We start from the raw sequence: 56,479 nt of genomic DNA on the forward strand, positions 1-56,479 counted from the left end.
GAGGAGAGCAGTGCTTCGCCGGAGAACGGCGAGGAGTCCAGGGCCGGGATCTTCTTCGCTCGGAGCTTGGATGCGGTGAGGGTGATGTCGACACCTTCACGCGTGTGATGGGTCCGGGCATCGGCAGGTCCGGCGAGCAAACTTTAAGCCAACGCGAACGCGGCGATGACGGCAAGGACGAGTGGTGTCGCGATGCGACGCAACATAGGTGACCCCCAAAGTCGGAACAGGCCAATCAGCCTGTGTAACAACCGCTCCCGAACCAGCGATACTCGTTACAGATTCGGTGCGCGGTGGAAGCGTTGTGCTTCCGCAGGTGATTCCACCCGCCAGGCAACTATTCGGCAAACTCTGGTCGGAAATGCTCGGCGAACGGCCAGTTCAGGCTATGTTTCCATTTGTCCGGTCCGGACACGGACTTCGGTCCGTTTGGTTCATGGCGGTCTATTTCCGACATTCAGACGGGACGTTGTGTCGTAATGAGTAACGCGTGCGCCTGGCGGGGAATGCCGTCACCGCATGGCCACTGACCCTGACGACGACTGGACCTACACCCACGACGCGCTCGCCGAGACTGGACACGAGGACGACCCGAAAGCGTGGGCCGCGATCGAGCGCGTGCGGGCAGACCTCGCTGAGTACGGGCAACAGCTCGGGGTGGGGAAAGCCTGACTACCCGAACACCTTGCCGATCGCCGCCGCCGCATCGTCGTAACTCGACCGGTCCAGATGCCCGTACACGTTCGACGTCGTCCCGATGTCCTCGTGGCCCAGGTGTCGCGACACCACCACTAGCGGCACGCCGGCACCGATCATCCAGGACGCACACGTGTGCCGCAGGTCGTGCACTCTCGGCGCCCGCGGCGCGAGCACCTTCCGTGCCTCCAGCCAGGCCCGGTTGTAGAACTCCTGCGTCGTCGCCGCCGTCCCCGCGGAGTTGCAGAAGAGGACCTCGTCGACAGTCGGGTCCGCGATACGCCGCTTCACAACCTCCACCGCCTGCGTCGGCAGGCTGATCGTCCTCACCGACCGCTTCGACTTCGGCGGCCCGATCGTCCGCTTCCGGCCCGTGTCGTGCTTCCATGCGCGCGTGACCCGGCACTCCGCACGGTCCAGATCAATGTCTTCGGCCCGCAATGCCGTCGCATCCCCGAACCGCATGCCGGTCGACACCAGCCACAGAGCGAGGTCTGCCCACCGCTCCTGCGTGATCCGGCCGTGCACCTTGTCGAACTCGGCCCGCGACAGGAACACCATCTCCTGCCGCAGTGTCTTCGGCAGGCGTCGTCCCTCGCATGGGTTTCTGTCGATCTTCCCCTCGCGCACCGCCGCCTTCAGCACGCCGGACAGGAAAGCGTGCTTGTCCTGGATCGTCTTGCCGGACGACTCCGCAGCCTCTTGTCGCTGCACCCACCCGCCGATCGCGGCCTCGGTGACGGTGCCAGGGGGAGGTCGCGTAGCTCAGGGAAGGCCTTCTCTGCGAACCGCTCGTATTTGTCGCGGGTCGCGCCCTGGAGACCCGTGCGGCCTGCGACGTGATCGTCCATCCACTGGCCGAGGGTGAGCGCCGGCGCGTCAGAGTCGACGATGTCGAGGATTGCGAGAGCTTCGCGGGGGCCATGGGCTTCGACGTTGCGCTTGAAGCGCATCGCGGATTGGAGGTCAACGAAGGGTAAGGGAGCGTTGCTTGCCGTCCTGTCGCCACATCACGCGGTGAGTGGTCGCGCCGTCGGAGGTCCGGGTGCGAGTGGAGATCGACGCCAAGATGTTGCCTTCCCGGAGTGGGGGCAATACGCGCTGACCTGCGGGGCGTCCGGCGAGTGTTGCCTAGGGATGTTGCCCAAGCGTCATTCTCGCACACTTACCGCTGTGACCAGCGGTTATCGGTGGAGCTAGGGAGAATCGAACTCCCGACCTACTCGATGCGAACGAGTCGCGCTACCAACTGCGCCATAGCCCCGGGTGTCACCTGAGTGAACCGAAGCCCACTATAACAGTGACGTCGACGGCAGACGGCATCCAGGTTCCCTGGAGGAGGAGGCCTGGATGCCGTCGGCCGTCGAGGCGACGACTACTTGCCGAAGCCGAAGGTGAACGAGAGCGACAGCAGGTCGCCGCCGAAGATGGTGAGGTCGTTGAAGAACTGGGTCAGTGCCGGGAAGGTCACGATGATTCCTTTCGTGGGGGATGCGATCGTTTGTCGCACCGGAATCGTTACACGGAATGGCCCGTTCGGCACGCTTGCAAACGTGAATCACACCACGTGCCTTGTGTGGTGTGCATCTCTCTCGAATCTGACAGGTCTCTGACCTGCACTTAGGTTACCCTAAGTGGGTTCTCGGGTAGTGGATTCGCGATGACAGATCGAAGGATCGTGGCGATTTCAGGTCGGCCGCCGCGGACGAAATCTCAAGGGGCACTTGAGGTCAGCAGGATGCGAGGACTCGACGCATCGCGTCGCGTTCAGCGGATGTCACCCACAAACGGTAGCGAGCTTTCACTTCGATCTGACGGGTGACGTACGTGCAGCGGTAGGCCTTGTTCGGTGGCAACCAGCTCGCGGCGTCGGACGCGCTCTTCTTCTGATTCGTCGGCCCGTCGACGGCCTGGAGGTTCAGCGGGTCGTTGGCGAGATCGGTGCGCTCCTCCGAGGTGAGTTGCTGCGCGCCTTTCTGCCACGCGTCGGCGAGCGCGACCACATGATCGATCTGCACCTTCGATGACGTGCTCTGGCCGCGGGTGAAGGCGATGGTGGTTCGCGTGTACGGGTCGTTCAGGGTGCCGGTGAGCACCACGCAGTCTCGGGTGCGGGGTTTGAACGTGATGTCGGTCAGGTCGCGGCTCAGGATGTCGTTGCGGGTGTCGCAGCCATTGTGTCCGCCGTCGACGTTCACATCGTCCGACCACGACTGCCCGAACAGATCGCGGGCGTAGCCGGTCTTCGGCGCGCGGCCTTTCACCGGAAGAGAGTCGAGGGTCGCCAGAGCGCTCGACGTCGACGGCGCTGCCGGTGTGCTGCTCGTCGAGACGGGGGCTTCTGGGGAGTCCTCGGCGTATGTGGACTCCTGCGTTGTCGTCGATGTCCACTGAACGTCCGTGCGGTCCGCGGTCACGGGTGCGCACCCGGCAGTTCCGACGGTCACCGCGCCGAGCAGAACGACGGCGAGGGCACGGGTGACGGGGGAGAGCTCCATGCCGACCATTGTGCCGAGACCCTCTGACATTTCCGTCATCCGACCAGACGGAGAACACCGCCGATCGTGTCTTTGAGCCCGTCGACGACACCGTCGAACACCTCATCGGCGATGATGATCGGCGCGAGTTCAGGCCTCTCCAGGATGCGTGGCATGTCGGGGGCGCGTTCGACGTACGGGGCCGGCTCCTGTCCGGCGATCACTTTCGCAAGTGCGTTGAACGCATCCGAGTCGAAGTCGTTGAGATAGTCGGTGTGCGACGACGTTCCCTGGAGCAGACGGCGACCTCCGCTGTCGTCAGGGGACAGGTACCCGGAGTCGAGGCGGGTGACGCCCGGCGCGACATCCGGATCGCCGCCGTGCAGAGGTGCACCGAACTTCTGCGCGAGGTGGATCGGGTCGCCCGGCGGCGTGATCGAGTACCGCTTGACGTCCGATTCGGGGTTGCTCCATCCGCGGTCCGGGTCGACGCCGGTGCCTGCCGCCGAGGCGTACACCACGCGGTCGGCGCGCATGCCCAACTGCTCGGCCGTACCGACAATCGATCCGCCGTACGAGTGCCCGATGACAGTCGTCTTCGCATCGGGCGCGACGGCACCCAGCTCGGCGTCCAACGCTCGCGTGAACTCGACGAGCCTGGGGGCGTTCACTGCGGCAAGCGTGGGATCGACAGCCATTTCAATGGACTTCGTCGTCCTCGGATCGGCGACGATGTGCTGCGGGAAGGGGCCGTCGGCCCACACGATGACGGGTGCATTCGACTTCTCACTCAGCTTCAACGCCTTCTTCCGGAGCGAGTCGATGTCGTCGAGTCCTGTGCCGGTGCCGGGGACGAAGACGCCGACGTTGGTGGTCGTCGGAGTCAGCTCACCGACGATCTCGATGAACTCACCCGTGTCCGGGTCGAAAGCCAAGAAGGTCCGATCGTCGGCGAGCATCGACCTCAACCGGTCCGCACGATCGGCGTCGACATTGCCCGTCCACCCGCCGCCGAGCGCTTCGCGGAGCTCGGCTCGGATCGTCACCTCGTTCGCCACCGCGCGGTCGGCGAACGGAATCCCGTCCAGGTTGCCGATCACGGTGGACTTGTCCTTGATGATCTCGTTTCGTTCGGACTCGGAGAACGACGCCCATGCTCGACGACGCATCTCGGGATCGGTCATCGCAGAGAGCAGGCCTGCCGCACGTGCCGGCGTGACGACCGCTCCGGACGGCATGACGACGGCGTTCGGGTCGGACCCCGTCAGTTGGGCTGCGAACGAGTCGAGTGCGGCGCTGTGTGTTCGATCCAGGCGTGTGGCTTGCCCGAGCAGAGCCTGGATCTGCTCGGTGGCATCCAACGCGGCGGCACGATGCTCCGCGTCCGGATGTGTCACGGTCCCGTCGGCGGCCACCAGGTATCGGTCGGCGCGCAGCGTGTCCACGGCGCTGCGCAGTACAGTCTGGAGGTCGGCGAGCTCGGAGTGCGCGGTCCGCACGGATTCGGCCGCGTCGTCGACGGTGTGAGCGGTTCGGATGAGCGACGCGGTGACGGTGCCGATGCGGGTGCGCGCGGCGACTTCGGTGACGCCCTGCCACGCCCGATCTTTCAACGCGCTGCGCTCGCATGTGCGCCCGGTGTCGATGAGCCGGCCGGTGAGAGTGGTCAGTGACGATGCGGCCGCCGGCAGTCCACTCAAGTCCCAGCCGAGCACATCGTCGACAGCGACGGTCATCGTGGGCCGCCGCGAGACGCCGTGTCGAGGGCCGCTGCGGACGCGCGGTCGGACTCCTCGGTGAGCGCATCGAACCGCGCCAAGGCGTCGCCGAGAGCTGTCAGGCGGTGTGCATCGGCTGTTGTCGCCTTCGACGCCGCCGAACAGAACTCCGCACATGCGGCGACGAGGCGGCTGGTGCCCGATCCAGTGGGAGGCACCAGCCGTTCCTCTGACAGCGTTTCGCCACCGACGCGCCAATCGGCCGCGATCTGAGCGATCTGACCGGGTGTGATCCCGAACTTCGACATGCCGTTCCCCGTCCCGAGCCCCGTGCCGGGCCTCTACTACTTAGACGCACGGGACGGCGGGAACGGTTCTGTCGAATTCCACAGCCTCTCGACTCCGGTCGAGAGGAAGGTCAGGCGTGGACGCCTGCCTCGATGTCGGCGAGGAGATTGGCGACGGTCTCGCCGGAGTCGGTCTTGTTGGTGCCGATGAATCCGGACGGGCCGCGTTTGATCCAGCCGGTCACGTACACGCCCGGCGTGTCCGTCACACGGCCGGCGACGTTGGCGACGGTGCCGGTCTCGTCGTCGAACGGGAGGCCGGGAACGGGGACGCCGCGATAGCCGATCGACGTGAGGACCAGGCCGGCCTCCACCACAGTCTCGGTGTCGCTTCCGGTCTGTGCGAAGCGGACTCGCCTCGCACGGGAATCGCCCTCGATCGCGACGGGCGTCTGCCCGAACGCGAGACGGATGAACGGCTCCGCAGGCTTCTCGTTCTGTGAAAGCTCCTGCAAGAGGGACACCTTCGCGGCGATCGTCGGATCGTCGATGCCGTCGACGGATGCACCGTCGAGGTCGGCCGGGTCGACCCACACACGCGCCTTGCCGTCGGCCAGGCCGATCAGCTCGGGCAGGGTGAACGCTGCGTGCTCGGGGCCGCGTCGCGCGGCGACGACGACTTCCTTGACCTTCGACTCGCGCAGCACGGCGAGAGCCGCACGCGAGATGTCTGTCGCTGCCAGAGCTTCGACGTCGGCGGTCAGGATGCGGGCGACGTCCAGAGCCACGTTGCCGTTGCCGATCACCACGACACGCTCGGTCGACAGGTCGGGTACGGCGGACGCGAAATCAGGATGGCCGTTGTACCAGCCGACCAGAGCGGTGGCGCTCTGAACGCCAGGCAGATCGGCGCCGGGCACGGGCAGCGGCTTGTCGGTCGGCGCACCGCCCGCCCACAGCACCGCGTGGTGCTTGGACCGCAGTTCGTCGAGCGTCACATCGCGTCCCACCTCGGTGTTCAGCAGGATCGTGATGTTCGGATGGCGAGCGACCTCATCGAACAGGTCCATCACCAGGCGCGTCGACTTGTGGTCGGGTGCGACGCCGAACCGGGACAGGCCGAACGGCATGGTCAGGCGTTCGTACACGGTGACACGCACACGTGGCTGCTTGAGCAGTTCATCTGCTGCGTACATCGCCGACGGTCCGGATCCGACGATCGCCACGTCGACGATGGCCGGCCCGTTCTGCAGTGCCTTCGGCTTCTCGATCGGAGCGAGCGGCAGTCGCCAGTCCTGCTGAACAGGGAAACGGACCGAATCCTGCTGTGTGTAGCCGTAGTGTGCGGCGTTCACGTCAACGAATCGGGCGGCCTTCTCTTCGAGCCGATGGCCGGGGACGATCGCGCCGACCGGGCACGCAGACACGCACGCGCCGCAGTCGACACATGTCGACGGGTCGATGTAGAGCATCTCGGCGATGCCGAAATCCGGCTCGTCGGGAGTGGGATGGATGCAATTGACGGGGCATGCGTAGACGCACGAGGCGTCGCCGCAGCACGCCTGGGTTACAACGTGGGGCACCGGCGGGTCAGCTCGCGTTGTAGGCGGGCTCGCTGCGGAATCGCGACTCGCGGCCGTCGATCTTCATCGCGCGCCACACCTGGCGGGAGACCGGGTTCATCAGGCCGCACTGCTCCGACAGCATTCGGACGTCGCCGAACACGCCGGACAAGAACACACGCGACTTCTCGGACTCCCAGAAGATGTCCTTCATGACCTCGCGCGGAACGTTGAACTCCTTGCGGAACTCGCTCGGCGGGATGACGATCGCGTCGCACAGGATGCGCATGACGATCGGCATGAACACCGACAGGGCGAACTTGGTGAGGCGGCCCTTGCCGGGGATGGTCGCACGCAGGTGATTGTGCGCGAACGAGATGTGACGCGCTTCTTCGGCGACGTGCAGTTCCATGACCGCCGACATCGCGGGGTGCATGTTCGACTTCGGGCTGCGCAGGAAGTCCTTCTGGATGTGGTCGATGGGCTCTTCGCCCGCGAGCACGCCGAAGTAGAAGATCGTCGGTGTGATCGTCGAGAACAGCGGGATGATCGGCGAGATCGCGCGCAGCCAGGTGCGCATGCCCGGAGTCTTCATGCCGATGCGGTTCACCAGCTCCTGGAACATGAGGGTGTGGTTGCACTCCTCCTTGGCCTCATGAGTGGTGTAGCGGAATCGCTTGTCGCCGTTGGGGAGACGGTCCGCGTACTGCATCAGACCGCGGATGAGGATCGACTCGAACTGGAGGCCGACCTTCGCGACGTTCGCCTGGCGCCACATGCCGATGCGGATCTGCTCCGACTCGGGGAGGGCCTGGTACCACGGGTGGCGGCCGATCGGGTCGACCTCGTAGTTGAGGATCCACCGCGGATCGTTCTCGAAGATCTCGAGCTCGGGTGAGTCCCACGCGATGTCGAGGTAAGGGTCGAAGTTTCGGTGCACCGACGCCGATGACAGGTCGTCGAGGACCTGCTCGTAGTTCAGTTCGGCTGCCTGCTTGGCCGGCGGCTGGTACGCGGTGGGCCGGGGCTGCGTCGACGTCATTGTCGTGTCCTCTCGCTGTCTCGACGGGATGTCCGTCGTAGCAACTTCTCACTGACTACCGTGACACTCTTCATTGATCTTGTCAATGGGCAATGGCACGATCCCCGGCGATGAATGATTGGTGACCCGCGTCACCTGGAGGTGGAGGAACGGCACCGCCTGATGCGGGAGGATATGCGTATGGAAGCAGTGCTGATAGTCGTTCTCTGCGTGCTTGCGATCGCGGCCGCGAACCAGCTCGCGCCGCGTCTGCGGCTGGCCGCTCCGCTGTTGCTTGTGCTGGCGGGGGTTGTCGTCAGTTACCTTCCGAACGTTCCTGAGATCGACGTCGACCCCGAGATCATCCTGATCGGCGTGCTGCCTCCGCTCCTGTACGCGGCCGCTGTCGCGATGCCGACGATGGAGTTCAAGCGGGACCTCCGAGCCATCAGTGGTCTTGCCGTGGTGCTGGTCGTGGTCAGCTCACTCGGGCTCGGGCTCGTGTTCATGTGGATCCTGCCCGACGCGGACTTCGCGACCGGCGTCGCGCTCGGCGCCATCCTCAGCCCGACCGATGCCGTCGCGACGACGACGGTCAAACGTGTCGGTGCACCCAACCGGCTCATCACGGTGTTGTCGGGGGAGAGCCTGTTCAACGACGCCAGTGCTCTTGTGCTGCTGCGGGCGGCGATCGCCGCGATGGCGGCCAGTGTCTCGCTGTGGGGTGTCGCGGTGTCGTTCCTGTGGGCCGTGGTCGCGGCGGTCGGTGTCGGCGCGGCAGTCGGGTGGATCGTCGTTCGCGTTCGCGCGATGATCTCGAACACCGCTGTCGCGACCGCCGTCTCGTTCGTCACGCCGTACCTGGCATACGTTCCGGCCGAGCTCCTCGAAGGCTCGGGTCTTGTCGCTGCGGTGGCAGCCGGACTGGTGACCGGTCGTGTCGGCGTCCGACGGCTGACCGCCGCCCATCGCCTGTCCGACGTTCAGAACTGGCGGATGATCGAGCTGCTGCTTGAAGGCGGTGTGTTCCTGTTGATGGGGCTGGAGCTCAAAGCGCTGGTCTCCGAGGTGAGCGAATCGAACGAATCGGTGTGGCATGCGGCCTGGCCCGCGGCGCTCGCGTTTGTCCTCCTCATCGTGTTCCGGTTCATCGTCGTGATGCCGCTCGTCGCGTGGATCGAGCGTCGAGCGCAACGAGTGATCTCCCATGAGGACAAACTGGCCCGGATTCAGGAGACGTTGGCGGGTCCCGACTTGCCGGAGCGTTTCACCGAGCGGCGCACCGAGATGGTGCGCACCCGCATCGACCGCCGGCTCGCCGACATCGCCTACTACCGTGCGGAGTCGATCGGTGCTCGGGAGGGATTCGTCCTGGTGTGGGCGGGCATGCGGGGAGTCGTCACGCTTGCCGCCGCCCAGACGCTGCCGACCGACACGCCATACCGAGCCATGCTCGTCCTCCTGGCGTTCTTCGTCGCAGTCGGATCGCTGGTGATTCAGGGGACCACGCTCGGGGCGTTCGTCCGGTGGATGAAGCTCCCCGATCACGGCGCTCAGGTGGAGTCGGAACGAAGGGAGCTCGGCCGGGAGATGGCGGCGTTGACGGCGCAAGTGATGTCCGACCCGAAGGTCGGCGGTGCCGATCCCGAGATCGCGCTGCGGATCAGGACGCTTCGTGAGCTGGAGGCAACGGCAAGCGATGCGGACCTCGGTGAAGACGCCGACACTGCGCCCGACGTCCTTGATCGCCGGATTGCCACAGCCGACCGAATGCGTGTGATCCGCCGCCACGTCATCGATGAACAACGACGGCATCTCCTTGACCTGAGCCAGCGTGCCGCCTACAGCTCCGAAGTCCTCACCGCTGTCCTCGACAAGCTCGACGCCGAAGAGATCAGCCTCGACGCGCAGACGCCGACTGTGGACGATCGTCCTTGAACGAAAATTACAGAATGCCAGAAATGTCACGCCCTGTCCGCGGACGAACGCGGACAGGGCGTGACTTCTGCGGCTAGGCGTGCGGACAGGCGTCAGGAGACGAGGGCGGGAACCGCGCCGAAGACCCAGACGACGGTGGTGGCGAGGAGGAAGATCGACGCGCCCTGCCAGATCTGCCACCCGCTGTTCGCACGCCACGCGAGAAGAGTCCGACCCATGGCGGCGACGGCGCCGAGGCCGACGGCGACCGGGCCGGCGATGATGAACGCGGTGTGGACGCCTCCGCTCGTGTTGAGCGCTATGACAAGCAACACGAAGCCGATCGCGTACGTCGCGCAGACGTGCAGGGCCGCGCTCTTGCGCTGGTCAGTGCTCACCGGGGGTTCCGCCTTTCAAGGCTCTGGAGAATATGCGGCTTTCGCCTCCATCGTACCGAGGGACGTTCGGCCCACCGGTGTCGATGCATTTCGAGAGTGATTGGGACAGAATGAAAGTGAGGCGCAAGACGAGGACCGAACTGCGGTCCCCGAGCCGGTCCGTGAAGGAGTGCATGAGCGATGAGCTTGATTCTGGTCGGTGTGGACGGATCCGAGGCGTCGACGGACGCGGTGAAGTGGGCGGCCCGGACCGCACAGGCCGAGCACTTGCCGCTGAAGATCGTCGCGGCGTACACATCCACCACCAGTGACTACGCGCCTGGACTCGTGATCCCGCAGGACGTGATCGACGCGATCCGCAGTGAAGCGACCAAGGCTGTCCAATCGGCCGCCGACACCGCCCGCGAGGAGGTTCCCGGCATCGAGCTGAGCGGATCGATCGTCGAAGGCGACGCGGCTCGCGTGATGCTCGAGCTCGGCGCGCAGGCACAGACCATCGTCCTCGGAACGCGAGGCCTCGGCAGCGTGAAGGGTCTGTTCCTCGGATCCGTCAGCACCAACGTCGCGGCGCATGCGAAGGGCCGAGTCGTCATCGTTCCCCACGGCGCCCTCGGCGGCGACGGACCGGTTGTGGTCGGCGTCGACGACTCCGCCATCAGTGATCCCGCTGTCGCCGAGGCCTACCGTCAGGCCGATCTGCGGTCTCGTCCGCTCGTCGCCGTCCACACATGGACGCCGCTCGACGCGGATGCGCTGCACGGGTTCGGACTCGACGAGACCGAGATCGATGAGATGTCGAAGCAGGCAGTCGAGGCAGTCGCAGAGCGGATGGCAGGCTACTCGCAGGACTACCCGGACGTCGACGTGCAGCGTGTCGTGATCCCTGAGGAGCCTGCGAAGGCGATTCTCGACGCAGCAGGCGACTCGGCGTCGCTCATCGTGATGGGAAGCCGCGGGCGCGGCGGATTCACCGGACTGCTCCTCGGGTCACGTAGCCAGAAGGTTCTGCACCACGCCAAAGTGCCGGTGATGATCGTCCGTAAGTGACCTCTCGACCCCTCGACGCGCAAGGCGGCAGCGCAGGGTTGCCTCGTGGACTGTGGGTGTTGTTGGCGGCGAACGTCGTCATCGCACTCGGTTTTGGACTGATCGCTCCTGCGCTGCCGATCTTCGCAAGTGAGTTCGGCGTCGGGGTGACTGCCGCGACGGCAGTCGTCTCGGCGTTCGCGGTGATGAGGTTGGCGTTCGCGCCGACCACCGGGCGGCTGGTCACCAGACTCGGCGAACGCCGCATCTACCTGACCGGACTGCTGATCGTCGCGTTGTCGACCTTGGCATGCGCATTCGCGCAGGACTACTGGCAGCTCCTGGCCTTCCGCGCGGCCGGTGGCATCGGGTCCACGATGTTCTCCGTGTCCGCGATGGCCCTGCTCATCCGACTGGCGCCGCCGGAGATGCGCGGACGTTCGTCGGGATACTTCTCGGCGGGCTTCCTCATCGGCAGTCTCGCCGGGCCGCTGATCGGTGCCGCGCTCGTTGACTTCGGGCTGCGTCTGCCGTTCATCGTCTATGCGATCGCACTGCTCATCGCTGCGGTCGTGGTCGCGGCGAACATGCCCGCGGCACCGCTTGCGGCCAGTTCGGCTGATACGGACAGCACCAAGGCTCCCGCCGCGGGATTCCTCGAGGCGCTTCGGTGGCCCGAGTACCGTGCGATCCTGGCGTCGAACTTCGCGCAGGGCTGGGCGTCGATGGGCGTGCGCATAGCGGTGGTCCCACTGTTCGTCGGTCAAGGTCTCGGAAGATCTGCAGGCTGGGCGGGCGTGGTGCTCGCGTGTTATGCGGCAGGCAACATCATCGCGATCCTGGTGTCCGGGCGCCTCTCCGACAAGTTCGGCCGACGGCCGGTGATGATCCCGGGATTGATGATCGCGGCGGCGTCGACCGCGGTACTCGGCTTCTCGCCGAACATCGGCACGCTCCTGGCGCTGACGGCGATCGGCGGGATCGGGTCGGGGCTGTTCGCGCCGACTCATCAGGCGGCACTCGGCGATCTCCTCGCCGACCGCCAGCGCGGGGGATCGGCGCTCGCCGCGTACGGGATGTCGTCCGACTTCGGTGCGGTGAGCGGGCCGTTGATCGCGGGTGTGATCGCGGACCGGTGGGGCTACGGACCCGCGTTTGTGGTCACCGGCGGAGTGGTCGCCATCGCGCTGCTGCTCTGGCTCGTCGCCGGAGATCCCGCACGCCGATCCTGCACTACGACCAGCTCGGAAGCCACATCTGTCGACCCCACTCCACATCCGAGATCGGAGCTCCAGTGAGGATCGGCCACAGCCAGACGAAGTTGGCGATCACCAGCGCCGCATAGAAGGCGACGACGAGCACCGAGATCGTCTGGCGGTCCGATCGTCGTCGTTGTGCTCCGGCCGACAGGATGTCGCCGCAGACCAGCGCCAGGCCCATCACGAGGAACGGCGCCATCGGGGTGGCGTAGAAGAAGTACATCTGACGGTCGAGCTGGGTGAACCACGGCAGGATCGCGGCGCCGTACGCGACCAGGACTGCGGCGTATCGCCAGTCGCGACGCGATGCGATGCGCCACAGCGCCCATGCGATCATCGGGAACGCCAGCCACCACAGTGCCGGAGTGCCGATCAACATCTGACCGCGGACACAGTCCGAACCGCCGCACTGGTCGGGGCCGTAGTCGATGGCGTACAGCATCGGACGGAGACTCATCGGCCACGTCCACGGCTTCGACTCCCACGGGTGATGATTGCCCGCGGAGTTCGTGAGACCCGAATGGAACTCCAGGATCCCCGACTCGTAGTACCAGAGCGACCGAAGAGCCGCGGGCACCCACGAGAAGGCTCCCCCGGTTCCGACTTCGGTGCCCACCACGTAGCGGTACACCGACGTCTCCGACGAGAACCACGCGGCGAACGTGCCGAGGTAGATCACCACGGGCATCACGGCCAGCGAGAACCCGGACGGGATCACATCGCGTCGAAGGACACCCAACCACGGTCGTTGGACGTGGTACGCGCGGCGCGCGGCGACGTCGAAGGCGAGGGACAGCAGGGTGAAGAACACCACGAAGTAGAGGCCCGACCATTTGGTGCCGCACGCCAGACCGAGCATGACGCCCGCGGTGAACCGGTACCAACGGAAGCCCAGACGCGGCCCGAACGGCGAGTCGTCGATGCGTCCCTCGACGAACACCTGGTGCAGGCGGGCGCGCATCTGATCGCGGTCGGAGATCAGTGCTGCGAACGCCAACACCACGAACAGCACCTGGAAGATGTCGAGCATGCCCATCCGCGACTGGACGAACAGCACGCCGTCGCAGATGGCGAACAGTGCGGCCAGTGCGCCCACCAGCGTCGACCGCGCCATCCGTCGCGCTGTCAGGTACACGGCGAGCACAATGATCACGCCCGACACCGCCGACATGAAACGCCAGCCCATCGGCCCGTACCCGAACAGGGCCTCGCCGAACGCGAGCATCCACTTGCCGACCGGCGGATGCACGACCAGCCCGTAGGCCGGATTGTCCTCGATCCAATTGCCGCCGGTCAGGAGCTGCCAGCCCTGCGGGACGTAGTGCTTCTCGTCGAAGACGGGCGTGCCGTCGTCGGTCGGGTGAGTGAGGTCCCAGAACCTGGTGACCACCGCGAGCAACGTGACGACGATGCCGACGATGAGTCCCCGTCGGCGGTCGACGGCGCCGAACACAGGGTCGGGGATCACCGGCCCGGGCCGGGAGCCGAGATCCTCGGTCTGCGGTCGCGGCGCGTACCGCACGCGGTCGTCAGTCGGGGCGTCAAGGGTCACCCGACCAACTGTAGTGCCACCCTCGCCACGGCGGCTCCACCGTCGACGGCGATTGCCCCATGATGTCGGAGGTGAGCGGACAATCACGGGTCCTGTGCCAGAAACAAGGCGCGTTGTTGATATTTGCGGGGTGTGGTGACTACCGTCACGGTTGAGTCGATCGACCGATCGTCCTGGCGCGGAACGAGGTTCACCTGATGGCACGGCTGTCCCTGGAGCAGCGACGGCAAGCGGCGATCACCGCGACACTGCGCGTGATCGGCACCGATGGTGTGGAGGCCGCGACGACGCGTCGTATCGCAGCCGAAGCGAAGATGGGTCAATCGAGCATCTTCTACGCGTTTGCATCCCGAGACGAGTTGCTCGCGGCGGTGGTCGAGTACGGCATCGCCGAGGAACTGGCGGCGATGGACGGATGGCTGCAGTTGCTTGCCGAGTTCCCGGCGAACGATGCGCCGATCGAAGACCTCATGCGGGGCGCCCTGCAGTCGTTCGCCGAGAATGCGATCAACGACTCCGCGCGACAGCACGCGCTGATCGGATTGGCGCTGTACGCCCGCCGGACCGAGGGCCTGGAGTACCTCGCGGAACGTCTGTACGACGGCTACTACGCCGTCGCGGAACGACTGCTCGACGAGGCCGCCCGCATCTCCGGCGTCCGATTCACCAAGTCGACCCACGAGCTCGCGCCGTCCGTCATCGCGATCACCGACGGGCTCACCCTGTGCTGGCTGGGCACCGCCTCGCGCGAGCAGGTGGACCGTGTCATCGAGACCGGCGTCTCCCTGTTCATCGGATTTGTCGACACCTCCGACGAGTGACGGTCTGACCAGGTGAAGTGCCTGCGGGCCGAGTGGTCGTAGTCTGAGTGGCGTGACTGGGACCCTCATTCTGGCCGGAACTCCGATGGGACAGCCGGGCGACGCGTCGACCCGGCTCCGTGAGGCGTTGGCGACCGCGGATGTGGTCGCCGCGGAGGACACCCGTCGGACGAAATCCCTCGCGGCGTCGTTGAACGTCGAGATCACCGGCCGGATCGTCTCCTACTACGACCAGGTGGAGGCGGCGCGCGCCCCGAAACTGGTGGAAGCGGTCGCGTCCGGGGAGACGGTGCTTCTGGTGACCGATGCGGGGATGCCGTCGGTCAGCGATCCCGGATACCGCCTGGTCGTGGCCTGTGCGGATGCAGGGCTGCCGATCACCTGTCTGCCGGGGCCGTCGGCGGTCACCACGGCTCTCGCATTGTCGGCCATGCCGTCGGAGCGGTTCGCGTTCGACGGTTTTGCTCCGCGGAAGTCCGGCGCCAGGAACGACTGGTTGACCAGCCTGGTGCACGAGCAGCGGACCGTGGTGTTCTTCGAGTCTCCGCACCGTCTCGCTCAGACGCTCTCCGACGCCGCCGACGTACTGGGCGCGGATCGTCGTGCGGCCGTCTGTCGGGAGCTGACCAAGACGTATGAAGAGGTCAAGCGCGGCGGCCTCGGAGACCTTGCCGCCTGGGCCGCGGACGGCGTGAAAGGCGAGATCACCGTCGTGATCGCGGGTGCGGCCAAGATCGACGAGAACGTCACCCTCGAATCGCTCGTCGCTGCAGCTCAGGCGCTCGCGGATTCAGGCGTCCGACTGAAGGACGCCTGCGCCCAGGTGATCGTCGGCACGCCTTTCTCCCGCCGCGACGTGTACGAAGCGGTGCTCGTGGCTCGCGACACCTGACGGAGCAAACGAGGTGTTCGACGACAGACGAGGCATGCATGCGTGCCTCGTCTGTCGCTGAAGCCAGCGTTTGTGTCGGCCACACCCGCGGGTGTCACACGAGGCCTCGGCTGACGATCGACGCCGCTTTGTCGAGGCACTCCTGCCATTCGGCGTCGGGATCGGAGTCGATGGTTATGCCGCCGCCGACGCCGAGCGTCAGATCACCCGACGGCGACACGGCGACCGTGCGGATCGCGACCGACATGTCGAGGAGACCGCCGGGCCCGGCCACGCCGACCGCGCCGCAGTAGACGCCGCGTTCGTGCGCCTCCCACTCCGCGAGTAGGTCCGCGGCCCGGATCTTCGGTGTACCCGTCACCGAGGCGGGAGGGAACGTCGCGTCGAGCAGGGCGGAATTGCCGACATCGGCGCGCAGCGTCGCCCGGACCGTCGACACGAGATGCCAGACGCCGGGGGCGGCCACGACGGTCAACAGGTCCGGTACGTCCACCGATCCGATGTCGGCGACCCGCCCGAGGTCGTTGCGGACAAGGTCGACGATCATCACGTTCTCCGCGACATCCTTCGTCGAGGACAGCAGCGCCGACGGGTCCGCGCTCGCCGGTATCGTGCCCTTGATCGGCGACGACGTGACCACCCGGCCTCGCCGGTTCAGGAACGACTCGGGGCTGAAACTGGCGACCGATCCCCACGACCCGGTCAGCCACGCGGACTTCGCGGGCCCGGTGGCCGCGGCGACGTCACAGAAGAAATCGAGCGGCGAACCGTCCAACCGGCCGGTGAACCGCGTGCACACACACGCTTGATACACCTCACCGGCCCTGATGGCGTTGAGACACTGCTCCACCGAGTGGACATGCGGCGCTTTCGCGGGCGGCGTCCACTCCGCGGCCCACTCGCGGACCGGGCCCGGAGCATCGAGGCAGTCGAGAACCCACTGGGGACAAGGGGAGCGGTCGACCGATTCCCACGTCCACTCACCGCTGCGCAGACGGAGGACGCCGTCGGAGAATCCGCCGACTACTCGTCGGGGCTTACCGGGACGCGCGAAATCGTATGCGCCGAACCAGAACCTGTCGGGCCGATCGGGGACGCCAACACCCTCGCGCAACGCGACCGACGGGGCGATCACCGCGTCGGCGTCGGCCCAATCGCCGACCAGCGCGGCAGGCGGCGGAAGGCCGTCGCGAACAGTCCGCGCGGTCAGCGTTCGGACGACGTCCAGTGCAGTCGCGCCGCCCGCAGCACTCATGCCTCGTGGCGGGGGAACACCGGCTTGGGAGTCGGGAGCACGGTGCCGGGGACGATCCTGGATGTCACGTCCGCGAACGTCCGGGCGTCAGGGGCCACGGACAGCAGGTCGAGCAGCGTCGAGGTCGACGACGGCATCACCGGCTGAGCCAGCAGCGTGACGATGCGGACCACTTCGGCACACACGAACAGAACGGTGCCTGTTCGTTCCAGGTCGGTCTTGGCGAGCTTCCACGGTTCTTGCGCCGAGATGTATCGGTTGGCGTCGGCCAGCACAGTCCACAGCGCTTCCAGGCCGAGGTGGATGGCTTGGACGTCGAAGTGTCCGCGGACCCGTTCGAGCAGGGCGTCGGCCGAGTCGAGGAGCGCGCGGTCGTCGTCGGTGAGGTCGCCGGGTGTGGGGACGACGGAGTCGAAGTACTTCCCGATCATCGACAGGCTGCGCTGCGCGAGGTTGCCGTATTCGTTGGCGAGGTCGGAGTTCTTGCGGGAGACGATCGCCTCGGCCGAGTACGACCCGTCCTGCCCGTACGACACCTCGCGGAGGAAGAAGTAGCGGACCGGGTCGAGGCCGAACTCGGAGATGAGGTCGTCCGGGTCGACGACGTTGCCGACCGACTTGCTCATCTTCTCGCCCTTGTTGAACAGGAACCCGTGTGCGAACACGCGCTTGGGCGTCGGGATCCCGGCGGACATGAGGAACGCGGGCCAGTACACGCAGTGGAAGCGGATGATGTCCTTGCCGATGACGTGCAAGTCGGCAGGCCAGTACCGTTCGAGCGTTGCGGAGTCGTCGGGAAATCCGACGCCGGTCAGGTAGTTGGTGAGGGCGTCGACCCACACGTACATGACGTGACCGTCGGCGCCGGGGACCTTGACGCCCCAGTCGAACGTGGTGCGCGAGATCGACAGGTCCTTCAGACCGCCCTCGACGAACTTGGTGACCTCGTTGCGTCGAGAATCCGGGCCCATGAAGGTGGGGTTGTCGCGGTAGAACTCGAGCAGCGGCTCGGTGTACTTGGACAGGCGGAAGAAGTACGTCTGCTCCTCGGTCCACGTCAGGACGTGACCGTTCTCGGTCGCGACGCGCTCCCCGGCATCGTTCACGCTGGTCTCGTCCTCGGTGAAGAACGCCTCGTCGCGGACGTCGTACCAGCCGGCGTAAGAGTCGAGGTAGATGTCGCCGGCCGCTTCCATCCGCTTCCAGATCTCCTCCGACGCACGATGGTGATCGGCGTCGGTGGTCCGGATGAAGCGGCTCAGATCGGTGCCGAGCGCGGTGTGCAGCGACTCGAATCGGTCGGAGTTGGTCTTGGCCAACTCCGCCGTCGAGATGCCTTCCTTCTCGGCTGTCTGCTGCATCTTCTGGCCGTGCTCGTCCGTGCCCGACTGGAAGCGCACGTCGAAACCGTCGAGCGCCTTGAAGCGAGCGAGGGTGTCCGCGGAGATGAACTCGTAGGCGTGCCCGATGTGCGGTGCGCCGTTCGGGTACGCGATGGCGGTGGTGATGTAGTACGGCGTCGACGCGCCAAAGGACTCGCTCGGCATAATGTTCACGATTGTACTGGTCAGCTATGGCGCGGAATTCGCGCCATGGCCGGAAAGTCACGCGGCGGTGCGGTACGTACCCGACCCCGGCGTGACTTTCACGGCACAAGGGGTCAGAGGGAGCGGCGGTAGGGCTCGCAACCGGGCGGGGCGGACGGCGCTTGCTGGGGTGTCGGAGCCGGGATGCTCCGTCGGACGGGGACGTCGCCGAGGACGAACGTCTCGCCGTGATGCGCGAGTTCGATCGTCGGCCCCGACAGCAGCCGGTACGTCGCCGACTCGGCGTCGATGGCGACGACGATTCGCGACTCCCGGACCACCATGCGGAAGCTCATGTAGGTGAGCTGCCGGGGTAGTTGCGGGGCGAAGGTGATCGAGCCGCCGAAGTCGCGCATGCCGCCGAAGCCTGCGACGCAGTCGGTCCACGCTCCTGCGAGGGCGGCGATGTGCAGACCCGACGACACATTGCTGTGCAGGTCGTGCAGGTCGGTGAACACCGACTCGCTCATCAGGTCGTACGCGAGGTCGAGGTAGCCGACCTCGGCTGCGGTCACGGCCTCGCAGCACGCGGACAGCGACGAGTCGCGCACGGTGATCGGGTAGTAGTAGTCGAAGTTCTTGAGCTTCTGCTCGGGCGTGAACCGGTCGCCGAACAGGTACATCGCGAACACGAGGTCGGCCTGCTTCACGACCTGCTTGCGATAGAGGTCGTAGTACGGGTAGTTCAGCAGCAGCGGGTATCGGCCGCGGGACCGTTCGAAGTCCCACGGCGCCAGCAGCGTGAAGGCCTCCGACTGCTGGTGGACGCCCAGGGCGTCGTCGTACGGCATGGTCATGTCGTCGGCGCAGGATGTCCACAGGGCAGTCTCGGCAGCAGTGACTCCGAGGTCGCGGGCGACTGCGGGCTGGCGTCCGACGGATGTCACCGCGTCGCGCAGCGCCTGCTGGGCGGCGAGGTTGGTGAACATGTTGTTGTTCACGATCGCCGTGTACTCGTCGGGGCCGGTGATGCCGTCGATGCGGAACTGCCCGTTGGCGTCGTGATGTCCGAGGCCTGCGAAGAATCGGGCGATCTCAACGAGGAGTTCCACGCCGCACTCGACTTCGAACGCCTCGTCGCCGGTGGCGCGGATGTACTTGGCGGTGGCGTTCGCGATGTCGGCCGAGACGTGGACGCCCGCCGTTCCCGCAGGCCAGTAGCCGGAGCATTCGTCACCGTTGATCGATCGCCACGGGAACATCGCGCCCGACTCGCCTAGCTCAGTGGCACGGGCCTTCGCCTTGTCCATCGTGCCGTGTCGCCAGCGGAGTTCCTCGCCGGCGGCCGCGGGCACGGTGTAGGTGAGCATCGGCATGATGAACGTCTCGGTGTCCCAGAAGGTGTGGCCGTCGTACCCGGGGCCGGTGAGCCCCTTTGCGGGGATCGCGCGCGACTGCCCGCGAGCGCCGGCCTGCAGCACATGGAACAGGGAGAACCGAACGGCTTGCTGCATCTCGGCGTCGCCGTCGAGTTCGATGTCGGCGTCGCGCCAGAAGTCGGCGAGGTACGCGGCCTGCTCTTCCTTCAAAGCGTCCCATCCGGTCTCGCGGGCCATGGCGATCGCGGCGTCCACCTGGGCGCGGAGGGCGGGGACGCTGCGTCGGGCCGACCATCCGTATCCGAGGAACTTCGTCAGCACGATCTTGGTGCCCTGCGGAACAGTGGCGGCGACGGTGAGGCGGGCGAGGTCGCCGTCGGCGCGGATCGACGTGTCACCGCTTCCGGGGAGCTCGAGCTCGTGGTCCATCGCCGCGGCGACGGTCAACCCCGACTGGCGGGTGTGGTGGACGAGGACCGCGGAGTAGTCCTCGCTGTCGGCCAGGTCGGCGACGAGCGGGGCGTCCAGGGCCGCGGCCAGCCGCGGGTCGTCCGCTGCCGATTTGCCGCCGGCACCCGCCAGCGGTTCGTTGGCGAGGAGGTCGGACTGCAGCACCAGCTTCATGTCTTCGCCGATCGGCTCCACCTCGTAGCGGATGGCGGCGACGGTCCGCTTCGTGAACGAGACGAGGCGCTCGGACGTGATCCGGACGGTGCGGCCGGTGGGCGAGGTCCACATCGTCTCGCGACGCAGGGTGCCGGTCCGGAAGTCGAGGACCCGTTCGTGTTCGACGGTGCTGCCGTACCGGAGGTCCATCGGCTCGTCCTCGACGAGGAGGCGGATGATCTTGCCGTCGGTCACGTTGACGACGGTCTGGCCCGACTCGGGGTAGCCGTAGCCGCTCTCGGCGTACGGCAGGTCCCGCAACTCGTAGAAGCCGTTGAGGTAGGTGCCCGGAACGTCGACCGGCTCGCCCTCCTCGAACGTGCCGCGCAGGCCGATGTGCCCGTTCGACAAGGCGAACAGGGCCTCGGTCCGGCCGATGGTGTCGATGTCGAATCCACGCCACCGCAGTTCCCACGGGTGGACGTCGAACCCATGGTCCGGACGGGTGCCGTGGGTGGGGATGTGCAGCGTGTCGGGATGACTGGAGGTGTCGCCGTGGGTGGTGTGCACGAGCCCGGCTGTGTTCGATTCGATCACGGGAGTCCCTTCAGTTCGTGAGGAGATCGTCGAGGTCGGCGACGACGACGGAGGCGCCCGCGGCGCGCATGGATTCGGCCTGGGGCGACGACGCCGACGCGTCGCCGACCCTGTCGATGCCTACGACGTATCCGAACGATCCGGCGTGACCTGCGGCGACGCCGGAAATGGCGTCCTCGAAGACGGCCGCCTGCGAAGGTGCGACACCCATCAACTCTGCGCCCCGCAGGTACGAGTCGGGTGCGGGTTTGCCGTTCAGACCCTCGTCGACGATCGTGTTGCCGTCCACGCGGTGCTCGACGTAGTCGGACAGGCCCGCGGCGTCGAGGACCTTCGCGCCGTTTTTCGACGACGTGACGACGGCGATCCGAAGGCCGGCGGCGCGTGCCGCGTCGAGGTACCGGACCGATCCCGGGTACGGGGTGACGCCGTCGGCGTCGATCGCGGCGAGGAACTCGGTGTTCTTCGCGTCGGCGATCGCGGTGACCGTCGACTCGTCGGCGGTGATGGACCGCGAGGCGAGGAACGCGCGCACACCGTCGAGCCGCGGTCGGCCGTCCACGTACTTCAGATAGTCGTCGGCGGTGAACGGGCCGGACGGGTCGCCCTGCGAGAGCAGGAACTCGTCGAAGGCGTTCTTCCACGCCGACTCGTGCAAGGCGGCGGTGGTGGTCAGCACGCCGTCGAGATCGAAGAGTGCAACGGTCACGTCATCGGGGAGGCCCAACATTGCCGCAACGCTACCCGGCAGAGCACTACGCTGCCGGGTGACTCGTGGGGTCTGGAGCCGACAGTGCGGTGTGCCACACGTCGGTGAGCACCTCGACAGCGAGTTCTCGTGACCCGTCGATGGTTCCGAGGGTGTCCCAGCGTTGGAAGAACCGCTCGAGCTGGGTGACGAGCAACTCGATGCGCAGCCGCGCCTCGTCGCGTCTGTCGTCCGGCCATCGTGCGAGGTATCGGGTCATCGAGTCGGGGAGTGCGGCGATGCCCGCGCGGGCGATCTCGCGGAACTCCGGTTCCAGCGCCGTTGCTTCGTCCCATGCCCGGAACAGTTCGTTGTTCGTGGCGAACCAGTCGAGCGCCCGGCTGACCCATCCGGCGAAATCGTCGCGGGAGCCGCCGTCGAGCACGTGATCGAGGTCTTCGTAGAACGACAACCACGACGGTGTGTCTCCTGATTGCGCAAGGGCGAGGAGGATGTCCAGCTTTCCGGGAAAGTGCAGGTAGAACGTCGCACGGCTGCAGCCGACGTCGGCGGCCACATCGTCGATGGTGACGGCGGCGTACCCGCGTTCGGCGAACAGGGCGCGCGCCGAGGACATCAGCTTGGCGCGGGTCTGCCGCTTCTGCTCTTCGCGGAGGTTTCCGCGGCCGGCTCTGGTCACGATGTGAAGTGTAGCTGAGTAGATGCTCCGACATTCACTTGACAGTGTGTCAGCGAATGGGCAGTATGGCCTGCATCACGTTTCCTCCCTCCCAAGGAGCCCCGTTGAAGTCATCCACCCTTCCGACGGTCTGCGTCATCGGCGCAGGCCCGTCGGGTATCACCACGGCCAAACGACTGAAGGACCACGGCATACCGTTCGACTGCTTCGAGGCGTCCGACGAAGTGGGTGGCAACTGGTACTTCAAGAACCCGAACGGGATGTCGGCCTGCTACCAGAGCCTGCACATCGACACGTCCAAGTGGCGGCTCGCGTTCGAGGACTTCCCGGTGCCCGCGGACTGGCCCGACTTTCCGCACCACTCGCAGCTCTTCGGCTACTTCAAGGAGTACGTCGATCACTTCGGGCTTCGCGAGTCGATCACGTTCAACACGTCGGTCGTCCACGCTGCGCGGGGATCCGACGGTCAGTGGACGGTCGAGTTGTCGGACGGTCGGGTGCGGACGTACGACGCGCTGATCGTCTGCAACGGTCACCACTGGGATCCGAACCTTCCGGACTACCCCGGCGAGTTCGACGGCGTGCTCATGCACTCGCATTCCTACAACGATCCGTTCGACCCGATCGACATGCGCGGCAAGAAGGTCGTTGTCGTGGGAATGGGGAATTCCGGCCTGGACATCGCATCCGAGCTCGCACAGCGGTACCTCGCCGAGAAGCTCACAGTGTCTGCACGACGAGGCGTGTGGGTGCTGCCGAAGTATCTCGGCGGGAAGGCGGGCGACAAGATGTCGGCGCCCGCGTGGATGCCGCGCTGGATGTCCCTCGGTCTGAGCCGACGGTTCCTCCGCAAGAACCTCGGGACCATGGAGGGCTACGGCCTGCCTGCGCCGGACCATCAGCCGTTCGAAGCGCATCCGTCCGCCAGCGGCGAGTTCCTGGGCCGCGCGGGCTCGGGCGACATCGCATTCAAGCCCGCGATCACCGCGCTCGACGGCCGCAACGTCCACTTCGCCGACGGCACCGTCGAAGAGGTCGACGTGATCATCTGCGCCACCGGATACAAGATCAGCTTTCCGTTCTTCGACGATCCCGACCTGCTGCCCGATGCGGGCAACCGTTTCCCGCTGTTCAAACGCATGATCAAGCCGGGCATCGACAATCTCTTCTTCATGGGCCTCGCGCAGCCGATGCCCACCCTGGTCAACTTCGCCGAACAGCAGAGCAAGCTCGTCGCCGCATACCTCGACGGGTCGTATGCGCCGCCGTCGGAATCGGAGATGCACGCCGTGCTCGCCGCCGACGAGAAGTACTACCTCGGCCCGTACTACGAGTCGCCACGCCACACGATTCAGTGCGAATTCGACCCGTACGTGCGCAATCTCGTCAAGGAGATCGCTGCGGGTCGCAAGCGTGCACGTTCGTTGCAGGCCGCTCGATGACCACGATGCACGGAATGTGCGACCCGCGGTTCGACGCCCTGCGCGACGAGTTCGCCGCGCGCCTCGACTCCGGCGAGGAACTCGGCGCGTCGATCTGCGTGATGCTCGACGGCGAACCCGTCGTCGACCTGTGGGGCGGACACGTCGACCCAGACCGCACCGAACCGTGGCGACGGGACACGATCGTCAACGTCTTCTCCATCACCAAGACGATGACCGCCCTCTGTGCGTTGGTCTTGGCCGACCGGAACCTGCTCGACCTCGACCGACCGGTCGCCCACTACTGGCCCGAGTTCGCCGCCAACGGCAAGGACGACGTCCTCGTCCGGCATCTCCTGTCGCACACATCGGGCGTCTCCGCGTGGGAGCGGCCCGTCGAACTCCAGGACATCTACAACACAGACGAAGCCGCAGCCCGGCTTGCGGGGCAGCCGCCGTGGTGGGAACCCGGCACCGCCTCCGGCTATCACGCCCTCAACTTCGGTCACCTGATCGGCGAACTGGTCCGCCGGATCGACGGCCGTTCGCTCGGCGACTTCTTCGACGACGAGATCGCCCGGCCGGTCGGTGCCGACTTCCACATCGGGACCGGACCCGAACACCACGGCCGCATCGCGCCGATCGTCCCGCCGCCTCCCCTCGAATTCGACCTCGGCTCACTCGATCAAGACAGCGTGCTGGTGAAGACTCTCACCTGCCCGCTGCTCGACATGAACGAGGTGAACAGCGCCTCGTGGCGGCAGGCGCAGATCGGCGCGGCCAACGGACACGGGAACGCTCGCTCGATCGCCCGCATCCAGTCGCTGGTGTCGTGCGGAGGTGAGGTCGACGGCGTTCGTCTCCTGTCGCCGTCGACTGTCGAGAGGATCTTCGACGAACAGATCGACGGTGTGGATCTGGGCATCGCGACTCCGCTCCGCTTCGGAATCGGGTACGGTCTGCCGCACCCTGTGACGGTGCCCACAGTCCGCGGCGGGAAGGTCGCCTGGTGGGCGGGATTCGGCGGATCAATGCTGGTCAACGATGCAGACAATCGGATGACGTTTGCGTACGCGATGAATGCGATGGCCCCCGGGCTCATCGGATCTGACCGGAGCGAGGCGTATTTGCGTGCCACGAACGAGGCGCTGGCCGGCACGGACAAGGAGGCGATCGGATGAGGGCGCTGCAACTGACCGACCCCGGCGTGGTCGAGATCAGAGACGTCCCGGTGCCCGATGTCGGCCCGTCCGACCTGTTGATCGAAGTGGGTGCGGCAGGCATCTGTCACTCAGACCTGCACCTGCTCGACTTCCCGTTCAAGATGCGCGAGGAACCACTGACCCTCGGACATGAGATCGCGGGCACCGTCGCAGCAGTCGGCGCAGACGTCGACTCGGCGCGGATCGGGGAGCGGGGAATCGTCTACCTCTGCTGGTCGTGTGGTCACTGCAGTGAGTGTGCGAGCGGCAACGAGAACGTGTGCCTCGCGGCGGGCCGTACCGCGATGCCGCCCTGCCCCGGGCTCGGCCCCGACGGCGGCATGGCCGATTACGTCCGTGTCCCGGCGCGCTCGTTCGTCCCGATCGGCGACCTCGACTTCTGCCAGGCAGCACCGATGGCCGATGCGGCCCTCACGAGCATGCACGCGATCCGCGGCGCCCAGGACCATCTGACCCCGGGGTCCACCGCGGTGGTCATCGGCGTGGGTGGACTCGGGCACGTCGCCGTTCAGATTCTCCGGGCGGTCAGCGCCACGAGGGTGATCGCCGTCGACGTCGGTGATCGGCAGCTCGAACTCGCCAAGCGCTGCGGCGCCGACGTGGTCCTCGAATCGGGCTCGGAAACCGCACAGCAGATCCTCGAACTCACCGGCGGTCGCGGAGCGGCCGCGGTCTTCGACTTCGTCGGCGTCGACGCCACCGCGCAGACGGCGGTCGAGGCCGTCGCACCCAACGGTGCGTATCGCATGGTCGGACTCGGCGGAGGCGCCCCCGCGATCACGGCGGATCCCTCGGGCGGTCCCGGCTGGCCGTGGGGCGCGCCGGTCCGGAAGTCGTACGGAGGCACCCGCCGTGACTTGATCGAGTCGATCGCGCTCGCACAGGCAGGACGTCTCACTGTCGAGTTCGATCGATTCACCCTCGACGACGCGCACGACGCCTTCGCCAAGCTGCGTGCAGGTGACGTCAACGGCCGAGCGGTCCTCGTCCCGTGACCACTGTTGCCGCACCCCGATTGAAGAACCACCACCGAAGGAACTCACGATGACCGACACCATTGATCCCCAGGCCTACATCGCCTCCGTCATGGCCGGGCTTCTCGGACCGGGCGGGCGGTTCGAGATGGTCCCCGAGGACGTTCTCGGCGTGACGATGCCGGTGATGCGACACCGCGACCGTGCCCTCGCCGATCTGCTCACGGCGTCGGAGGCCTACGGCGACCGGGACTACATCGTCACCGAGGACCGTCGGATGTCGTACGCCGAGCACGCCGCCGCGGTCGCGGCCCTCGCGACCGCCCTCCGAGACGACTACGGGGTCGGCAAGGGCGACCGCGTCGGCATCCTCGGCGCCAACAGCCCAGAGTGGCTCATCGCGTTCTGGGCCGCGCAGACTCTCGGAGCCGTCGCGATCGGCTTCAACTCGTGGTGGGCGCCGCAGGAAGTCGCGTACGGCCTGACGCACACCGAGCCGACGGTTGTCGTCGCCGACGCCAAGCGCGCGGCGATCATCGAATCACTCGGAAGCGGCACCCGCGTTCTCAGCATGGAGTCGGACGTGCCGCGTCTGATCGCCGACCACAACGGGGCCCCGGCGCCGATCACGGACGTCGACGAAGACGATCCGGCCGTCATCCTCTTCACCAGCGGAACGAGTGGACGGCCGAAGGGTGCGGTGCACTCCCACCGCAACGTGCTCGCCACTGTCGACTACCACCGTTTCAGCGACGCGCTGCTCGCGGCGTTCACCGGTGGCGACCCGAACTCCACCGCTCCGAGCGATCGCCGCTACATGGTGACCTCTCCTTTGTTTCACATCGCCAGCCTGCACAACCTCGCCATCCCGCGACTCGCGACTGGCGGCGCGATCGTCCTGCACCAGGGAGCATTCGACGTCGATCACGTGCTCCGCCTGATCGAACGGGAACGAGTCACCAACTGGGCCGTGGTCCCGACGATGGCCAGTCGCATGCTCGAACACGGGGACCTGTCGCGATACGACCTGTCGTCGATGACGGCGTTCGCCCTGGCGTCTGCGCCGTCGTCGCCCGCACTGCAGGAACGCCTCCGACAGCAGGTCGACTTCGCCCGCGACTCCCTCGTGGACAGCTACGGGCAGACCGAGTCGAGCACTGCTGTCGCCGTCGCCACCCCGCAGGAACTGCAGGCGTTCCCCGGCACTCTCGGCCGCCCGATCATCGGCGTCGCACTGGAGATCCGCGACGCCGACGGCGTGGCGCTGCCGGAGGGCGTCGAAGGAGAGGTGTGCGTCCGCAGTCCCTACGTGATGCTCGGGTATTGGAACGATCCGCAGGCCACCGCGTCTGCGATCACCGCCGACCGCTGGTTGCGGACCGGCGACTTCGGTCGGATCGACGACGGGCGACTGAGCCTGACCGGCCGACGGTCGGACCTGATCCTGCGCGGCGGTGAGAATATCTACCCGGTCGAGGTGGAACAGTGCCTCGACGAGCATCCCGACGTCCTCGAGAGCGCCGTCCTCGGCGTCGACCATCCTGACCTCGGACAAGAGGTCGGCGCTGTTGTGGTCACCCGACCCGGCTCCGAAGTGACCGACGCCGACCTCGCGGCGTTCGCCGCGGAACGGATCGCGTACTTCAAGATCCCGACCCGGTGGCGGATCACCACCGACTCGCTCCCGCGCAACGCGACCGGAAAGACCATCCGGCGTGACATCGCAGCCTTCTAGAGTCTCTGAACGGACCACTCCCATGACTTACGACGTCATCATCAAGAACGGCGCCTGGTTCGACGGCGCCGGATCGCCCTCTCAGCAGCGTCACCTCGGCATCACGGACGGGATCGTGTCTGCGGTCTCGGCTGATCCCCTCGACGAGACCGGCTGCCCGGAGGTGATCGACGCCGCAGGCAAGTGGGTGATGCCGGGCATGGTCGACATCCACACTCACTACGACGTCGAGGTGCTGGTGAGCCCGGGCCTGGCGGAGTCGGTGCGGCACGGTGTCACCTCGATCCTCGTCGGGTCGTGCTCGCTGTCGACGATCCACGCGAGCCCGTCGGACGCGGGCGACCTGTTCGGACGGGTCGAGGCGATCCCGCGACGTCATGTCGTCGACTCGTTGGAACGACTGCAGACGTGGACGTCGGCCGCCGAGTACGCGGCCGCACTGGAGGCGCTTCCGCTGGGGCCGAACGTCGCGGCGTTCATCGGGCACTCCGACATTCGAGCAGCTCAGCTGGGTCTGGAACGTGCCACCAGTTCCGACGTTCGGCCGAGTGAGCAGGAACTCGCATCGATGGAGGCGGCGCTGCGAGAAGCGCTGGACGCGGGCTTCGTCGGCATGTCGTCGCAGCAGTTGCTGTTCGACAAACTCGACGGTGAAGTCTGTCGGTCACGGACGCTGCCGTCGACCTACGCGAAGAGCAAGGAGCGTCGTCGTCTGAACCGCATCCTCCGACGCAGGGGCCGAGCCCTCCAAGGCGGACCCGATGTGGGACGTCCGCAGTCGATGGTGTCGATGGCGTTCAGCAGTGTCGGCATCGGTCGGAACCCGCTGAAAGTGAGCCTGCTGTCGGCGGCGGACGTGAAGGCGATCCCGTTCGTCGCGAAGGTGTTCCCGGCGCTCGCCAAGGTCGTCAACTCGCTGGGCGGCGACTTCCGGTGGCAACACCTCCCGGTTCCGTTCGAGGTGTACTCCGACGGCATCAACCTGCCGGTCTTCGAGGAGTTCGGGTCGGGCGCGGCGGCGCTCGACCTGTCGAATCGACTGGAGGAACGCCACGCGCTGCTCCAGGACGAGGCCTACCGTCGTCGCTTTCGGGAGGACTATGACAAGAAGTACGGTCCGCGGGTCTGGCACCGTGACTTCTTCGACGCAGAGATCGTCGAATGTCCCGACGACTCGGTCATCGGCAAGACATTCGGTCAGGTGGGCGTCGACCGCGGGGGAGTGCACCCGGTGGATGCGTTCCTCGACCTCGTCGTCGAGCACGGAACCAAGGTGCGGTGGCGCACCACGATCTCCAATCATCGGCCCGACGTGCTGAACACGTTCGCCTCCGACCCCGGCATCCAACTCGGCTTCTCCGACGCGGGCGCCCACCTGCGGAACATGGCGTTCTACAACTTCGGTCTCCGACTTCTCCGTCGCGTGCGGGACGCGGAGCTCGCGGGTTCGCCGTTCATGACGATCGAGCACGCCGTCCATCGCCTGACCGGGGAGCTGGCCGACTGGTACGGCCTCGACGTCGGACACCTACGTGTCGGCGATCGCGCCGATGTGCTCGTCGTCGATCCCGAACGACTCGACGAGACGTTGGAGGATTACGCGGAGAATCCCGTCCCCGAGTACGACGGCCTCTCGCGGATGGTGAACCGCAACGACGCGACGGTCACCGCAGTACTGGTCGGCGGCGACTGCGTGGTCCGCGACGGAGTCCCGCTCCCGCATCTGGGCGTCCGACGGACGGGCTCGTTCCTCCGCGCCCGCTGAGCTGACCCTTCGGGCGCGGTCTTCTTGGTTCTTCGAGCGCAGTCTTTCTTGGTTCTTCGAGCGCAGTCGAGAAGCGGCACAATGAGCGGATGACTCCACGCACGAGACCGTTCGCTCAGGTGGACGTCTTCACCGACGCTCCGACGCTCGGCAACCCGGTAGCCGTCGTCTTCGACGCCGACGACCTGTCCGACGCTCAGATGGCGGCATTCGCGCGCTGGACGAATCTGTCGGAGACGACGTTCGTGTTGCGGCCGACAGATCCTGCTGCGGACTATCGCCTGCGCATCTTCACCACAACCGGCGAGCTGCCGTTCGCCGGTCATCCGACACTCGGGTCGGCTCACGCCTGGCGTGACCGCGGCGGAGTGCCGCGCGGCGAGCACATCGTGCAGGAATGCGGCATCGGTCTCGTCGACATCAAGGAGGAGTCCGGCAGGCTCGCGTTCGCCGCACCGCCGCTTACCCGATCCGGGCCGGTGGAACCGGAGGTGTTCGCGACGATCTGTCGGGGTCTGCGGATCACTCCCGGCGAGGTCGTCGCCGCAGAGTGGATCGTCAACGGCCCGCAGTGGATCGGCGTGGTGCTGCACGACGGCGACGCGGTGCTGAGCATCGACCCCGACATGCGCGCGCTCGGAGACCTGGACGTCGGGGTGATCGGCGCCTGGCCTGCGGAACTGGCACGCGAGAAGGGCGCCGACGTCGAAGTGCGAGCGTTCGTTCCAGGCGACGGCGTGCCGGAGGACCCGGTGACCGGCAGTCTCAACGCCGGTTTTGCGGTCTGGCTGCGCAGGACAGGCAGCCTTCCGGAGTCGTACGTCGCGTCCCAGGGGACCGTGCTCAGGCGGTCGGGGCGCGTGCACGTCGTCGACGACGGGACGCACATCTGGGTGGGCGGCGACAGCGTCACCGTCGTGTCGGGCACAGTAGTGCTGTGAGTTCCAGCAAGAAGGACAAGCGTCGTCTGCCCCCGCCCGACCCGGAGCCGTTGCCCGGCTTGATCGACGCGCACACACATCTGGCGGCGTGCGGCGGTCGGACACCGGAGGCGGTGAAGGAGATCCTCGACCACGCGGAGGCGGTGGGCGTCTCCCACGTCGTGACCGTCGCCGACGACATGGTCGACGCACGATGGGCGGTGCAGGCCGCGAAGTGGGATTCCCGGGCGTTCGCGGCAGTGGGACTCCACCCCACACACGCAGCCGACCTGAACGATCAGACGCGCGCCGAACTCGAGGAGATGCTCAGCGACGAGCGGGTGGTTGCGGTCGGGGAGACCGGCCTGGACTACTACTGGACCACCCGTTCGCAGGACTGCGCTGATCCGGCGACACAACGTGACGTGTTCGCATGGCACATCGACCTCGCCAAGCGCACCGGCAAGGCGCTGATGATCCACAACCGGGACGCCGACGGGGACCTTCTCGACGTGCTGAAAGCCGAAGGCAGCCCGGACACGGTGGTGATGCACTGCTTCTCGGGAGATCGTCACATCGCGGCCGAATGCGTCGAGCGCAACTACTACTTGAGCTTCTCAGGCACTGTGACCTTCACCAATGCCGACGAGTTGCGTGCCGCGGCGCACATCACGCCTGCTGAACTCATGCTGGTGGAGACGGACGCACCGTTCCTGACGCCGCATCCGTACCGTGGCCAGCCCAATCAGTCGTACTGCGTGCCCTACACGGCGCGTGCCCTGGCGGCGGTGAAGGGGCTCGACGACCGTGAGATGGCGACGATTCTCGGGGCGAATGCACGCCGTGCGTATTCCCTGCCGTTGCGGTAACAGCAGTCTGTTCGTTACCGTATCGTGATCGAAGAATCACCCGTCAGGATGAATTAGCTTGTCTGCTTTCACGAGAATCAACCAGTCCACGTCGATGCGCGCCCGCCTCGCGGTCGCCGCCGTCACCACCACCGTCGCTGCGGGCGCGGTCACCGGTGCAGTGATGCACAAGGAAGTGACTCTCGCCGTCGACGGTGAGAAGACCACCGTCAGCACCATGGCGTTCTCCGTCGAGGACGTCCTGCGTGACAACGGTGTCGACCCGGCAGCAGGCGACATCGTCAGCGTCTCCCTGTCGAGTGCACCCGAGGACGACCAGACCATCGTCGTCGACCGCCTCAAGAAGGTCGAGTTGATGATCGACGGCAAGCGTGAGGTCGTCACGACCAACGCGTCCACCGTGCGCGGCGTCCTCGCCGAGAAGGGCCTCGAGTCCAGCGCGGTCGACGGCAGCCTCGACGCACGACTGCCCGTCGACGGCGGTGACGTCGATGTGACGCTGCCCAAGCGGGTCGTCCTCACCGACGGAACCGACACGACTCGCCCGACGATCGCCGCCAAGACCGTCGGCGACCTGCTCGCCCGCGCGGGCAACCCGCTCGAGCCGACCGACACCGTCTTTCCCGCCGCAGGCACCCCGGTCAGCAAGGACATGGTCATCAAGGTGACCCGTGTTCGCACCGAAGACGTGACCCTCGACGAGGACGTCGCGTCGCCGCAGGTGAAGAAGAAGGATCCGACCCTGATCTCGGGCCGCACGGTTGTGCTGAAGAAGGGCACGCCCGGCAAGGCCAAGGTCAAGTACTCGGTCACCACCCGAAACGGCAAGGTGATCAAGAAGGTCAAGCTCGACGAGCAGGTGCTGGTGGCCGCCACCCCGACGACGGTTCGGGTCGGCACCAAGCCGGGTGCGCCGTACGTGCCGTACGGCGTCTGGGACCGCCTCGCGCAATGCGAGTCGACAGGCAACTGGGCCATCAACAACGGCAACGGCTTCTACGGCGGCATCCAGTTCGACCAGAACACCTGGGACCGCTGGGGCGGCCAGGAGTACGCGCCGCGTGCCGACCTCGCGACCCGCGAAGAGCAGATCGCGATCGCCAAGAAGACGCAGGCCGCGCAGGGCTGGGGCGCATGGCCGTCGTGCACCTCTCAGCTGGGCATCCGCTGACGCCTATCCTTGGGGGTATGCAGAGCACACCCCGACTCCTCGGTCCCGCCGAGATCCGCGTCTTGGCGGCGGAACTGGACGTCCGACCGACGAAGACGCTCGGGCAGAACTTCGTGCACGACGCCAACACGGTCCGCCGGATCGTCACGACGTCGGGGGTTGGTCCTGACGACGTGGTCCTCGAAGTCGGACCGGGTCTGGGATCCCTGACCTTGGCGCTGCTCGGTGTCGCAGGCCGTGTCGTCGCCGTGGAGATCGACCCGAAATTGGCGGGGCGCCTCCCGCAGACGATCGGCGAGTTCGCGCCGGACGCCGCGTCGAACTTCGACGTCGTGACCGCCGACGCCCTCACCGTGACACCCGACGACCTGCCGGTGACCCCGACAGCGCTGGTCGCGAATCTGCCGTACAACGTCGCGGTGCCTGTCCTGCTGCATCTGATGGCCGAGTTCCCCACGCTGCGCACGGCGCTCGTGATGGTCCAGGCCGAGGTCGCGGACCGTCTCGCCGCGACGCCGGGTGGACGCATCTACGGTGTGCCGAGTGTCAAAGCGCGTTACTACGGCGACGTGACACGCGCCGGCGCCATCGGAAAACACGTCTTCTGGCCGGCGCCGAAGATCGAGTCCGGGCTCGTCCGGATCGAACGCACGGACCCCTACGGTCACGACGCGGACCATCGCCTGCGAACGTTCGCCGCCATCGACGCAGCCTTCTCCCAGCGCCGGAAGACGATGCGGTCGGCCCTCGGGGCCTGGGCGGGTAGCCCTGCGCGCGCCGAAGAGCTGCTCCGCAGTGCGGACATCGACCCGAGCATCCGTGGGGAACGGCTCGAAGTGGACGACTTCGTGCGTCTGGCCCAAGCGGCTCAGACAGCGGAGACCGGCCGGTGATCGGCGGGGCGACCGCGCGGGTCCCCGCCAAGATCAACCTGCATCTCGGTGTCGGACCCCTGCGCGACGACGGCTTCCACGAACTCTCGACGCTCTTCTGCGCGTTGTCCATGTACGACGACGTCACGATCCGGCCGTCAGACGAGCTCACTCTGACGGTCACCGGCGAGAACCGTCGCGCGGTGCCTGCCGACGCCACCAATCTCGCTGCCCGTGCGGTCATCGCACTCGCCGAACGGACCGGGCACGATCCGTCCGTCGCGATCACCATCGACAAGCACATCCCCGTCGCAGGCGGAATGGCCGGCGGATCCGCCGACGCCGCAGGTGCACTCCTGGCCGCCGCACGACTGTGGCGCTCCGATCTGCCGCGCACCGAACTCCTCGAGATCGCTGCCGAATTGGGCTCCGACGTGCCGTTCTCCCTGACCGGCGGTGCGGCGCTCGGCACGGGCCGCGGCGAGAAGCTGCTCCCCGTTCTTCATCGCGGCGAGTTCCACTGGGTTCTCGCCGTCTCCGGCACGGGACTGTCGACGCCCGCGGTCTACCGCGAACTCGATCGTCTGCGCGCCGACGGCGAGCGCACCACCGACGCCGGGACACGGCGGCCCGACGAGCTGATGGTCGCGATCGCCTCCGGCGACGTACACGCCGTCGCGCCGCTGCTCCACAACGATCTGCAGCCCGCAGCATTGTCGTTGCAGCCGATGCTGCGGCGCACGCTCCGCGCCGGCACCGAGGCGGGCGCCCTCGCCGGGATCGTCTCCGGTTCGGGCCCCACCTGCGCCTTCCTGTGCGCGGACGCCGACTCGGCCGTCAGCGTGGCGGCGGAGCTGTCCGGCTCCGGCGTCGCGAAGGCGGTGCGGACCGCATCCGGCCCCGTCGCAGGCGCCAGGCTGATTCCACAGACCTGAACGCTCTGATCGTCACCCTCGAAACTAAGGACACCACCTCCGCATGGCAGCCAACCCCGGCACCAACACGTCACTGATCACCGCCGAGAAGATCAGCAAGAGTTTCGGCATCCGTGCCCTGCTCGACGACGTCAGCGTCGGTGTGCACGAGGGGGAGCGGATCGGCGTCGTCGGCCTCAACGGCGGCGGCAAGACGACTCTGCTCGAGATTCTCGCCGGAATCACCGAGCCGGATTCCGGCCGCGTGTCCCGGGTCGGCGGAGCGGTCGTCGCGACCGTCACCCAGCGAGGCGAGATGCCCGAGGACCACACCGTCTCCGACGTGGTCGTGGGCGTCGGTGTGGCCGAGCACGAATGGGCGTCCGACGCCCGGATCCGCGGCATCTTGACCGGAATCGGCATCGACGGGCTGCTCGACCGCAAGGTGACGGAGCTGTCCGGCGGCCAGCGTCGACGCACCGCGCTCGCGGCGGCCCTCGTCACCGACGCCGACCTGCTGATCCTCGACGAGCCGACCAACCACCTCGACATCGAAGGCGTCTACTGGCTCGCCGAGCATCTCGTCAACCGACGCAGCGCGCTGCTCGTCGTGACTCACGACCGCTGGTTCCTCGACACCATTGCCACGCGGACCTGGGAGGTCCACTCGGGTCGGGTCGACGAGTACGAGGGCGGCTACAACGACTGGGTGTTCGCGCGTGCCGAGCGGAACCGGCAGGCCGATGCCGCGGAGGAGCGTCGTCGCAACCTCGCGCGCAAGGAGCTGGCGTGGTTGCGCCGCGGGGCCCCGGCGCGCACGTCGAAGCCGAAGTACCGCATCGAGGCCGCTGAGAAGCTCATCTCCGACGTCCCGCCTCCCCGCGACAGTGTCGCCCTGTCGGCGTTCGCGAAGCGCCGACTCGGCAGGGTCGCGATCGAACTCGAAGACGCACGGCTGACCACGCCGTCGTCCGACGGCGAACCCGGACGAGTGCTGCTCGACGACACCACCTGGCGTCTTGCTCCCGGTGAGCGGATCGGCCTGGTCGGAGTCAACGGCTCCGGCAAGACCACACTTCTGCGAGCCCTCGCAGGCGACGTGCCGGTCACGCCCGGCCGACGCATCGAAGGCAAGACCGTCTCGATCGGCTGGCTGCGGCAGGAACTCGACGACCTCGACGAGTCGCTGCGGCTGATCGAGGTGGTCGAGGCCGTCGCCGGTCACATCATGCTCGGCGACAAGGAGATCTCGGCGAGCCAGCTCTGCGAGCGTCTCGGCTTCTCGCCCGCCCGCCAGCGGACGCCGGTCGGCGACCTCTCCGGAGGCGAGCGGCGCCGTCTCCAGTTCACCGCCGTCCTGATGAGCGAGCCGAACGTGCTGCTGCTCGACGAGCCGACAAACGACCTCGACATCGACACCCTGCAGCAGGTCGAGGACCTGCTCGACTCGTGGGCCGGAACTCTTGTCGTCATCAGTCACGACCGGTACCTCATCGAGCGGATCTGCGACTCGACGTGGGCGCTGTTCGGCGACGGGAAGCTGACCAATCTTCCGCGCGGGGTGGACCAGTACCTGGAACGACGAGCCGAGGACTCCCGCCCGAGTGCTCCGTCGAAGCCCGCCGCAAGTGCGGCGGCTCCGGCGACGAGCGCAGCTGAGCATCAGGCCGCGCGCAAGGAGTTCAACGCAGTCGAACGCAAGATGGAGAAGCTGAACACTCAGATCGCGAAGCTGCACGAGAAGATGGCCGCTCACGACCAGAGCGACTACACCGGACTCGGTGACCTCACCGCGAAACTCCACGCCGCACAGGCCGAAGTCGACGAACTCGAAGAACGCTGGCTGGAACTGTCCGAGCTCGTCGGCTGACCAAGTCGGCGGCGTGGCGCAGAACACGCCGGGATTTACTTGGACGCCCAACCATCGGGGGAGGGCCTGCGATAACGTGGCGGTCATGTCGTACATCCGCACCACCGTCGCGAACGGTGTCGGGGAGATCGTCCTCGACCGCCCGAAAGCCCTGAACGCTCTCGATCAGACGATGATCGACGACCTGCATGACGTCCTCGAACGCTGGGCCGACGACGACGCGGTCGAGACCGTGCTCGTCACGTCGGCAAGCGAGCGAGCCTTCTGCGCGGGCGGCGACATCCGCGCGATCCGAGACAGCGCGATCGCGGGCGACGCCGCGGCCGTCACCAAGTATTTCGCGAGCGAGTACCGCGTCAATCAGATGATCGCCGAGTACCCGAAGCCGTACGTCGCACTGATCGACGGCGCTGCGATGGGCGGTGGGCTCGGCATCAGCGTCCACGGTGAGATCCGCGTGGTCACCGAGAAGGCGCTCATCGCGATGCCCGAGACGGCGATCGGGTTCTTCCCCGACGTGGGCTCCACCTACTTCCTGCCGCGACTGCCGCGTGGTGTCGGCATGTGGCTCGGCCTCACCGGCGCACGTCTGCGAGGCGCGGACGCCGTCGCCGTCGGGCTTGCGACGCACTATGTCCCGTCGGCCGAACTCGGGGCCGTGGCCGACGCCATTCGCTCGGGCGAGGGCCTCGCCGCAGCGCTGGCGGATCACCGTGATCCCGTTGAACCCACCCTTCCGCTGACAAAGATCGCGGACTACTTCGGTGACACGAGTGTCGACGCGATCATCGGCGGCCTCCGAGGTGCGGTCGGCGACGAGTGGGCGACCGAGATGTTGACGCTTCTCGGATCGGCGTCACCGACCAGCCTGTTCGTCACCGCGAAGCTCATCGAGCTCGGCACGACGTCGTCGTTGGCGGAGTGCCTCGAACGCGAGCTGTCGACCGCCGAGCGGATCACGGCGCATCCCGACTTCGCGGAAGGGGTTCGCGCGGTGCTGGTGGACAAGGATCGCAACCCGTCGTTCACTCCTCGCACCATCGAGGAGATCGACCCCGCCTCCATCAGCGAGATCGTCTAGCGCGCTAAGGGGTGATTCGGTGTCACCAGATGACACCGAATCACCCCTTAGACGTCAGTAGACGTCGAACCGCCCGGACAGGACGGCCGTTGCGGGCGGGGGAGAGGCCGGCGGGTCGTCGAAGGAGACGTCGTCGGACGGGTCGAACGGGTTCGCCGTCTGAGCGAGAGCCTGCGGGCACGCGAACCGCCCGGCCGCGCGACGGGAGTTGCTCACCGTCAACGTCAATGCGCAGGTCGGCGACGTGTAGTAGACGCCGTCGATCGACACACCGACCGTCGCGTTGATCGGATGGTCGAGCCGCCCGAGCGGACGAGTGTCAGGGAGTTTGCCGCCCGCCAGGTCGACGGCGCGGAACTCCACCTGGGCGCCGTCGCCGCGTCCACCGGAGAAGTAGTACAGCAGCGAGTCCGGCGGAACGTCGATGTTCGCGTTGCCCCATTTGGCGAACTGGACGCATCGCTCACCACGGACGTCTCGGACCTTGATGCGAATGGCGCCGCGCGTGAACCGGAGGTCGTAGCCGAGTCTGTCGATCTTCCCGGTCGGCGTGGGCTCATCGCACTTCTCGGCGGCCAGCGCCTTCGCGGGCCGCGGAGCAGGCGGTTCGTCGACGGCCGCGTTCGTCGAGCAGCCGGTCAGCAGGAGTGCCGCAGCGACGACCGCAGCGAGACGTCGCACGTCAGTCGGCCGCGGCGACGAGCGGCTCGAGGTGGAGGTCCTTGTGCTCCTTCTCGATGTACTGCAGGCGCCACTTGTCGCTGAACAGCGCGAGGATCGCACCGTCGCTCCGCGTGAACACCTCGACGCCGCGCTGACGATTCAACTCGGCGACACTGGCCTCGTCGGTGCGGCGGGCGAGTGCGTATCCCAGCGGCTCGATGATGGTGTCGACGTTGAACTCGGCCTTCATGCGAGCCGTGACGACCTCGAACTGCATGGGTCCGACAGCGGCGAGCACCGGCGAGGCGTCGCCGCGGATGTCGTTGCGCAGCACCTGGACCACACCTTCGGCATCGAGCTGGTCGATGGCCTTGCGGAACTGCTTGTACTTGTCGGCGGTGGTGACGCGCAGCGACGAGAAATGCTCCGGCGCGAACGACGGGATCGGCGGGTACTGGACCTTCGGATCGAGATACAGCGTGTCGCCGGGGGCGAGGGTCATGGCGTTGACCAGACCGACGACGTCCCCGGGGTATGCGGTGTCGACGGTGGCGCGATCTCGGCCGAAGACGGCCTGCGCGTACTTGGTCGCGAACGGTTTGCCGGTCTGGGCGTGGTTGACGACCATGCCGCGCTCGAACTCGCCCGACACGATGCGCATGTATGCGAGCCGGTCGCGGTGCGACGAGTCCATGCCCGCCTGGACCTTGAACACAACCGCGCTGAACGGGTCGGTGACCTCACGTGCGACGCCGTCGATCGATTCGCGTCCGCGGGGCGGGGGAGCGAACTCGACAAGCGTCTCCAGCAACTGGCGGACGCCGAAGTTCAGCATCGCCGAGGTGAAGATCATCGGCGACGTCTGACCTGCCAGGAACATCTCCTGGTCGTGGTCCTGGCCGAGTTCGGACAGGAGTTCGCTCTCCTCGGCGGCAGCGGTCCACGCGTCGCCCTCGGCCTGGGCTGTCGCATCCGCGTCGAGCAGTTCCTCGGGCGCGATCTTGGCGCCGCCCGCGGTGCGCGTGAACTTCACATAGTCACCTGTGCGACGGTCGAGCAGTCCGCGGAAGTCGCCTGCGATGCCGACGGGCAGGAACATCGGGGTCGGGATCAGACCGATGCGTTCGCTGATCTCGTCGATCAATTCCAGCGGCGTCTGACCGGGACGGTCCCACTTGTTGATCACGGTGATCACTGGGATGCCGCGGTGGCGACACACCTGGAACAGCTTCAGCGTCTGCGGCTCGAGGCCCTTCGCGGCGTCGATCAGCATGACCGCTGCGTCGACGGCGGTCAGCACGCGGTAGGTGTCCTCGGAGAAGTCCGAGTGGCCCGGAGTGTCGACCAGGTTGATGACGTGCGGGAAGTCCTTGTCGTCGCCGGTCGCCTCGCACGCGTACTTGAACTGGAGCGCCGTCGAACTGACTGAGATGCCTCGGGCCTTCTCCATCTCCATCCAGTCGGAGACGGTGGAGCGTCGTCCGCCCTTGCCGTGGACGGCGCCCGCCTCGCTGATCATGCGGGCGTGCAGCGCCAGCGCCTCCGTCATCGTCGACTTGCCCGCGTCGGGATGGGAGATGATGGCGAACGTACGACGGCGCTTGACTTCGCGCCCGATGACCTCGGAACTCACCCGTCTACGCTATCGGTCCGCAGGCAGTGGCAGCAAAATGCTATTCGAAGGGAATCGGGGGCATCGTGACGACCTGGGCGGCGTAGCTGAGGCCTGCGCCGTAGCCGAGCAACAGCGCGGTGTCGCCAGGCTTGGCCTGCCCGGTCGACAGCATCTGCTCCATGGCCAACGGAATGGACGCCGCCGACGTGTTGCCGGTGTTCTCGATGTCGTTGGCGACGCGGGTGGTCTCCGGGAACTTCAGGCTGCGAGCGAGCAGATCGTTGATGCGCGTGTTCGCCTGATGGGGGACGAACACGTCGATCTCGCTGGCGTCGACCTTCGCCACGTCGAGCGCGCGTTGCGCGGCCTTGCCCATCTCGAACGCCGCCCACCGGAACACCGCGGTTCCCTCGAGACGCAGGTAGGGGCGTGCCGAGTGATCGTCCTGATCCATGTACGAGATCCAGTCGATGTCCTGGCGGATCGCGTTGAACTGCGTGCCGTCGCTGCCCCACACGACCGGTCCGAGACCCTGCTTCTCGCTCGGACCCACGACCACGGCACCTGCACCGTCGCCGAAGATGAAGCAGTTGGTGCGGTCGGTCATGTCCATCGTCACCGACAACTGTTCGGCGCCGACGACAAGAACGTTGGTCGCGCTGCCGCCGCGGACCATGTCGGAGGCCAGTGAGAGGGCGTACCCGAAGCCTGCGCAGCCGACCGTCACGTCGAAGGCCGGCACACCGTTGGCGCCGAGCTCGGTCGCGATCTTCACCGCGCCGGCAGGCGTCAGTAGGAGGTGCGTGTTCGTCGCGAGGATCACTGCGTCGATGTCCGCAGGCGACAGCAGGGCGTTCGCGATCGCGGTGCGTCCGGCGTTGACGCCCATCTCGACGACCGTCTCGTCGCGCCGAGCGAAGCGACGCGACTTGATTCCGGTGCGGGTGAAGATCCACTCGTCGGACGAGTCGATGTTCGCGCAGATCTCGTCGTTGGTGACGACGCGTTCGGGCCGGTAGGCGCCGATGCCGAGCATGGAGATGTTCTTGATGCCGACTGCTTCGTGAAGGTCCACCATGGGACGACTCCTTCGATCACGGGTGCTTCATCTGTGGGCACAGCTCTTTCCACAGTCTCATGTGACCCCGGTTACCCGAAAGTATCGAATGGAATTGTCGGTGCCGTCGGGTAGACACAGAGGACAACCTTCACCATGACAGCGAGAGGCGTCACATGATCCATGCCAGAGGTCTGGTCCAGACCTTCACGACAGGCAGAGGGAAACAGGCGAAGGAGGTGCGGGCCGTCGACGGCGTCGATCTCGACATCGCCGAGGGAGAAGTCGTCGGATTCCTCGGGCCGAACGGCGCAGGCAAGACGACGACCCTGCGAATGCTGACGACACTGCTGCGGCCCACCGCAGGCACCGCGACGGTGAACGGATACGACGTGCTCACGCAGTCGGTGGATGTCCGCCGCAGCATCGGGTACGTCTCGCAAGCCGGATCGACGTTCTCCCAGGCGCTCGCGGGCGACGAGGTGAGTGACCACGGACAGCTGTACGGCATGAGCAGGCGAGACGCCGTCGCCCGCGGCAAGCAGCTCTTCGAGGAGCTTCAACTCGACGGACTCTGGGATCGCATGCCCAAGAACATGTCCGGTGGACAGAAACGTCGCCTCGACATCGTGATGGGGCTGATCCACGACCCGACGCTCGTCTTCCTCGACGAACCGACCACCGGCCTCGATCCGCAGGCGCGAGCCAACCTGTGGGAGCACATCTCGAAACTCCGGACCGACCGGGGTGCGACGGTCTTCCTCACCACGCACTACCTCGACGAGGCAGACGCGCTGTCCGACCGGATCCTCATCATCGACAACGGGCGCATCGTCGCCGCCGACACTCCCGACAACCTGAAATCGCAGGTGTCGGGCGACCTCGTCCGACTCGAGTTCGACGACACCGCACACGTGCCGGGTGTCGCTCAACTGCTCGACGGTGTCGGCTCGGACGTGGTGGTGGACGGCGGCGCAGTCAGCGCTCGTGTCCGTGGCTCGGCGCGGATCGTGCCGGGACTGCTCCGCGACCTCGAATCGCGTGGCGCGACGCTCGACTCGATCGAGATCGTCAAACCCACCCTCGACGACGTGTTCCTCACCCTCACCGGGCGGTCGTTGCGCGACGAGACGTCCACACCCGACGCTGCAGACCAGGAGACCGCACAATGAGTTTCTTCACCGAGTCGTACATCGTCTTCCGTCGTCAGTTGCGGATGAACTTGCGCAACCCGGCGTGGGTCCTGATCGGCATCATGCAGCCGGTGATGTATCTGGTCTTGTTCGGACCGCTTCTGAAACCGTTGGTGGCTCAGTTCCCGGGCGCAGGCGACAACGCGTACACGTTCTTCGTCCCGGGCCTGCTGGTGCAGCTCGGGATCTTCGGTGCGATGTTCGCCGGTTTCAGCCTCATCGGCGAGTGGCGTGAAGGCGTCATCGAGGCCGAACGGGTGACTCCGGCCAGCCGTACGGCGCTGCTGTTCGGCCGAATTCTGCGTGACCTCCTGCAACTGCTGGTGCAGGCGTTGATCCTCGTGGGTCTCGGTTACGCGATGGGAATGCGTGGTCCGGTCGGCGGAGTGATCGTCGGACTGGTCATCACCCTCCTCGTCGGCGGAGCGTGCGCCGCCGCGTCGAACGCTCTCGCGCTGACCACCAAGAGCGAAGACGTGATGGCGCCCGTGATCAACATGGTGATGATGCCGATCCTGTTGCTCTCGGGCATCCTGCTCCCGATGACGATCGGCCCCGATTGGCTCAAGCGAGTCAGCGACTTCATCCCGTTCCGCTGGATCACCGATGCCGTGCGCAGTTCGTTCCTCGGCGATGTGCTGACGACGCAGGTTCTCTGGGGACTCCTTGCGTCCGTCGTCCTCAGCGCTCTCGCCGGCTGGTGGGGGACGTCAGTGTTCCGCAAGGAGAACGCCTGACCTCTGCCTTTCGACTCCCTGCGCTCACGGACGACGGCCTTTCGACTCGCTTCGCTCGCTCAAGGAGCAGGGAAATCGCCGCTCCTCCTGCATATTCAGCGGGACGCGACCTACTGCTCCTTGAGTGCCGCAGCGAGTCGAAAGGTCCGCTCAGCTGATGCGGAGGTGCTTTGCGAGGGGGCCGGGGACGGCGTCGTCGAGGCCGTCGAAGCTGGTCACCTTCGGTGCCGGGGGCATCGTGACGACGCCGCCCGCATAGGAGAGGCCTGCGCCGAATCCGAGGATCAGAGCGGTCTGGCCGCCCTGAGCCTTTCCGGTTGCGAGCATCTCCTCCATGGCGAGCGGGATCGACGCGGCCGACGTGTTGCCGGTGTTCTCGATGTCATTGGCCATCGGCAGATCGTCCGGGAACCCGAGGTTCTTCTTCATCAGCTCGTTGATGCGTGCGTTCGCCTGATGGGGGATGAAGACCTCGATGTCGTCGACACCCGCGCCCGACTCGGTGAGCATCGTGGTCAATGCCTTGGGGAGAGTGATCGCGGCCCAGCGGAACACGCGGGGACCCTCCATGCTGATCACCAGACGTCCAACGGGGTCGGTCTCGGGATCCTTGCCCTGGTACTCCACGGCACGAGCCATGTACTCGACGGTGTCGCGGTTCTGGCTGATCGCCTCCGCGTTGTCGCCGTCGCTTCCGGACACCATCGGGGAGATGCCGTTCACGTCACTCGGGCCGACGACCACCGCGCCCGCACCGTCACCGAAGATGAAGCCGGTGCCGCGGTCGGTCACGTCGAGGCCGACGGACATCGTCTCCGCGCCGATGACGACCACATAGTTCGCGCTGCCTGCGCGGATGGCGTCGGCGGCGACGCCGAGTGCGTATCCGAAGCCGCCGCATCCGGCGGAGACGTCGAACGCGGAGATGCCGTTGATGCCGATGTCGGAGGCGATGATCGGCGCGCCGTGGGGCACGTTGTAGGGCCAGCTGCTCGCCGCGAGGATCAGCATGTCGATCTTCTCGCGGTCGACTCCGGAGTTGATGATCGCGCGCTCGGCTGCGGCGGCCGACATCGACCGCATCGTCTCGTCGCCGCTGATCCACCGGCGGTTGTGGATGCCGCTGCGCTCGAAGATCCACTGGTCCGACGAGTCGAGCACGGTGCACAGTTCGTCGTTGGTCACGAGCCGCTTGGGTCGGTACGCGCCGATGCCGAGCATCGCCACATTCGGATGTCCCGAGGGTGTCACCAGGGTCGCCACGTGCATCGTCCTTCTGTAGAGCGCAGGGTTGTCGTCTGTCCGGTCGAACGCCGACCGTCAGGTGGAACTGATTCTAGTGACTGCCGGAACCTTGCGGGCACCCAGAGTCACCAGAGCGCCGACGATCGACAACACGAAGCCCATGAAGAACACCAACCAGAAGCCGCCGACGAGCGACACCAGGCCGGCACCGAGCACCGGTCCGACGAGTTGGCCGAGCGCTGCGGTGGTGTTGACGATGCCGAGATCGCGACCGTGGTCGTCTTCGTGGGGCAGTAGGTCGGTGGCGTACGCGAGACCGGCTGTCGAGAACGCGCCGTAGCCGACGCCCATGAATGCGGCGCCGATCATCGTCGCCGTGAACGTCGGGCTGATCACGATGATCAGACCCGACAGCGACTGGATGAGAGCCGACACGATCGTCAGGCCACGACGATCCCATCCGCGGTCGGCGAGCGAACCGGAGACGATCGACGCGATCACCACGAACACCGTGTACACCACGACGAGGAGGATCAGGTTTCCCTCGGCCGTGTCTTTGTCCTGGTCTAGCCCGTACAGGAGGAAGAACAGGAACAGTGACGTGCCGAGCGCGTTGCCGACGTTGGCGATGAAACGCCCGGCCAGCATCCACGAGAAGTCCTTGTCTCGCAACGAATCCCATCGGCCGCGATCGGGGTCGAGCGAGTTCTGCGCGGCGAGGTGGTCGACGGGCGGGTCGGGCAGCCGCAAGGTGGCCCACGTTCCGACGACAGTGATGAGGACGGCGAGGATCAGGTACCCGGCCCACGGGTCGAGACCGAGGCTGCCGATCACGCCCACGCCGACAACGATGCCCAGGGCCTGCGATGCGCCGACCGCGGCGGATGCGGAGCCGCGCTGGTCGTCGGGCAGTTGGTCGGCGATCAGGGCGGTGAACGACGCCGACGCCACGCCGACACCGATGCACACGCCGATCCATGCGCCGCCGATGACCCAGGTGGAGTGCGTGATGCCGACGAGCACGAGGAACACTGCCATCAGCCAGGTGCCGATCAGCGACCACACGCGTCGTCGTCCGCCGAGCCACTCAGGCAGACGAGAACTGTCGGTGCGGTCCGACCACGCTCCCGCGAGCGGACCTGCGATGACGCCTGCGAGGCCGCCCGCGCCGAGGATCAGGCCCGAGATGACCACGGTGTGGATCCACTCGTCGCCGCCCTGCGAGTTCTCCTGGTCGAGCTGAAGGGGCAGCAGCAGTTGCAGCGGCGTCAGCTGAACCATCCAGATGACGAGCCAGGCGACCGTGAACAGGGTCAGCCAACGGCGGCTGCCCGCCTTCATTGCAGTGCTCACTTGCGATTCTCCGCGATCACTCGGCGATACCAGTCGTACGACGCCTTGGGCGTGCGCTTCGCGGTCTCGAAATCGACGTGGGTGAGACCGAAACGCTGGGTGTAGCCGTCGGCCCATTCGAAATTGTCCAGCAGCGACCAGACGGTGTACTCCTCGATGTTCACCCCGGCGCTCATCGCTTCGCCCACGGCACGGATATGACCGTCGATGTACGCGATGCGGTCGACATCGTCGATTCCCCCGTCCGCTGTGTCCGGTTCAGGGAATGACGCCCCGTTCTCACTGATCACGATGGGCGGCAAGTTCGGGTAGCGGCCGGCGAGGTCGATCAGCAGGTCGCGCAGCGAGTCGGGTTTGATTCCCCAATCGGCGCCGAAACCGGTGGTCGGGACGCCGGGTGTCGGCACGATCTCGAATGGGATGGGGATGTCCGGCGCGGTCGCGACAACGGTGGTCGGGTTGTAGTAGTTGACGGCGTAGAAGTCGGGTCGGGTGGCGATGATCTCCATGTCGCCGTCGCGGATCGGCAGGTCCACGTCGCCGTATGCCGACATGTCCGGGTACTCGCCGGTCAACACGGGATCGGCGAAGAGTCGGTTGTGCAGTGCGTCGTATGCGACCGCGGCCGCCCGGTCGGCATCGGAGTCGGTGAGCGGATAGACGTGTGTGTGATTGTTCGCGACGCCCACGGCGGTGGCGCCGTGTTCGCGGAACACACGCGTCGCGTGACCGTGTGCCAGCAACTGGTGATGGGCGGTGGGGATGGCGTCGAACAGGAGGAATTCGCCGGGCGCGAGTTCTCCGACCGCGTATCCCTGCAGTGTTGTCATTGCGGGCTCGTTGACGGTGTACCAGTTCGTCACGCGGTCGCCGAGGCGTTCGGCGACGATGCCTGCGTAGTCGGTGAACCGTTCGACCACGTCGCGACCTGTCCAGCCTCCCGCGTCGTGCAGGGGAACGGGCAGGTCCCAGTGGTACAGGGTGGGGAACGGAGTGACGCCCGCTTCGAGCAGGTCGTCGACCAGCCGTGAGTAGTAGTCGAGGCCTGCGCTGTTGGCCGCCCCGGTTCCGTCCGGCTGGATGCGCGTCCACGAGATGGAGAAGCGGTAGCGATCGAGTCCGAGCCCCTTGGCCAGCGCGACGTCCTCGGTCCAGCGGTGGTAACTGTCGGCGCCTGGCTCGGCGGTGGAGCCGTCCTTCACCTTGCCGGGGGTGTCGACCCAGGTGTCCCAGACGGAGCGTCCGCGGTCGCCTTCGGTGCGGGCGCCTTCGATCTGGAAGGCTGCGGTGGCGGACGACCAACGGATGCGTCCGGGCAGCGTGGGCAGGTCGGGTGGGGTGGCGCTCGACATGGGCGGCTGTCTCCTGAGTCCTCAGTCACTAGTGGATCATTCGATCCAGTTCGTGAATGCTAGCCCAGATGGGTCCCTCGTGACGAGCGTCACGAGATTCATGCCGGTGAGGCGCGTACGACTATCACCGTGAAACGACTTCGGCACCCGAACCGCGGCCGGCCGCCGGGTTCGGGTGCCGACGTGTAATCAGTGGGCGGTCACCATGCGTGGACGGTGTTCTGTGCCCCTTCGAGTCCGTTCTGGACGAGCAGTTCGGCTGCGTCCACGCCGTTCGCGATGAGGAGTTCCACGTCGCTCTTCGCGGCCGACGGAAACGGCTTGAGCACAAAATCCGCGGGGTCCTGGCGGCCGGGTGGACGGCCGATGCCGAGACGGACGCGGAGGTAGTCACGCGTGCCGACGGCTGAGGTGATGGACCGGAGTCCGTTGTGGCCGCCTTCTCCGCCGCCCTGTTTGAGTCGGACCTGACCGAAGTCGATGTCCAACTCGTCGTGCAAGACGATGAGGTCGGCGGGGGCCACCGAATAATAGGCGGCGAGCGGGCCGATCTGGCGGCCCGTCACGTTCATGTACGCCCGTGCTTTCGCGACGAGGACGGGCTCTCCGCCGATGCGGACGGTCGCCGTCTCGGCGCCGGAGCGCTTGTGAACGGAGAACTTCTCTCCATACGAGAAGACCAGGCTGTCGGCGACCATTGCGCCGATGTTGTGCCTGGTCTTCTCGTAGGAGGGACCGGGGTTACCCAGTCCGACAATCAGTTTCACTGATGAAGCGGCAGAATTACTCTGCGGCCGCTTCTGCGTCGTCGCCCTCGGCTTCTGCGTCGTCCGAGCTGGAGCCCTTGGGCTCGTTGACGGCGACGATCAGGGTGCCCGGGTCCGAGACCAGGGTGCTGCCCTCGGGCAGAACGAGATCGGCTGCGGTGATGGACGAACCCGCACCGAGGCCCTCGACCGAGACGACGATCTGCTCGGGGATGTGCAGAGCCTCTGCCTCGATCTCGACGACGCTGGCGTCCTGGACGACCAGGGTGCCGGAGACGGCGTCGCCTTCGACGGCGATGGCGACCTCGACGGTGACCTTCTCGCCGCGCTTCACGACGACCAGGTCGACGTGCTGGATGTAGTTGCGCAGTGCGTGGACGTCGACCTGCTTGGTGAGTGCGAGCTGGCTCGCGCCCTCGATGTCGAGGTCGATGATGGCGTTGAGGCCGTTGTTACGCAGGATGGCGGCGAGGTCGCGTGCCGGCAGAAGGAGGTGCTGCGGGGTGGTGCCGTGGCCGTAGAGCACGGCGGGGACCTGGCCCTCGCGGCGAGCGCGGCGGGCGTCGCCCTTGCCCTTGCCGGTGCGGATGGAAGCAGACAGCTTCGAGGTGTTGGACATGGTGTCCTCCAATCGGTTTCGAGAATCGGTAGCGCCGCGACTAGCGGCCTCGACACGCGATCTCATCCGCACAAGGCAGTGGAGGTCTGCGCAATCGCGCCGATAACGGTGATCAGATCACCCTCGCCGTGACAACGGGAGACACAATACCATGGGGGAATGACCTCACAGAATCCTGCTGACCTGGTCCGACACTTCCTCACGGCGCTCGCCCGCGGCGACGTCGACGCCGCGCTCGCCGACGTCAACGACGACATCGTCTACACGAACGTCTCGCTGCCCACCGTCCGCGGGATGCGGCGGTTCGCGCCGGTCATGCGGAAGCTGAACTCACCTGGAATCGGATTCGACGTCGAATTCCTGTCCGTCGCGGCCGACGGCGTCGTTGTCCTCACCGAGCGGTTGGACGAACTGCGAGCGGGACCGTTGAAGATCCGGTTCTGGGTGTGCGGCCGTTTCGAGGTCCGCGACGGTCAGATCGTCGTCTGGCGCGACTACTTCGACTTCTTCGACTGCACCAAGGGCTTCGCCCGCGCTGTCGTCGGCGTCGTCGTTCCGGGCCTCAACCGCTCCTTCCATGGCGTCGGCTGACTGAAATCGTCCCCCAGTGCACTGTCCGAGGCGATTCGCCCTCGGACCACTCTCACGGGGACGATTTCAGTCACTGGGCATCAGAGGATGTCGTCGACGTCCTGGATCGGGCGGGCGAGGCGGGTGCCCTTGTCGGTGACGACGAAGGGGCGCTCCACCAGGACCGGGTTGGCGACCATCGCGTCGAGAATCTGATCATCGGACGCGTTGGCGAGGTCGAGTTCGGTGTAGAGCGACTCCCGCTTGCGGACGGCCTGGCTCGCGGTGAGTCCGGCGTCGCTGAAGAGCTTTTGCAGCTGCTCTCGGGTCCAGCCCTCGGTGAGGTACTTGACGACGGTCACCTCGATGCCGGCTTCGGTGAGCTTGTCCAGCGTCTTCCGCGACGTCGAACAGCGGGGATTGTGATAGATCGTTGCGTCCACCAGACCAGCCTAGCGCCGCGAGGTTTCGCGCTACGGTCGGATCATGAGGGGACTGTGGAGAATCGCACTTGTCATCGGGCTGGTGGCGACCACGCTGGGAGCATCATGGGCCACGGCGGGGAAGGCGTGCGCCTGCAGTTGTGCGCCGATGACCGCAGAGGAGACAGTCGCGAGGGCGGACGCGATCGTCACCGGGCGGGCCGTGTCGGCGTCGGAATCGGCCGACGGCATGGACCGCACGTACGTCTTCCAGGTCGACTACTCGTACAAGACCGTCGTACCCGCGTACATCGAAGTCTCGACCGCGTCGAAAGGGCCGGCATGCGGGGTGGAACTCACGATCGGTGCGACCGACACCGTCGTCCTCGGCGGGCACCGTGGGGCGTGGAGTGCCGTCTCTTGCAGCAATTACGGGCTGCCCACCGTCATCCCGCCATCGGCGGGACCGCGATTGGAGCCGACCCACGCCGATGTGCCCGATGCAGCTCATTCGGATGCGAGCGTCGGCACTGCGCTGGTCCGGCCCGGGTGGATGGTGGCGCTGTGGGCGTTCGGTGCCCTCGTGCTGCTGGTGGGTGGAGTCGTGGTGGCGACGCGTCTACGCAAATAGCTCCCCGTCAGGCGGATCGATCGGACGGGGAGTCCGGAATGCGAGCCTGACGAGGAGCCATTGACGAACGGGACGTTACGCGACGCCGTTGAACAGGCTGGTGACCGAGCCGTTCTCGAAGACCTCGCGGATGGTCTGGGCGAGCAGCGGCGCGATCGACAGCACGGTGAGGTTCTCGAACTGCTTGTCCTCGGGGATCGGCAGGGTGTCGGTGGCGATCACTTCGCGTGCGCCGCAGTTGGCGAGGCGCTCGGCGGCGGGGTGCGAGAACACGCCGTGCGTCGTGGCGATGATGACGTCGCCCGCACCGGCCTCCTTGAGGACGTTGACGGCGCCTGCGATGGTGCCGCCGGTGTCGATCATGTCGTCGATCAGAACGCAGGTCTTGCCCGACACGTCGCCGACCACGCGGTTCGACTTGATCTGGTTCGGCACATCGGGGTCACGCGTCTTGTGCACGAACGCCATCGGCGCGCCGTCGAGAGAGTCGGCCCACTTCTCGCCGACCTTCACGCGGCCGGCGTCAGGCGACACGACGCAGATGTTCTCGGTGCCGTACTTGTTGCGCACGTACTCGGCGAGCTGGCCCTGAGCGTGCATGTGATCGACCGGGCCGTCGAAGAAGCCCTGGATCTGGTCGGTGTGCAGATCGACCGTGATGATCCGGTCGGCGCCCGCAGTCTTGAACAGGTCGGCGATGAGGCGGGCCGAGATCGGCTCGCGCCCGCGGTGCTTCTTGTCCTGGCGGGCGTACGGGTAGAACGGCAGGATGGCGGTGATGCGCTTGGCCGACCCGCGCTTGAGCGCGTCGATCATGATGAGCGTCTCCATGATCCACTGGTTCATGGGGTACGGGAAGCTCTGCAGGACGAATGCGTCGCTGCCGCGGACCGAGTCCTCGAAGCGGACGAAGATCTCGCCGTTGGCGAAGTCGCGAGCAGTCTGGGGCGTGACCGGGACGCCGAGCGCGTCGGAGACCGCCTGCGCCAGCTCGGGGTGCGCCCGACCGGCGAACAGCATCAGATTCTTCTGGTTGTCGGTGGTCCAAGTCATCAGCTAGCTCTTATTCTCCTGATCGAGGTCGTTCTTGGCGCGGACGGCTGCGTCTGCAGCCGCCGTTCCGGGGCGCTTGGTCGGCACCCAGTCTTCAATGATGCGCTGTGATCCAGCTGACACCGCGAGTGCACCCGCAGGCACATCCCCTCGGAGCACGGTACCCGCACCTGTGTACACACCGTCACCGATCGTGAGCGGTGCCACGAACATGTTGTCCGAGCCGGTCCGGCAATGGGACCCGACGATCGTCTTGTGCTTGTTCACGCCGTCGTAGTTGACGAAGACGCTCGACGCGCCGATGTTCGTGAACTCGCCGATCTCCGCGTCGCCGACGTACGTGAGATGAGGGATCTTGGTGCCGGTGCCGATCTGCGCGTTCTTGGTCTCGACGAACGCGCCGATCTTGCCGGAGTCGCCGAGGTCGGTGCCCGGCCGCAGGTAGGCGAACGGGCCGATGTCGGCGCCCGCGCCGATGATCGCGCCCGACCCGTGCGTGCGGATCACAGAGGCGCCCTGCCCGACGACGACGTCGGTCAGAGTGGTGTCCGGGCCGACGACGGCGTCGTCTGCGATCACGCATCGGCCGCGGAGCTGGGTGCCCGGCTCGATGTGCACATCTTGGCCGAGCACCACGTCGACGTCGATCCACGTCGTCGCCGGGTCGACGACGGTGACGCCTGCGAGCATGTGGCGACGGACGGTGCGTCGATTGAGTTCGGCGCCGAGGTCGGCCAGCTGGGCGCGGTCGTTGCAGCCGGCGACGACGGACGGATCGTCGACGACGTGGGCGCGGACCACCCGGCCTGCGTCACGGGCGATCTCGACGACGTCGGTCAGGTAGAACTCGCCCTGCGCGTTGTCGGTCGACAGGCCGGCGAGAGCGGCGCGGAGGACGTCGGCGTCGAATGCGTAGATGCCCGCGTTGACCTCGGTGATCGCCAGTTCGGCGTGGGATGCGTCCTTGTGCTCGACGATCGCCGTCACTGCGCCGTTGGGGTCGCGCACGATCCGCCCGTATCCGGTGGGGTCGGCGACGACGAAGCTCGTCAGGGTGACGGCGGCTCCGTCTCCTGCGGTGTGTGCGTCGACGAGTGCGCCGAGGGTCGCCGCGTCGAGCAGGGGGGCGTCGGCGACGGTGACAAGGACGGTGCCGTGGAATTCGGGCAGCGCGTTGAGGCCGACACGGGCCGCGTCGCCGGTACCGCGCGGCAGATCCTGCTCGGCGATCACGATGTCGCGTCCCAGCTCGCCCGCGACGGAGTCGATCTCAGCGATCACACGCGCGCGTTCATGACTGACGACGCCGACCAGGGCATCCGGTGAGATCCCGTTCGCGCCGTGCATGGCGTGTCCGACGAGGGACCGTCCGCCGATGCGGTGCAGAATCTTGGGGGTCTTCGACTTCATCCGGGTGCCGGCTCCGGCGGCCAGGACGACGACCGCGATTCCCGTTGTCGCGGGCAGACTGCTCATCGGTGATCCTTCGCTTCAGACGTTGTCCACTGCGGTGACGAATCCTACGCACTCGGGGAGGCAGTCCAGAATCCGACGGATTCCAGATGCTTCACCAGCCGGTCGCGAGCGTTCCCGAACTGGGTTCGGATCTCATCGGCGATGCCGTCCTTGTCGCGGGCTTCCAGCAGCTTGATGAGGCGACGGTGGCTGGCGACGGCGCTCTCGCCCCAGGCACGGTCGTGCACGTACACGTCGTACGGGCTGTAGCGGCTCGCTGCAGTGAGGAACCAGGCGACCTTCTTGCTGTCGGCCATGATGTTGATGGTCCGGTGGAAGGTGAACTCGCCTGCGATCACATCGTCGGACGCGCCGTCTTTGACCGCTGCCTCGATGTCGTCGACTATCGCCGTCAATTCGGGAAGGCGATCGGGGATGTCGTCGGATTCGGCCGCCTGGGTGGCCAATCGCGCCGACAACTCGGCCTGAATCCAGAAGATGTCAGTGACGTCTCGCCTGGTCAGTGTTTCGACGATGAAGCCTCGATGTCGGGAGGACCGGACCAGGCCTTCACCGCGAAGGGTCACCAGCGCCTCCCGGACCGGGGTGACGCTGCATCCGTACGCGATCGCGGTCTCGTCGAGCCGGACGAAATCTCCGGCACGCAGCTTGCCGGTCATGATCTGGATCCGCAGGTCGTCGGCGACGACTTCGGTGAGTTGGCGTCGCGGCATGCTGGGACGGGGCATCGCTCCATTCTCACAGCAACTATCGAGCGAAGTCGAGAGGTCGACGAACGTGGGTCCGTCGGTCCTGTGGCAGAATCTTCACCGCAGCATTCCGCCGTGGTGTAATCGGCAACACTCCTGATTTTGGTTCAGGCATTTCAGGTTCGAGTCCTGGCGGCGGAGCAAGGCAAACACCCAGATAGATGGGTGTTCCGCTCGTCCCTCGCGGGACGCCGTGCACCAACTGTGCACTTGGCCTCTGAATGAGTCAGCCCCGGACGGTGTTCGCGCACCAGTCCAGGGCCTCGACACACCGGAGGCATGACCCGATGCATCGTCCCACAACCCTATCCGCGACCACCGACACGAGCGCACCCCGCTCGATGCGGTGGTCGTTGTGCGTTCGTGACGACGTCGCCGAGCTTCGGCCCGCGTCGATCGACGAACTCCTCGACTTCGCCGAGGTGATCGCGTGAACGCCGCTGACGCCCTCGAAGGCATCCTCAACGATCCGCGCGCTGTGGCAACCCGAACGGACGGGTTCTACGACTGCTCCGACACCGACAGCCCATGCGGCCTGTCAGACACGTTCTGCGGGCACGTCTGGAACAGCATCCACCAGACCGACGACGCCGTCGTTCACGTCCTGCACGGTGCGATCACGATGCCCGAGCCGAGCGCCCTATCGGGACCGGCGGCACTGAACCTGGCACGCACCCTCATCGCAGCGGCAGAGGTGATCGCATGAGCAACGACGAACTGATCGACGTCGCCGGTCGCTGCGCTGACTTCTGCGAGGGCGCGATCTGCGGCGACCACGGCGCCACCGACACGCCGCTCGCCGAGCATGGCGAGTTCTGCACCGGCACCTCACGCGCCGGTGTCGGCCGCGGCCCCAACTACGAACGCGTCGAAGTGTGGCTGTCCGCGGCCATGCCGTACCGAGTCGGCCCGACAACCCGGTCCGCGATGATCCGCGACCGCGAGACGCGCGGCAACGCCGAAGGTTTCGTCGGCGTCTACGTCGAGCACGGCAACGCGTCCTCGGGGATCCCTGACGTGCTTCTGACCGCCGGTGAGGCGCGCCAGCTTGCCGCGGCCCTGCTGTGGATCGCTGACGGTCTCGACAGCCTCGACCGGCCGCACCCGTCGATCCGACGACAGAAGTAGACCCGCTCCCGCCTCGACGGTCCCTCGACAGGGCTCGCATTCCAGATGCGGCCCCTCGCTGGCCGGGTTCGACTCCCGGCGAGGCACGAACCGCGGCGCTCATTACCCGCGGTAGATCGACGTCGTTCTTGCAGAGCTAGACGAAAACCAGCCTGCTCCCAGTAGCCTCGTCGACGCCTGGGACGTCGCCACCGGAGGATCGCGACCATGCCGGTGCCATGACTCGACGCGCGCTGTCTCAGCGGGCGCTACTCGTCGTGGCCGGACGCGATAGGGGCGTGGTTCGTGGGTCGATCGACCGGGATGGGGCCAACGCTCCGGCACACCTGTAGGTGTTCCATTGGCAGTGACCACAACCCGACATGACCACGTAGCCGGGTCGCCTAGCTGTCAGTCCTCGAGTCCCGAGCATCGCCAACGTCTGATCGATCCGAGCCAGCACGACTTCCGCACCTAGAGATGCGAGAGTGAAGATCACCGTGACTTTGTGGACATCGCTTCTGGATGACAGACCAGTGCTGACCACCCTATTGCTCCCCTCGGAGGGTCGCCGCGCACCCTCAGGCATTGGCGGTGTCTCTCTCCGCTGTTTTTCCACAACCGCCGACCGGTGCTCGACCGGCAGCACTCGAACCGATGCCCGTACCCAGGCATATGCCCCTCCGCGCCGGGGTGCCGTGGTCCCGTTGGTCATACGTGTTCTGTTCGGCTACGGGTCTGGGGATCTGGCGGCCGCTCGCGAGGGCAAGGTCCGTGGCGCTGCCACCCGCGATCATCGTGTTGATAACACGATGATCCACGTCGGCGCGGCGTAGCCTGAGCGGTGCAGGGCAGTCCCGTTCCAGCCGCGAAATAATCGGCCGTCAGAACGAGCGGGGGCCCTGCATCTATCTGGAAGAGGTGATCACCGATGAGGTATGACTGTGATCACAGTTTCCGGTTCGCAGGTAGCCGATGACCTGGACGCGAAACTTGGGGATGTCCTCTCCGCGAAGCGGGTTCCTGATGGGTATGGCGACAGGTCTCACTGGGAGACTTCCGCCGGCACTCGGCTGTACGTCCATCAAGGGGGCCGCGGTGCAAGTCTGACCATGGCGTCAGGGCTCGACGATGGGCACCACAACAGTGATGCAGTCGCCGTGTTCGATGCGGTCATCCGCTGCGTGCCCGGGCACGCGGAACTACTTGATGAGGACGACAACGTCATCCGATCGAGAGAGTGGTGACCAATGGACCCCTGACCTCCCCCTCGGTCAACGGGGGGGGAGGGGGGTAGTCGGGGAGGGTGAACGCCTATGACCCGAGGGGCGTCGGAACTGCTCGAGGGGTCCGCCCCCCCCTGGGGAACTTCTAAACAAGGAGAACTCCACTTCCGCGCCTGACCTGGTAGGTAGACCGACATCGACCAGCGAGGCCCCGAGCTAGCCCGCGGTCTTCGCGGTGCTCGGGGCCTCGTGTTGTTGTGCTCGGGTCAGGCGAGTCTGCGGGTCGTTCCTGGTTGTGGGAGCGGTTCGTGGTGGGTGATGTTGCGGATGGTGGCGGTCAGGTTGGCGAAGTGTGCGCGGTCGCGGCCGACGTTCCCGCTGTGCCAGTTGTGGCGGCAGAGCTGGTCTGCCGCGTTGTCGATGGTGCGGAGTTCGTCGGCGCTCGGTAGCCATGGTTGGTGGTCGGCGACGGCCAGGATCGTTTCGGCTCGTGTGCGGTCGATGGGCACGGTGAGTCCGCGGAACCATCTGAGTATCGCCGGGTCGGGGTACTCCTCGAGGATGCTGGTGACGCTGCGTCGTCGGAGCCAGTGGGGGTCGACGTCGAGGAAGTCTCGGCAGTGCACGGAGTCGATCGCTGTTCCTGTGAGTCCTTCGTCGCGGAGCCGGATCTGTCGCTTGTACTCGGCGCGGAGCCGGTCGTAGTCGTCGAGGATCTGTTCGGCGGTCTGGTATTCGTCGGCGGTCCCTGCTGCCATCGCGGTGCGGGCGTCGGTGGTGTGCCGTTCGATCAGGTCGCGGTGTTTGTCGACGCGGGCCATGATGCTGTCGAGTTCGTCTTGGCACATGTCGAGTGCGGTGTCGACGAAGCTCTTCTCGAGGCTCACCGGGAGCACGGTGTGTTGCAGGGTGCTGGCGACGACGTTTGAGCCGAACAGGTCGACCGCGATCTGGCGGGCCTTGGCGTCTACGTAGTCGTTGACGAGGTCGTCGGGGTCAGCTCCGTTGCGGAGGCGGTCTCGGAACTGTTCGTCGACGTCGACCCGTTCCGCCCGCGCAGTCGAGGAGTACGCCATGAGTCGGGCCTTTAGTCCGCGGGCGTTCTGCAGGTCGGTGTTGGCTGCTTCGATCCGTTCTCGGATCGGCAGCGTCTTGGTGGCGGTCTTGCGCATGGTCAGAGTCCTCGTCCCTGCTTGAACCGTTCGCGGCCGCCTTCAACGCTGCCGGTCGGCTTCTTCTCGGGGTCGGCGGGTTCGCGGGTTTCGGCGACGAGGGAGTCGAACTGGTCGTCGTCCATGTCGGCGATGTACTGCTTGACTCCGGCGACGAGGGCTTCGGTGTTGGGTGTGCTGGCCATGTCAGGATCCTTGTTTGAGGTGTGCGTATTCGTTGACGGTCGCGCGGCGGAAGATCCACCGGCCGGCGACCTGTTCGCCGTCGAGGTCGGTGGCG

Annotated in this window: 52 protein-coding genes, 2 tRNA genes and 1 pseudogene (1 of these 55 cut by a window edge); 26 read left to right on the forward strand and 29 right to left on the reverse strand. The window is 66.5% G+C overall.

The window, feature by feature from the left end; translation table 11 throughout:
* Nucleotides 1-519: 519 nt before the first annotated feature.
* Nucleotides 520-672: a hypothetical protein gene (locus GM1_RS22400; RefSeq protein ID WP_008380610.1), complete on the forward strand. Its 153-nt coding sequence runs from the start codon at nt 520-522 to the stop codon at nt 670-672.
* Here GM1_RS22400 and GM1_RS16235 read toward each other — a convergent pair whose 3' ends face one another.
* From GM1_RS16235 to GM1_RS16265, 7 genes and pseudogenes are all read right to left on the reverse strand, one after another.
* Entirely contained in the window at nt 673-1,410 is a 738-nt protein-coding gene (locus GM1_RS16235; RefSeq protein WP_008380612.1) for a tyrosine-type recombinase/integrase, read from the reverse strand.
* A 477-nt stretch (nt 1,411-1,887) separates the two neighbouring features.
* Nucleotides 1,888-1,960 (reverse strand) — tRNA-Ala (locus GM1_RS16240).
* Between the two features lie 469 nt (nt 1,961-2,429).
* Nucleotides 2,430-3,203: pseudogene (locus GM1_RS16245) on the reverse strand (HNH endonuclease family protein); the annotation flags it as partial.
* Between the two features lie 26 nt (nt 3,204-3,229).
* On the reverse strand, nt 3,230-4,909 hold the full coding sequence (locus GM1_RS16250) for an alpha/beta hydrolase (protein WP_008380617.1): 1,680 nt from the start codon (nt 4,907-4,909) through the stop codon (nt 3,230-3,232).
* Entirely contained in the window at nt 4,906-5,199 is a 294-nt protein-coding gene (locus tag GM1_RS22405; RefSeq protein WP_008380618.1) for a hypothetical protein, read from the reverse strand. Before GM1_RS22405 ends, GM1_RS16250 begins: the two co-directional genes overlap by 4 nt.
* Before the next feature lie 110 nt (nt 5,200-5,309).
* Nucleotides 5,310-6,761 carry an FAD-dependent oxidoreductase gene (locus GM1_RS16260; protein WP_008380620.1) on the reverse strand — a complete coding sequence of 484 codons (1,452 nt, stop codon included), beginning with the start codon at nt 6,759-6,761 and terminating at the stop codon, nt 5,310-5,312.
* A gap of 7 nt (nt 6,762-6,768) precedes the next feature.
* Nucleotides 6,769-7,782 carry an AurF N-oxygenase family protein gene (locus GM1_RS16265; RefSeq protein WP_008380622.1) on the reverse strand — a complete coding sequence of 338 codons (1,014 nt, stop codon included), beginning with the start codon at nt 7,780-7,782 and terminating at the stop codon, nt 6,769-6,771.
* 180 nt (nt 7,783-7,962) lie between these two features.
* Here GM1_RS16265 and GM1_RS16270 point away from each other — a divergent pair, with 180 nt between their 5' ends.
* Nucleotides 7,963-9,699 (forward strand): cation:proton antiporter, encoded by a 1,737-nt coding sequence (locus GM1_RS16270; protein WP_008380624.1) that lies wholly within the window; start codon nt 7,963-7,965, stop codon nt 9,697-9,699.
* Nucleotides 9,700-9,791: 92 nt separating this feature from the next.
* Here GM1_RS16270 and GM1_RS16275 read toward each other — a convergent pair whose 3' ends face one another.
* On the reverse strand, nt 9,792-10,076 hold the full coding sequence (locus GM1_RS16275) for a hypothetical protein (RefSeq protein WP_008380625.1): 285 nt from the start codon (nt 10,074-10,076) through the stop codon (nt 9,792-9,794).
* Nucleotides 10,077-10,256: 180 nt separating this feature from the next.
* On the opposite strand from GM1_RS16275, the gene GM1_RS16280 reads away from it, so the two are divergent.
* Together GM1_RS16280 and GM1_RS16285 are read left to right on the forward strand one after the other, a co-directional pair.
* Complete coding sequence (locus GM1_RS16280) at nt 10,257-11,123, forward strand: universal stress protein (RefSeq protein ID WP_008380627.1); 867 nt, start codon at nt 10,257-10,259, stop codon at nt 11,121-11,123.
* Nucleotides 11,120-12,400, forward strand: a complete 1,281-nt coding sequence (locus GM1_RS16285; RefSeq protein ID WP_008380629.1) for an MFS transporter — start codon at nt 11,120-11,122, stop codon at nt 12,398-12,400. The genes GM1_RS16280 and GM1_RS16285 overlap by 4 nt, the downstream gene beginning before the upstream one ends.
* Here GM1_RS16285 and GM1_RS16290 read toward each other — a convergent pair.
* Nucleotides 12,336-13,883 (reverse strand): dolichyl-phosphate-mannose--protein mannosyltransferase, encoded by a 1,548-nt coding sequence (locus GM1_RS16290; RefSeq protein ID WP_040520466.1) that lies wholly within the window; start codon nt 13,881-13,883, stop codon nt 12,336-12,338. The genes GM1_RS16285 and GM1_RS16290 overlap by 65 nt on opposite strands.
* A 227-nt stretch (nt 13,884-14,110) precedes the next feature.
* Here GM1_RS16290 and GM1_RS16295 point away from each other — a divergent pair, with 227 nt between their 5' ends.
* Together GM1_RS16295 and rsmI are read left to right on the forward strand one after the other, a co-directional pair.
* Nucleotides 14,111-14,734, forward strand: coding sequence for a TetR/AcrR family transcriptional regulator (locus GM1_RS16295; protein WP_008380632.1), 624 nt, complete (start codon nt 14,111-14,113; stop codon nt 14,732-14,734).
* A gap of 52 nt (nt 14,735-14,786) precedes the next feature.
* Entirely contained in the window at nt 14,787-15,626 is an 840-nt protein-coding gene (gene rsmI / locus GM1_RS16300) for a 16S rRNA (cytidine(1402)-2'-O)-methyltransferase (protein ID WP_008380634.1), read from the forward strand.
* Between the two features lie 94 nt (nt 15,627-15,720).
* On the opposite strand, the gene GM1_RS16305 is transcribed toward rsmI, so the two are convergent.
* From GM1_RS16305 to GM1_RS16325, 5 genes are all read right to left on the reverse strand, one after another.
* Nucleotides 15,721-16,881: an aminodeoxychorismate synthase component I gene (locus GM1_RS16305; protein WP_008380636.1), complete on the reverse strand. Its 1,161-nt coding sequence runs from the start codon at nt 16,879-16,881 to the stop codon at nt 15,721-15,723.
* A complete protein-coding gene (gene metG / locus GM1_RS16310; protein WP_008380637.1) occupies nt 16,878-18,428 on the reverse strand; it encodes a methionine--tRNA ligase in 1,551 nt (516 codons plus the stop codon). The genes GM1_RS16305 and metG overlap by 4 nt, the downstream gene beginning before the upstream one ends.
* Before the next feature lie 113 nt (nt 18,429-18,541).
* A complete protein-coding gene (locus GM1_RS16315; RefSeq protein WP_040520468.1) occupies nt 18,542-20,914 on the reverse strand; it encodes a glycoside hydrolase family 65 protein in 2,373 nt (790 codons plus the stop codon).
* Between the two features lie 85 nt (nt 20,915-20,999).
* Nucleotides 21,000-21,719, reverse strand: a complete 720-nt coding sequence (locus GM1_RS16320; protein ID WP_008380640.1) for an HAD family hydrolase — start codon at nt 21,717-21,719, stop codon at nt 21,000-21,002.
* A gap of 25 nt (nt 21,720-21,744) precedes the next feature.
* On the reverse strand, nt 21,745-22,377 hold the full coding sequence (locus tag GM1_RS16325) for a TetR/AcrR family transcriptional regulator (protein WP_008380643.1): 633 nt from the start codon (nt 22,375-22,377) through the stop codon (nt 21,745-21,747).
* A 65-nt stretch (nt 22,378-22,442) separates the two neighbouring features.
* On the opposite strand from GM1_RS16325, the gene GM1_RS16330 reads away from it, so the two are divergent.
* The 12 genes from GM1_RS16330 to GM1_RS16385 all read left to right on the forward strand — a co-directional run bounded on the left by GM1_RS16330 (nt 22,443) and on the right by GM1_RS16385 (nt 37,192).
* On the forward strand, nt 22,443-23,819 hold the full coding sequence (locus GM1_RS16330) for a flavin-containing monooxygenase (RefSeq protein WP_052005442.1): 1,377 nt from the start codon (nt 22,443-22,445) through the stop codon (nt 23,817-23,819).
* Nucleotides 23,816-24,979, forward strand: coding sequence for a serine hydrolase domain-containing protein (locus GM1_RS16335; protein ID WP_008380646.1), 1,164 nt, complete (start codon nt 23,816-23,818; stop codon nt 24,977-24,979). The genes GM1_RS16330 and GM1_RS16335 overlap by 4 nt, the downstream gene beginning before the upstream one ends.
* Nucleotides 24,976-26,016, forward strand: coding sequence for an NAD(P)-dependent alcohol dehydrogenase (locus GM1_RS16340; protein ID WP_008380647.1), 1,041 nt, complete (start codon nt 24,976-24,978; stop codon nt 26,014-26,016). The genes GM1_RS16335 and GM1_RS16340 overlap by 4 nt, the downstream gene beginning before the upstream one ends.
* A gap of 49 nt (nt 26,017-26,065) precedes the next feature.
* Entirely contained in the window at nt 26,066-27,730 is a 1,665-nt protein-coding gene (casG, locus tag GM1_RS16345; protein WP_008380649.1) for a steroid-24-oyl-CoA synthetase, read from the forward strand.
* A 22-nt stretch (nt 27,731-27,752) separates the two neighbouring features.
* Nucleotides 27,753-29,495: an N-acyl-D-amino-acid deacylase family protein gene (locus GM1_RS16350; RefSeq protein WP_008380651.1), complete on the forward strand. Its 1,743-nt coding sequence runs from the start codon at nt 27,753-27,755 to the stop codon at nt 29,493-29,495.
* A gap of 89 nt (nt 29,496-29,584) precedes the next feature.
* Nucleotides 29,585-30,436, forward strand: coding sequence for a PhzF family phenazine biosynthesis protein (locus tag GM1_RS22990; protein WP_040520444.1), 852 nt, complete (start codon nt 29,585-29,587; stop codon nt 30,434-30,436).
* Nucleotides 30,433-31,284, forward strand: coding sequence for a TatD family hydrolase (locus GM1_RS22995; RefSeq protein ID WP_008380654.1), 852 nt, complete (start codon nt 30,433-30,435; stop codon nt 31,282-31,284). The genes GM1_RS22990 and GM1_RS22995 overlap by 4 nt, the downstream gene beginning before the upstream one ends.
* Before the next feature lie 58 nt (nt 31,285-31,342).
* Nucleotides 31,343-32,455, forward strand: coding sequence for a resuscitation-promoting factor (locus GM1_RS16365; RefSeq protein ID WP_008380655.1), 1,113 nt, complete (start codon nt 31,343-31,345; stop codon nt 32,453-32,455).
* Nucleotides 32,419-33,348, forward strand: coding sequence for a 16S rRNA (adenine(1518)-N(6)/adenine(1519)-N(6))-dimethyltransferase RsmA (rsmA, locus tag GM1_RS16370; RefSeq protein WP_040520448.1), 930 nt, complete (start codon nt 32,419-32,421; stop codon nt 33,346-33,348). The genes GM1_RS16365 and rsmA overlap by 37 nt, the downstream gene beginning before the upstream one ends.
* Nucleotides 33,345-34,262, forward strand: a complete 918-nt coding sequence (locus tag GM1_RS16375; protein WP_008380659.1) for a 4-(cytidine 5'-diphospho)-2-C-methyl-D-erythritol kinase — start codon at nt 33,345-33,347, stop codon at nt 34,260-34,262. The genes rsmA and GM1_RS16375 overlap by 4 nt, the downstream gene beginning before the upstream one ends.
* A gap of 43 nt (nt 34,263-34,305) precedes the next feature.
* Nucleotides 34,306-36,111, forward strand: a complete 1,806-nt coding sequence (locus GM1_RS16380; protein WP_008380660.1) for an ABC-F family ATP-binding cassette domain-containing protein — start codon at nt 34,306-34,308, stop codon at nt 36,109-36,111.
* Nucleotides 36,112-36,196: 85 nt separating this feature from the next.
* Nucleotides 36,197-37,192 (forward strand): enoyl-CoA hydratase/isomerase family protein, encoded by a 996-nt coding sequence (locus tag GM1_RS16385; RefSeq protein ID WP_040520471.1) that lies wholly within the window; start codon nt 36,197-36,199, stop codon nt 37,190-37,192.
* Nucleotides 37,193-37,246: 54 nt separating this feature from the next.
* Here the strand turns inward: GM1_RS16385 and GM1_RS16390 are convergent, their stop codons facing one another.
* The 3 genes from GM1_RS16390 to GM1_RS16400 are packed head-to-tail and all read right to left on the reverse strand — an operon-like array spanning nt 37,247 to nt 40,548.
* Nucleotides 37,247-37,873 carry a hypothetical protein gene (locus GM1_RS16390; protein WP_008380665.1) on the reverse strand — a complete coding sequence of 209 codons (627 nt, stop codon included), beginning with the start codon at nt 37,871-37,873 and terminating at the stop codon, nt 37,247-37,249.
* A 1-nt stretch (nt 37,874) separates the two neighbouring features.
* Nucleotides 37,875-39,488, reverse strand: a complete 1,614-nt coding sequence (locus GM1_RS16395) for a peptide chain release factor 3 (RefSeq protein WP_008380667.1) — start codon at nt 39,486-39,488, stop codon at nt 37,875-37,877.
* Between the two features lie 40 nt (nt 39,489-39,528).
* The gene (locus GM1_RS16400; protein WP_008380668.1) at nt 39,529-40,548 is read right to left on the reverse strand and encodes a beta-ketoacyl-ACP synthase III; all 1,020 of its coding nucleotides are present in this window, start codon (nt 40,546-40,548) and stop codon (nt 39,529-39,531) included.
* 155 nt (nt 40,549-40,703) lie between these two features.
* Here GM1_RS16400 and GM1_RS16405 point away from each other — a divergent pair, with 155 nt between their 5' ends.
* A complete protein-coding gene (locus GM1_RS16405) occupies nt 40,704-41,699 on the forward strand; it encodes a daunorubicin resistance protein DrrA family ABC transporter ATP-binding protein (protein ID WP_008380670.1) in 996 nt (331 codons plus the stop codon).
* Nucleotides 41,696-42,457, forward strand: coding sequence for an ABC transporter permease (locus GM1_RS16410; protein WP_008380671.1), 762 nt, complete (start codon nt 41,696-41,698; stop codon nt 42,455-42,457). The genes GM1_RS16405 and GM1_RS16410 overlap by 4 nt, the downstream gene beginning before the upstream one ends.
* A gap of 150 nt (nt 42,458-42,607) precedes the next feature.
* Here the strand turns inward: GM1_RS16410 and GM1_RS16415 are convergent, their stop codons facing one another.
* From GM1_RS16415 to GM1_RS16435, 5 genes are all read right to left on the reverse strand, one after another.
* A complete protein-coding gene (locus GM1_RS16415) occupies nt 42,608-43,726 on the reverse strand; it encodes a beta-ketoacyl-ACP synthase 3 (RefSeq protein ID WP_008380672.1) in 1,119 nt (372 codons plus the stop codon).
* 51 nt (nt 43,727-43,777) lie between these two features.
* A complete protein-coding gene (locus GM1_RS16420; RefSeq protein ID WP_008380674.1) occupies nt 43,778-45,055 on the reverse strand; it encodes an MFS transporter in 1,278 nt (425 codons plus the stop codon).
* A complete protein-coding gene (locus tag GM1_RS16425; protein ID WP_008380676.1) occupies nt 45,052-46,407 on the reverse strand; it encodes a GH1 family beta-glucosidase in 1,356 nt (451 codons plus the stop codon). Before GM1_RS16425 ends, GM1_RS16420 begins: the two co-directional genes overlap by 4 nt.
* A 200-nt stretch (nt 46,408-46,607) precedes the next feature.
* Entirely contained in the window at nt 46,608-47,174 is a 567-nt protein-coding gene (pth, locus tag GM1_RS16430) for an aminoacyl-tRNA hydrolase (protein ID WP_008380677.1), read from the reverse strand.
* 16 nt (nt 47,175-47,190) lie between these two features.
* Nucleotides 47,191-47,793 (reverse strand): 50S ribosomal protein L25/general stress protein Ctc, encoded by a 603-nt coding sequence (locus GM1_RS16435; protein WP_008380679.1) that lies wholly within the window; start codon nt 47,791-47,793, stop codon nt 47,191-47,193.
* A gap of 159 nt (nt 47,794-47,952) precedes the next feature.
* Between GM1_RS16435 and GM1_RS16440 the strand changes: the two genes are divergently transcribed.
* Entirely contained in the window at nt 47,953-48,384 is a 432-nt protein-coding gene (locus tag GM1_RS16440) for a limonene-1,2-epoxide hydrolase family protein (RefSeq protein WP_008380680.1), read from the forward strand.
* 80 nt (nt 48,385-48,464) lie between these two features.
* On the opposite strand, the gene arsC is transcribed toward GM1_RS16440, so the two are convergent.
* Nucleotides 48,465-48,806 (reverse strand): arsenate reductase (glutaredoxin), encoded by a 342-nt coding sequence (gene arsC / locus GM1_RS16445; protein WP_008380682.1) that lies wholly within the window; start codon nt 48,804-48,806, stop codon nt 48,465-48,467.
* Between the two features lie 43 nt (nt 48,807-48,849).
* Here arsC and GM1_RS16455 point away from each other — a divergent pair, with 43 nt between their 5' ends.
* Nucleotides 48,850-49,416 carry a hypothetical protein gene (locus GM1_RS16455; protein WP_157436117.1) on the forward strand — a complete coding sequence of 189 codons (567 nt, stop codon included), beginning with the start codon at nt 48,850-48,852 and terminating at the stop codon, nt 49,414-49,416.
* A 75-nt stretch (nt 49,417-49,491) separates the two neighbouring features.
* Here the strand turns inward: GM1_RS16455 and GM1_RS16460 are convergent, their stop codons facing one another.
* The 3 genes from GM1_RS16460 to GM1_RS16470 are packed head-to-tail and all read right to left on the reverse strand — an operon-like array spanning nt 49,492 to nt 52,673.
* The gene (locus tag GM1_RS16460; RefSeq protein ID WP_008380686.1) at nt 49,492-50,469 is read right to left on the reverse strand and encodes a ribose-phosphate diphosphokinase; all 978 of its coding nucleotides are present in this window, start codon (nt 50,467-50,469) and stop codon (nt 49,492-49,494) included.
* Between the two features lie 3 nt (nt 50,470-50,472).
* Nucleotides 50,473-51,945, reverse strand: a complete 1,473-nt coding sequence (gene glmU / locus GM1_RS16465; RefSeq protein WP_008380688.1) for a bifunctional UDP-N-acetylglucosamine diphosphorylase/glucosamine-1-phosphate N-acetyltransferase GlmU — start codon at nt 51,943-51,945, stop codon at nt 50,473-50,475.
* A gap of 44 nt (nt 51,946-51,989) precedes the next feature.
* Nucleotides 51,990-52,673 carry a GntR family transcriptional regulator gene (locus GM1_RS16470; protein ID WP_008380689.1) on the reverse strand — a complete coding sequence of 228 codons (684 nt, stop codon included), beginning with the start codon at nt 52,671-52,673 and terminating at the stop codon, nt 51,990-51,992.
* Between the two features lie 90 nt (nt 52,674-52,763).
* On the opposite strand from GM1_RS16470, the gene GM1_RS16475 reads away from it, so the two are divergent.
* The 4 genes from GM1_RS16475 to GM1_RS16485 all read left to right on the forward strand — a co-directional run bounded on the left by GM1_RS16475 (nt 52,764) and on the right by GM1_RS16485 (nt 53,822).
* Nucleotides 52,764-52,835 (forward strand) — tRNA-Gln (locus GM1_RS16475).
* A gap of 146 nt (nt 52,836-52,981) precedes the next feature.
* Nucleotides 52,982-53,128: a hypothetical protein gene (locus GM1_RS22410; protein ID WP_157436119.1), complete on the forward strand. Its 147-nt coding sequence runs from the start codon at nt 52,982-52,984 to the stop codon at nt 53,126-53,128.
* Nucleotides 53,125-53,400 carry a hypothetical protein gene (locus GM1_RS16480; RefSeq protein WP_008380691.1) on the forward strand — a complete coding sequence of 92 codons (276 nt, stop codon included), beginning with the start codon at nt 53,125-53,127 and terminating at the stop codon, nt 53,398-53,400. Before GM1_RS22410 ends, GM1_RS16480 begins: the two co-directional genes overlap by 4 nt.
* Nucleotides 53,397-53,822, forward strand: coding sequence for a hypothetical protein (locus GM1_RS16485; RefSeq protein ID WP_008380692.1), 426 nt, complete (start codon nt 53,397-53,399; stop codon nt 53,820-53,822). Before GM1_RS16480 ends, GM1_RS16485 begins: the two co-directional genes overlap by 4 nt.
* 1,471 nt (nt 53,823-55,293) lie before the next feature.
* On the opposite strand, the gene GM1_RS16495 is transcribed toward GM1_RS16485, so the two are convergent.
* The 3 genes in view from GM1_RS16495 to GM1_RS16505 are tightly spaced (at most 2 nt apart) and all read right to left on the reverse strand, a layout consistent with a single transcriptional unit that may run on beyond the window.
* Nucleotides 55,294-56,199: a hypothetical protein gene (locus GM1_RS16495; RefSeq protein ID WP_008380695.1), complete on the reverse strand. Its 906-nt coding sequence runs from the start codon at nt 56,197-56,199 to the stop codon at nt 55,294-55,296.
* A gap of 2 nt (nt 56,200-56,201) precedes the next feature.
* Complete coding sequence (locus GM1_RS16500) at nt 56,202-56,384, reverse strand: hypothetical protein (protein ID WP_008380696.1); 183 nt, start codon at nt 56,382-56,384, stop codon at nt 56,202-56,204.
* 1 nt (nt 56,385) lies between these two features.
* A protein-coding gene (locus tag GM1_RS16505) for a hypothetical protein (protein ID WP_008380698.1) crosses the window boundary here: on the reverse strand, nt 56,386-56,479 show its end. Its footprint extends 236 nt past the window's final position; only the last 94 of its 330 coding nucleotides appear in the window; its start codon lies off the right edge, out of view — the gene reads right to left on this strand; its stop codon occupies nt 56,386-56,388.

Source organism: Gordonia malaquae NBRC 108250 (assembly GCF_000344135.1).
Classification (GTDB): Bacteria; Actinomycetota; Actinomycetes; order Mycobacteriales; family Mycobacteriaceae; genus Gordonia; species Gordonia malaquae.

What these genes read in the sequence shown, in the direction of transcription:
- GM1_RS16455 (WP_157436117.1), top strand. Translation starts at nt 48,850, where the DNA reads ATGAGGGGACTGTGGAGAATCGCACTTGTCATCGGGCTGGTGGCGACC.
- GM1_RS16295 (WP_008380632.1), top strand. Translation starts at nt 14,111, where the DNA reads ATGGCACGGCTGTCCCTGGAGCAGCGACGGCAAGCGGCGATCACCGCG.
- metG (WP_008380637.1), bottom strand. Translation starts at nt 18,428, where the DNA reads ATGCCGAGCGAGTCCTTTGGCGCGTCGACGCCGTACTACATCACCACC.
- GM1_RS16305 (WP_008380636.1), bottom strand. Translation starts at nt 16,881, where the DNA reads ATGAGTGCTGCGGGCGGCGCGACTGCACTGGACGTCGTCCGAACGCTG.
- GM1_RS16470 (WP_008380689.1), bottom strand. Translation starts at nt 52,673, where the DNA reads ATGCCCCGTCCCAGCATGCCGCGACGCCAACTCACCGAAGTCGTCGCC.
- rsmA (WP_040520448.1), top strand. Translation starts at nt 32,419, where the DNA reads ATGGCCGTCGTGCACCTCTCAGCTGGGCATCCGCTGACGCCTATCCTT.
- GM1_RS16280 (WP_008380627.1), top strand. Translation starts at nt 10,257, where the DNA reads ATGAGCTTGATTCTGGTCGGTGTGGACGGATCCGAGGCGTCGACGGAC.
- GM1_RS16250 (WP_008380617.1), bottom strand. Translation starts at nt 4,909, where the DNA reads ATGACCGTCGCTGTCGACGATGTGCTCGGCTGGGACTTGAGTGGACTG.
- GM1_RS16485 (WP_008380692.1), top strand. Translation starts at nt 53,397, where the DNA reads ATGAGCAACGACGAACTGATCGACGTCGCCGGTCGCTGCGCTGACTTC.
- GM1_RS22400 (WP_008380610.1), top strand. Translation starts at nt 520, where the DNA reads ATGGCCACTGACCCTGACGACGACTGGACCTACACCCACGACGCGCTC.
- GM1_RS16380 (WP_008380660.1), top strand. Translation starts at nt 34,306, where the DNA reads ATGGCAGCCAACCCCGGCACCAACACGTCACTGATCACCGCCGAGAAG.
- GM1_RS16270 (WP_008380624.1), top strand. Translation starts at nt 7,963, where the DNA reads ATGGAAGCAGTGCTGATAGTCGTTCTCTGCGTGCTTGCGATCGCGGCC.
- GM1_RS16500 (WP_008380696.1), bottom strand. Translation starts at nt 56,384, where the DNA reads ATGGCCAGCACACCCAACACCGAAGCCCTCGTCGCCGGAGTCAAGCAG.
- GM1_RS16385 (WP_040520471.1), top strand. Translation starts at nt 36,197, where the DNA reads ATGTCGTACATCCGCACCACCGTCGCGAACGGTGTCGGGGAGATCGTC.
- GM1_RS22410 (WP_157436119.1), top strand. Translation starts at nt 52,982, where the DNA reads ATGCATCGTCCCACAACCCTATCCGCGACCACCGACACGAGCGCACCC.
- GM1_RS16330 (WP_052005442.1), top strand. Translation starts at nt 22,443, where the DNA reads ATGGCCTGCATCACGTTTCCTCCCTCCCAAGGAGCCCCGTTGAAGTCA.
- GM1_RS16400 (WP_008380668.1), bottom strand. Translation starts at nt 40,548, where the DNA reads ATGGTGGACCTTCACGAAGCAGTCGGCATCAAGAACATCTCCATGCTC.
- GM1_RS16495 (WP_008380695.1), bottom strand. Translation starts at nt 56,199, where the DNA reads ATGCGCAAGACCGCCACCAAGACGCTGCCGATCCGAGAACGGATCGAA.
- GM1_RS16320 (WP_008380640.1), bottom strand. Translation starts at nt 21,719, where the DNA reads ATGTTGGGCCTCCCCGATGACGTGACCGTTGCACTCTTCGATCTCGAC.
- GM1_RS16435 (WP_008380679.1), bottom strand. Translation starts at nt 47,793, where the DNA reads ATGTCCAACACCTCGAAGCTGTCTGCTTCCATCCGCACCGGCAAGGGC.
- GM1_RS16340 (WP_008380647.1), top strand. Translation starts at nt 24,976, where the DNA reads ATGAGGGCGCTGCAACTGACCGACCCCGGCGTGGTCGAGATCAGAGAC.
- GM1_RS16425 (WP_008380676.1), bottom strand. Translation starts at nt 46,407, where the DNA reads ATGTCGAGCGCCACCCCACCCGACCTGCCCACGCTGCCCGGACGCATC.
- GM1_RS16335 (WP_008380646.1), top strand. Translation starts at nt 23,816, where the DNA reads ATGACCACGATGCACGGAATGTGCGACCCGCGGTTCGACGCCCTGCGC.
- GM1_RS16350 (WP_008380651.1), top strand. Translation starts at nt 27,753, where the DNA reads ATGACTTACGACGTCATCATCAAGAACGGCGCCTGGTTCGACGGCGCC.
- casG (WP_008380649.1), top strand. Translation starts at nt 26,066, where the DNA reads ATGACCGACACCATTGATCCCCAGGCCTACATCGCCTCCGTCATGGCC.
- GM1_RS16415 (WP_008380672.1), bottom strand. Translation starts at nt 43,726, where the DNA reads ATGCACGTGGCGACCCTGGTGACACCCTCGGGACATCCGAATGTGGCG.
- glmU (WP_008380688.1), bottom strand. Translation starts at nt 51,945, where the DNA reads ATGAGCAGTCTGCCCGCGACAACGGGAATCGCGGTCGTCGTCCTGGCC.
- GM1_RS16460 (WP_008380686.1), bottom strand. Translation starts at nt 50,469, where the DNA reads ATGACTTGGACCACCGACAACCAGAAGAATCTGATGCTGTTCGCCGGT.
- GM1_RS16405 (WP_008380670.1), top strand. Translation starts at nt 40,704, where the DNA reads ATGATCCATGCCAGAGGTCTGGTCCAGACCTTCACGACAGGCAGAGGG.
- GM1_RS16410 (WP_008380671.1), top strand. Translation starts at nt 41,696, where the DNA reads ATGAGTTTCTTCACCGAGTCGTACATCGTCTTCCGTCGTCAGTTGCGG.
- GM1_RS16440 (WP_008380680.1), top strand. Translation starts at nt 47,953, where the DNA reads ATGACCTCACAGAATCCTGCTGACCTGGTCCGACACTTCCTCACGGCG.
- GM1_RS22990 (WP_040520444.1), top strand. Translation starts at nt 29,585, where the DNA reads ATGACTCCACGCACGAGACCGTTCGCTCAGGTGGACGTCTTCACCGAC.
- GM1_RS22405 (WP_008380618.1), bottom strand. Translation starts at nt 5,199, where the DNA reads ATGTCGAAGTTCGGGATCACACCCGGTCAGATCGCTCAGATCGCGGCC.
- GM1_RS16265 (WP_008380622.1), bottom strand. Translation starts at nt 7,782, where the DNA reads ATGACGTCGACGCAGCCCCGGCCCACCGCGTACCAGCCGCCGGCCAAG.